This is a genomic window from Pseudomonas sp. Pse35 (genome assembly GCF_024519715.1).
Classification (GTDB): domain Bacteria; phylum Pseudomonadota; class Gammaproteobacteria; order Pseudomonadales; family Pseudomonadaceae; genus Aquipseudomonas; species Aquipseudomonas paracarnis.
Map to the genome: position 1 here is coordinate 1 of NZ_JALJRP010000029.1, position 57,143 is coordinate 57,143.

Annotated in this window: 53 protein-coding genes (1 of these 53 running past the window's edge); 28 read left to right on the forward strand and 25 right to left on the reverse strand. The window is 60.8% G+C overall.

What is annotated here, in order from left to right; genetic code table 11:
• Positions 1-122: 122 nt before the first annotated feature.
• From OC445_RS20955 to OC445_RS20980, 6 genes are all read right to left on the reverse strand, one after another.
• The gene (locus OC445_RS20955) at positions 123-881 is read right to left on the reverse strand and encodes a helix-turn-helix domain-containing protein (RefSeq protein WP_054899019.1); all 759 of its coding nucleotides are present in this window, start codon (positions 879-881) and stop codon (positions 123-125) included.
• Between the two features lie 64 nt (positions 882-945).
• Complete coding sequence (locus OC445_RS20960; protein WP_262020327.1) at positions 946-2,388, reverse strand: amidase; 1,443 nt, start codon at positions 2,386-2,388, stop codon at positions 946-948.
• Positions 2,385-3,695, reverse strand: a complete 1,311-nt coding sequence (locus OC445_RS20965) for a citrate-proton symporter (RefSeq protein WP_105226076.1) — start codon at positions 3,693-3,695, stop codon at positions 2,385-2,387. The genes OC445_RS20960 and OC445_RS20965 overlap by 4 nt, the downstream gene beginning before the upstream one ends.
• A gap of 61 nt (positions 3,696-3,756) precedes the next feature.
• Positions 3,757-4,932: a M20 aminoacylase family protein gene (locus OC445_RS20970; RefSeq protein WP_262020328.1), complete on the reverse strand. Its 1,176-nt coding sequence runs from the start codon at positions 4,930-4,932 to the stop codon at positions 3,757-3,759.
• A 258-nt stretch (positions 4,933-5,190) separates the two neighbouring features.
• A complete protein-coding gene (locus OC445_RS20975) occupies positions 5,191-5,505 on the reverse strand; it encodes an amidase (RefSeq protein WP_072446854.1) in 315 nt (104 codons plus the stop codon).
• The gene (locus OC445_RS20980; RefSeq protein ID WP_054899012.1) at positions 5,502-6,575 is read right to left on the reverse strand and encodes a serine hydrolase domain-containing protein; all 1,074 of its coding nucleotides are present in this window, start codon (positions 6,573-6,575) and stop codon (positions 5,502-5,504) included. The genes OC445_RS20975 and OC445_RS20980 overlap by 4 nt, the downstream gene beginning before the upstream one ends.
• A gap of 184 nt (positions 6,576-6,759) precedes the next feature.
• On the opposite strand from OC445_RS20980, the gene olsB reads away from it, so the two are divergent.
• Complete coding sequence (gene olsB / locus OC445_RS20985) at positions 6,760-7,515, forward strand: L-ornithine N(alpha)-acyltransferase (protein ID WP_054899011.1); 756 nt, start codon at positions 6,760-6,762, stop codon at positions 7,513-7,515.
• Positions 7,515-8,306, forward strand: a complete 792-nt coding sequence (locus OC445_RS20990) for a lysophospholipid acyltransferase family protein (RefSeq protein WP_032893104.1) — start codon at positions 7,515-7,517, stop codon at positions 8,304-8,306. The genes olsB and OC445_RS20990 overlap by 1 nt, the downstream gene beginning before the upstream one ends.
• Positions 8,307-8,418: 112 nt before the next feature.
• Here the strand turns inward: OC445_RS20990 and OC445_RS20995 are convergent, their stop codons facing one another.
• Complete coding sequence (locus OC445_RS20995; protein ID WP_054899010.1) at positions 8,419-9,003, reverse strand: ACP phosphodiesterase; 585 nt, start codon at positions 9,001-9,003, stop codon at positions 8,419-8,421.
• Between the two features lie 155 nt (positions 9,004-9,158).
• Between OC445_RS20995 and OC445_RS21000 the strand changes: the two genes are divergently transcribed.
• Genes OC445_RS21000 through OC445_RS21010 form a run of 3 tightly spaced genes read left to right on the forward strand, consistent with a single transcriptional unit; the run spans position 9,159 to position 11,737 of the window.
• Positions 9,159-9,470 carry an ArsR/SmtB family transcription factor gene (locus OC445_RS21000; protein WP_054899009.1) on the forward strand — a complete coding sequence of 104 codons (312 nt, stop codon included), beginning with the start codon at positions 9,159-9,161 and terminating at the stop codon, positions 9,468-9,470.
• A gap of 17 nt (positions 9,471-9,487) precedes the next feature.
• A complete protein-coding gene (locus tag OC445_RS21005; protein ID WP_054899008.1) occupies positions 9,488-10,654 on the forward strand; it encodes an MFS transporter in 1,167 nt (388 codons plus the stop codon).
• Positions 10,655-10,681: 27 nt separating this feature from the next.
• On the forward strand, positions 10,682-11,737 hold the full coding sequence (locus OC445_RS21010; RefSeq protein ID WP_054899007.1) for an alkene reductase: 1,056 nt from the start codon (positions 10,682-10,684) through the stop codon (positions 11,735-11,737).
• Positions 11,738-12,080: 343 nt separating this feature from the next.
• Here the strand turns inward: OC445_RS21010 and OC445_RS21015 are convergent, their stop codons facing one another.
• Complete coding sequence (locus OC445_RS21015) at positions 12,081-12,713, reverse strand: TetR family transcriptional regulator (protein ID WP_034125975.1); 633 nt, start codon at positions 12,711-12,713, stop codon at positions 12,081-12,083.
• 265 nt (positions 12,714-12,978) lie between these two features.
• Between OC445_RS21015 and OC445_RS21020 the strand changes: the two genes are divergently transcribed.
• From OC445_RS21020 to OC445_RS21045, 6 genes are all read left to right on the forward strand, one after another.
• Complete coding sequence (locus tag OC445_RS21020) at positions 12,979-14,127, forward strand: efflux RND transporter periplasmic adaptor subunit (RefSeq protein ID WP_262020329.1); 1,149 nt, start codon at positions 12,979-12,981, stop codon at positions 14,125-14,127.
• 3 nt (positions 14,128-14,130) lie between these two features.
• A complete protein-coding gene (locus OC445_RS21025; protein ID WP_034125973.1) occupies positions 14,131-17,292 on the forward strand; it encodes an efflux RND transporter permease subunit in 3,162 nt (1,053 codons plus the stop codon).
• Positions 17,289-18,746: an AdeC/AdeK/OprM family multidrug efflux complex outer membrane factor gene (adeC, locus tag OC445_RS21030; protein WP_003189337.1), complete on the forward strand. Its 1,458-nt coding sequence runs from the start codon at positions 17,289-17,291 to the stop codon at positions 18,744-18,746. Before OC445_RS21025 ends, adeC begins: the two co-directional genes overlap by 4 nt.
• Positions 18,747-18,927: 181 nt before the next feature.
• On the forward strand, positions 18,928-20,178 hold the full coding sequence (locus OC445_RS21035; RefSeq protein ID WP_054898421.1) for an OprD family porin: 1,251 nt from the start codon (positions 18,928-18,930) through the stop codon (positions 20,176-20,178).
• 82 nt (positions 20,179-20,260) lie between these two features.
• Entirely contained in the window at positions 20,261-21,160 is a 900-nt protein-coding gene (locus OC445_RS21040; protein ID WP_054898420.1) for a polysaccharide deacetylase family protein, read from the forward strand.
• Positions 21,161-21,268: 108 nt separating this feature from the next.
• Positions 21,269-22,882 carry a M91 family zinc metallopeptidase gene (locus OC445_RS21045; RefSeq protein ID WP_054898419.1) on the forward strand — a complete coding sequence of 538 codons (1,614 nt, stop codon included), beginning with the start codon at positions 21,269-21,271 and terminating at the stop codon, positions 22,880-22,882.
• Here OC445_RS21045 and pcaC read toward each other — a convergent pair.
• From pcaC to pcaR, 11 genes are all read right to left on the reverse strand, one after another.
• Entirely contained in the window at positions 22,879-23,277 is a 399-nt protein-coding gene (pcaC, locus tag OC445_RS21050; RefSeq protein WP_054898418.1) for a 4-carboxymuconolactone decarboxylase, read from the reverse strand. The genes OC445_RS21045 and pcaC overlap by 4 nt on opposite strands.
• 10 nt (positions 23,278-23,287) lie before the next feature.
• A complete protein-coding gene (gene pcaD, locus OC445_RS21055; RefSeq protein WP_054898417.1) occupies positions 23,288-24,079 on the reverse strand; it encodes a 3-oxoadipate enol-lactonase in 792 nt (263 codons plus the stop codon).
• Positions 24,080-24,089: 10 nt separating this feature from the next.
• The gene (locus OC445_RS21060) at positions 24,090-25,454 is read right to left on the reverse strand and encodes a 3-carboxy-cis,cis-muconate cycloisomerase (protein WP_057975636.1); all 1,365 of its coding nucleotides are present in this window, start codon (positions 25,452-25,454) and stop codon (positions 24,090-24,092) included.
• A gap of 10 nt (positions 25,455-25,464) precedes the next feature.
• Complete coding sequence (locus tag OC445_RS21065; RefSeq protein ID WP_032893116.1) at positions 25,465-26,760, reverse strand: MFS family transporter; 1,296 nt, start codon at positions 26,758-26,760, stop codon at positions 25,465-25,467.
• Between the two features lie 218 nt (positions 26,761-26,978).
• On the reverse strand, positions 26,979-27,545 hold the full coding sequence (pcaG, locus tag OC445_RS21070) for a protocatechuate 3,4-dioxygenase subunit alpha (RefSeq protein WP_057975635.1): 567 nt from the start codon (positions 27,543-27,545) through the stop codon (positions 26,979-26,981).
• A 1-nt stretch (position 27,546) separates the two neighbouring features.
• Positions 27,547-28,251, reverse strand: coding sequence for a protocatechuate 3,4-dioxygenase subunit beta (gene pcaH, locus OC445_RS21075; protein ID WP_019817832.1), 705 nt, complete (start codon positions 28,249-28,251; stop codon positions 27,547-27,549).
• 21 nt (positions 28,252-28,272) lie between these two features.
• Positions 28,273-29,475 (reverse strand): 3-oxoadipyl-CoA thiolase, encoded by a 1,203-nt coding sequence (gene pcaF, locus OC445_RS21080; protein ID WP_169918776.1) that lies wholly within the window; start codon positions 29,473-29,475, stop codon positions 28,273-28,275.
• Positions 29,472-30,251, reverse strand: coding sequence for a CoA-transferase subunit beta (locus OC445_RS21085; RefSeq protein WP_003189301.1), 780 nt, complete (start codon positions 30,249-30,251; stop codon positions 29,472-29,474). Before OC445_RS21085 ends, pcaF begins: the two co-directional genes overlap by 4 nt.
• Positions 30,251-31,108: a CoA transferase subunit A gene (locus OC445_RS21090; protein WP_014717292.1), complete on the reverse strand. Its 858-nt coding sequence runs from the start codon at positions 31,106-31,108 to the stop codon at positions 30,251-30,253. Before OC445_RS21090 ends, OC445_RS21085 begins: the two co-directional genes overlap by 1 nt.
• A 248-nt stretch (positions 31,109-31,356) precedes the next feature.
• On the reverse strand, positions 31,357-32,697 hold the full coding sequence (locus OC445_RS21095) for an MFS transporter (RefSeq protein ID WP_034125964.1): 1,341 nt from the start codon (positions 32,695-32,697) through the stop codon (positions 31,357-31,359).
• A 145-nt stretch (positions 32,698-32,842) separates the two neighbouring features.
• Entirely contained in the window at positions 32,843-33,685 is an 843-nt protein-coding gene (pcaR, locus tag OC445_RS21100) for a pca regulon transcriptional regulator PcaR (RefSeq protein WP_003189296.1), read from the reverse strand.
• A gap of 561 nt (positions 33,686-34,246) precedes the next feature.
• Here pcaR and OC445_RS21105 point away from each other — a divergent pair.
• Together OC445_RS21105 and OC445_RS21110 are read left to right on the forward strand one after the other, a co-directional pair.
• Positions 34,247-34,447 (forward strand): hypothetical protein, encoded by a 201-nt coding sequence (locus OC445_RS21105; RefSeq protein WP_054898413.1) that lies wholly within the window; start codon positions 34,247-34,249, stop codon positions 34,445-34,447.
• Positions 34,448-34,762: 315 nt separating this feature from the next.
• Positions 34,763-36,238: an inorganic phosphate transporter gene (locus OC445_RS21110; protein WP_003189291.1), complete on the forward strand. Its 1,476-nt coding sequence runs from the start codon at positions 34,763-34,765 to the stop codon at positions 36,236-36,238.
• A gap of 230 nt (positions 36,239-36,468) precedes the next feature.
• On the opposite strand, the gene ccoM is transcribed toward OC445_RS21110, so the two are convergent.
• Together ccoM and OC445_RS21115 are read right to left on the reverse strand one after the other, a co-directional pair.
• On the reverse strand, positions 36,469-36,585 hold the full coding sequence (gene ccoM / locus OC445_RS27055) for a cytochrome c oxidase subunit CcoM (protein WP_019817835.1): 117 nt from the start codon (positions 36,583-36,585) through the stop codon (positions 36,469-36,471).
• Between the two features lie 143 nt (positions 36,586-36,728).
• Positions 36,729-36,890 carry a hypothetical protein gene (locus tag OC445_RS21115; RefSeq protein WP_005785860.1) on the reverse strand — a complete coding sequence of 54 codons (162 nt, stop codon included), beginning with the start codon at positions 36,888-36,890 and terminating at the stop codon, positions 36,729-36,731.
• A 133-nt stretch (positions 36,891-37,023) separates the two neighbouring features.
• Here OC445_RS21115 and OC445_RS21120 point away from each other — a divergent pair, with 133 nt between their 5' ends.
• From OC445_RS21120 to OC445_RS21130, 3 genes are all read left to right on the forward strand, one after another.
• Positions 37,024-37,896, forward strand: a complete 873-nt coding sequence (locus tag OC445_RS21120; RefSeq protein ID WP_054898412.1) for a LysR substrate-binding domain-containing protein — start codon at positions 37,024-37,026, stop codon at positions 37,894-37,896.
• A 91-nt stretch (positions 37,897-37,987) separates the two neighbouring features.
• Complete coding sequence (locus OC445_RS21125) at positions 37,988-38,458, forward strand: RidA family protein (RefSeq protein ID WP_054898411.1); 471 nt, start codon at positions 37,988-37,990, stop codon at positions 38,456-38,458.
• Positions 38,455-39,636, forward strand: a complete 1,182-nt coding sequence (locus OC445_RS21130; protein WP_054898410.1) for an aminotransferase class V-fold PLP-dependent enzyme — start codon at positions 38,455-38,457, stop codon at positions 39,634-39,636. The genes OC445_RS21125 and OC445_RS21130 overlap by 4 nt, the downstream gene beginning before the upstream one ends.
• Here OC445_RS21130 and OC445_RS21135 read toward each other — a convergent pair.
• Entirely contained in the window at positions 39,633-39,974 is a 342-nt protein-coding gene (locus tag OC445_RS21135; RefSeq protein WP_054898409.1) for a hypothetical protein, read from the reverse strand. The genes OC445_RS21130 and OC445_RS21135 overlap by 4 nt on opposite strands.
• A 219-nt stretch (positions 39,975-40,193) precedes the next feature.
• Between OC445_RS21135 and rapA the strand changes: the two genes are divergently transcribed.
• The gene (gene rapA, locus OC445_RS21140; RefSeq protein ID WP_054898408.1) at positions 40,194-43,040 is read left to right on the forward strand and encodes an RNA polymerase-associated protein RapA; all 2,847 of its coding nucleotides are present in this window, start codon (positions 40,194-40,196) and stop codon (positions 43,038-43,040) included.
• Between the two features lie 714 nt (positions 43,041-43,754).
• On the opposite strand, the gene OC445_RS21145 is transcribed toward rapA, so the two are convergent.
• The gene (locus OC445_RS21145; RefSeq protein ID WP_034125959.1) at positions 43,755-45,101 is read right to left on the reverse strand and encodes a spinster family MFS transporter; all 1,347 of its coding nucleotides are present in this window, start codon (positions 45,099-45,101) and stop codon (positions 43,755-43,757) included.
• A 253-nt stretch (positions 45,102-45,354) separates the two neighbouring features.
• Between OC445_RS21145 and OC445_RS21150 the strand changes: the two genes are divergently transcribed.
• A complete protein-coding gene (locus OC445_RS21150; protein WP_054898407.1) occupies positions 45,355-45,723 on the forward strand; it encodes a YkgJ family cysteine cluster protein in 369 nt (122 codons plus the stop codon).
• A gap of 139 nt (positions 45,724-45,862) precedes the next feature.
• Positions 45,863-48,124 carry a putative bifunctional diguanylate cyclase/phosphodiesterase gene (locus OC445_RS21155; RefSeq protein ID WP_054898406.1) on the forward strand — a complete coding sequence of 754 codons (2,262 nt, stop codon included), beginning with the start codon at positions 45,863-45,865 and terminating at the stop codon, positions 48,122-48,124.
• 228 nt (positions 48,125-48,352) lie between these two features.
• Here OC445_RS21155 and OC445_RS21160 read toward each other — a convergent pair whose 3' ends face one another.
• On the reverse strand, positions 48,353-48,655 hold the full coding sequence (locus tag OC445_RS21160) for a DUF2288 domain-containing protein (RefSeq protein WP_034125956.1): 303 nt from the start codon (positions 48,653-48,655) through the stop codon (positions 48,353-48,355).
• 341 nt (positions 48,656-48,996) lie between these two features.
• Here OC445_RS21160 and OC445_RS21165 point away from each other — a divergent pair, with 341 nt between their 5' ends.
• From OC445_RS21165 to OC445_RS21205, 9 genes are all read left to right on the forward strand, one after another.
• Positions 48,997-50,124 carry a branched-chain amino acid ABC transporter substrate-binding protein gene (locus OC445_RS21165; protein WP_003193533.1) on the forward strand — a complete coding sequence of 376 codons (1,128 nt, stop codon included), beginning with the start codon at positions 48,997-48,999 and terminating at the stop codon, positions 50,122-50,124.
• Between the two features lie 227 nt (positions 50,125-50,351).
• A complete protein-coding gene (gene livH / locus OC445_RS21170) occupies positions 50,352-51,275 on the forward strand; it encodes a high-affinity branched-chain amino acid ABC transporter permease LivH (RefSeq protein WP_003193535.1) in 924 nt (307 codons plus the stop codon).
• Positions 51,272-52,525 carry a high-affinity branched-chain amino acid ABC transporter permease LivM gene (locus tag OC445_RS21175; RefSeq protein WP_034125955.1) on the forward strand — a complete coding sequence of 418 codons (1,254 nt, stop codon included), beginning with the start codon at positions 51,272-51,274 and terminating at the stop codon, positions 52,523-52,525. The genes livH and OC445_RS21175 overlap by 4 nt, the downstream gene beginning before the upstream one ends.
• A complete protein-coding gene (livG, locus tag OC445_RS21180) occupies positions 52,522-53,289 on the forward strand; it encodes a high-affinity branched-chain amino acid ABC transporter ATP-binding protein LivG (protein ID WP_003193538.1) in 768 nt (255 codons plus the stop codon). Before OC445_RS21175 ends, livG begins: the two co-directional genes overlap by 4 nt.
• Position 53,290: 1 nt before the next feature.
• Positions 53,291-53,992: an ABC transporter ATP-binding protein gene (locus tag OC445_RS21185; RefSeq protein WP_003193540.1), complete on the forward strand. Its 702-nt coding sequence runs from the start codon at positions 53,291-53,293 to the stop codon at positions 53,990-53,992.
• 257 nt (positions 53,993-54,249) lie between these two features.
• Positions 54,250-54,546 carry a DUF2282 domain-containing protein gene (locus OC445_RS21190; protein ID WP_034125953.1) on the forward strand — a complete coding sequence of 99 codons (297 nt, stop codon included), beginning with the start codon at positions 54,250-54,252 and terminating at the stop codon, positions 54,544-54,546.
• A 22-nt stretch (positions 54,547-54,568) separates the two neighbouring features.
• Entirely contained in the window at positions 54,569-55,447 is an 879-nt protein-coding gene (locus OC445_RS21195; protein WP_054898405.1) for a DUF692 domain-containing protein, read from the forward strand.
• Positions 55,444-56,220, forward strand: a complete 777-nt coding sequence (locus tag OC445_RS21200; protein ID WP_054898404.1) for a DUF2063 domain-containing protein — start codon at positions 55,444-55,446, stop codon at positions 56,218-56,220. The genes OC445_RS21195 and OC445_RS21200 overlap by 4 nt, the downstream gene beginning before the upstream one ends.
• Positions 56,217-56,702, forward strand: a complete 486-nt coding sequence (locus OC445_RS21205) for a DoxX family protein (protein WP_034125950.1) — start codon at positions 56,217-56,219, stop codon at positions 56,700-56,702. The genes OC445_RS21200 and OC445_RS21205 overlap by 4 nt, the downstream gene beginning before the upstream one ends.
• Here OC445_RS21205 and OC445_RS21210 read toward each other — a convergent pair.
• Positions 56,693-57,143 carry the final stretch of a LysR family transcriptional regulator gene (locus OC445_RS21210; RefSeq protein ID WP_054898403.1) on the reverse strand. The gene runs 464 nt beyond the window's last position, so 451 of the gene's 915 nt are visible here — the last part of the coding sequence; the start codon falls outside the window, past its right edge — the gene reads right to left on this strand; its stop codon occupies positions 56,693-56,695. The two genes, OC445_RS21205 and OC445_RS21210, sit on opposite strands and share 10 nt — an antisense overlap.

Here is a 57,143-nt window from a genome sequence, read left to right on the forward strand (position 1 = left end):
GAGGGAGCTTGCTCCCGTTCGACAGCGCAGCTGGAGCCGGCTTTTTGGGGGCGCTACGCACCCCAGCGGGAGCAAGCTCCCTCGCCACAAAAGCCAGCTGCCGCAGGGTTTTTGCTGTGTTTTCAAACCAGCGTTCGCTGCACTTCGCAGATCGTTTCTTCAAGGCTGCCCATGTGCAAATTCAACACCCGCTCCACCGGCGCCTGATGCATCGGCCAATGCAGCGCCATGCTCCCCACCAATCGGCCATTGGCGCGCACCGGCAAGGCCACCGCCCGGATCAGGAACGGCAAACGCACCGGGTATTCCCAATAGCCCTCGGTACGCTGTCCGAAGCCCTGGTGCTGGGTTTGCTCGCATGCGCGATAGTGCTCGTCTGCCGCCACATGATTGCGGCCTGCCAGGCGCTGTACTTCGTCAGCCGGCAATTGCGTCAGGCAAGCCTTGCCCATCGCCGAGTGGAACAGGCTGGCGTACTGGCCGACGATCTGGCAGTTGTTCGGGTACAGCTTGCGCAACACGCTGGGGATCGCGCTTTCCATGACCTCCAGGCGCTCGCCATCGAAGCACGACAAGTCCACCACCAGCCCAGTGCGCTCGCTGAGCTCCAGCAACCAAGGGGCGGCGCTCTCCACCACCTGGCGCTTGAAGCGTTGCTGGGTATCGCCAAACAAGCGCCGGGCACGCAGGCGGTAACGCCGATCGCTCAGGCCGCGGTAGACCCACCCCTGTTCCTGCAAGGTCAGCAACATGCGCGACACCGTGGCCTTGGGCAGCTGCGTGAGGTAGTGCAGTTCTTCCAGCCCCAGGGCCTGGTGCTCGCCCAGCAACTCGACGATTGCCAGAGCGCGCTCAACCGAGCGTACGGTGCCTGTCTCCATATTCGATCTCCCTGTTGCTGGTGGATGATCTTTTTTCACAGCAAGATACAGGCCCGGTCAGCGCTCAACGGGTCGTTGCAAGGCACGCCGGTGGCCGGCGTTGTACCCATTGGGTCAGTTGTTCATGGGCATAGGCCAATTGCAGTACGGCCCTGTCGGCCTGGGCCGGGCCAATGATTTGCAGGCCCATGGGCAAGCCCTGGGGGTTGAAGCCCACCGGGATGCTCATGCTCGGCAAACCGGCGAGGGTCGGGCCGATCACCACCTCCATCCAGCGGTGATAAGTGTCCATTTCGCGCCCGCCAACGAGGCGTGGCCAAGGCTGTTGTGCATCGAAAGGGAACACCTGGGCGGTGGGCAACAGCAGGAAATCGTAACGTTCGAACAGCTTGCCCAAAGCGCGGTACCACTCACTGCGGTCCACCGACGCCTGGTAAACCTGCTGGGCACTCAAGCCCTGGCCGCCCTCCACTTCCCATTGCGCTTCGGGCTTGAGCAGCGCGCGTTTTTGCGGGTTGGCGTAGGCCGCGCCGAGGTTGCCGTGCACCAGCCAATGGCGGTGTACCAACCAGCAGCGCCACAGGCGCGCCATGGAAAAGTCCGGTTGGCAGCTGTGCACTTCACAGCCCAACCTGGCGAAATCATCCAGCGCCGCTTCGCACAGACTCATCACGCCATCATCCATCGGCAGATAACCGTTGTAGTCCCCCAGCCAACCGAGGCGTGCGCCGTTGAAGTCGCGTTGCAACGGCTGGCCCAGCACAGCGGGATCGTCCCTGGATGACAACGGTGCCCGGGGATCGTAACCGGACTGAATGCTCAGCAACCGCGCCACATCCGTTACGCTGCGCCCCATCGGGCCTTCGGTGCCCAGTTGCTGCACGAACAACTCCGGCATCGGCCCGTGAGGCACCCGCCCCTGGGAGGGGCGCAAGCCGAACACGTTGTTGAACGCCGCCGGGTTGCGCAGCGAGCCCATCATGTCGCTGCCGTCGGCCACCGGCAGCATGCGTAGCGCCAGGGCCACCGCCGCTCCGCCACTGCTACCGCCGGCCGCCAGGCGTGGGTCATAGGCATTGCCGGTGGTGCCAAACAGCGTGTTGTAGGTGTGAGAGCCCAGGCCGAACTCCGGCACGTTGGTCTTGCCGATGATGATCGCGCCACTGGCCCGCACCCGCGCCACGCTGATGGCGTCTTCGTTCGGTACATGCTCGGCGAACAGCGGTGAGCCCAGGGTGGTGCGCAAACCCTGGGTGGCCGCCAGGTCCTTGATGGCCTGGGGCATGCCATGCATCCAGCCACGGGAATGGCCCTGGTCCAACTCACGATCACAGGCCCTCGCCTCGGCCAGCACGGCCTCGCTGCCGCGCAGTGACACCAGCGCATTCACGCCGGGGTTAAAGCGCTGGATCTGCGCCAGGTACGCCTGCATCACCTCTTCGCACGACACCTGCCGCCCATGAATGGCCCGCGACAGCTCAGTGGCATCCCAATCAACAATACTCAAGGCTTCACCTCTCTGGAAAACGGCAGCGGCTTGCTCGCCCGGGGCGCCTCGCGCATGCAGTAAGTGCCCAGCAGCGTCAGCACGCACGCAAACAATACATAAAACGAGGGCGCCACTGGCGTGCCCAGCACCTTGCTCAGCCAGGTCACGATCAACGGCGCGAAACCACCGAACACCATCACCGCCACGTTATAGGCCACCGACACACCGGTCGAGCGCACCTCGATAGGGAACTGCTCGGCCAATGCCGTCGGCGCTGGCCCGAAGAACCCGCCAATCGCCGTGCACAACATCACCTGCATCACCAGCAGACGCTCGATAGACGGCGCGGCGGCCACCCACACATACAACGGGTAGACCATCACGAAGAACGCCAGGGTGAAGGCCATCAACACCGGTCGCCGTCCCAACCGATCCGAGAGCAGGCCGGACAAGGGGATCACCACGGTCATCAGCGCCACCGCAAACATCTGCACCATCAGCACCTGGTCCAGCGGCAGGCCGAGGTTCTTGTGGGCGAAGGTCGGCATGTTCACCAGCACCACGTAGAACGACACCGTCGCCCCGCAGGCCAGGCCCATGGACACCAGGATGCTGCGCCGATGGTCACGCAGCACTTGCATGAGGCTCGGCGCCGGGCCGGTGGCGTTTTTACGCGCCTGGATGAACTCTTCCGGGTCTTCCATGTGCCGACGAATCCACAACCCCACCGGGCCGATCAACAAGCCCAGCACAAACGGCAGGCGCCAGCCCCACAGGTCGAGGGTTTCGGGCGAAAAGAAATGCGTGACCAACGCCACCATCGCCGCCCCGCCGAACACCGCCAGGCATTGCCCTACCAATTGCCAGGAGCCATACAAGCCCTTGCGATGGGCAGGTGCGCTCTCCACCAGAAATGCCGTGGCGCTGGCATATTCACCGCCGGTGGCAAACCCCTGAAGCATCCGCGCCACCACAATCAGCAACGGTGCACCCATGCCGATCGCGGCGTAGTTCGGCGCGAAGGCGATCAGCGCGATGGACACGGTCATCAGCCGGATAATCAACTGCATCGCGGCTTTGCGGCCTTTGCGGTCGGCATAAATACCCAACAGGATGCCGCCCACCGGACGCATGAAAAAGCCCACGCCAAAGGTGGCCAGGGCCATCAGCAGCGACGCGTATTCGTCTTCCGAGGGGAAGAACTGCCGGGCGATGATACTGGCGAGAAAGCCGTAGACGATAAAGTCATACCATTCCAGCGCGTTGCCGATCACGGCCGCCACCACTTGGCGGGTGCGGGAAACGCCAGGCTTTGAAGTCTGCATGAGGAACACTCCATTCAACCGATACAGGGAAAGGGTCCAGCGGCAGAAAAAGATGAGGTCGTCAGGCAGGCTTGAGCCAGCTCTCGGCCAGCGCGCCCCAGTAGGCTGCGCCGGTCAGCAGGATGTCGTCGTTGAAGTCATAGGCGGGGTTGTGCACCATCGGTCGCGACACGCCGTTGCCGATAAACAGGTAACTGCCGGGGCAGCGTTGCAGCATCCAGGCGAAGTCTTCGCTGCCCATCAGCGTGCGGGTGTTGCCATCCACAGCGTCGGCACCGAGCAAGGCCACACCGACCTGGCGGGCGAATTCGGTTTCTTCGGCGTGGTTGACCAGCACCGGGTAGGCCGGCCGGTGTTCGATGTGCACGGTGCAGCCGAAGCTGGCGGCCTGGGTGTGGATGATCGCGTTGACCCGTTCCAGCATCTGTTCGCGCACCGTGGGGTTGAGTGCGCGCAAGCTCAGGCGCAACAGGGCTTGCTGGGGAATCACATTGGCGGCTTGCCCTGCTTGAAGGGCGCCGACCGTGACCACGGCAGCTTCCTGGGTGTCGATATTGCGTGCTACCACCGTTTGCAAGGCCATGACCATACTGGCGGCAGCCACCAGCGGATCGACGGTAAGGTGCGGCATGGAGCCATGGCCACCTACGCCTTCGAGCGTCACGGTGAGCAGGTCCTGGGAGGCCATCATCGGCCCCACTCTCAAGCCCAGATGCCCAGCCGGCAAGCCTGGCATATTGTGCATGCCGAACAACCCGTCGCAGGGGAAGCGCTCCAGCAACCCATCTGCAAGCATCGCCTCGGCGCCGCCCTGGCCTTCTTCGGCGGGTTGGAAAATCAGGTTCAAAGTACCGTCGAATTGCTGCGTCGCCGCCAAGTAACGCGCGGCACCGAGCAACATGGTGGTGTGGCCGTCATGGCCGCAGGCGTGCATGCAGCCGGCATGTTGGCTGGTGTAGGCCGCGCCGGTGTTTTCGATGATGGGCAAGGCGTCCATGTCGGCGCGAATCCCCAACGTGCGCGAGCTGTTGCCATTGCGCAACACACCGACCACACCGGTCCTGCCGATGCCGGTGTGCACCTCGTAACCCCACTCCTTGAGTGACTGTGCGACCAGCGCTGAGGTGCGGTTCTCTTCAAAGCCGAGTTCGGGGTGGGCGTGGATATCGTGACGCACAGCGTGCAAGTCGCTGGCAACGTCGCTGAGCCAATCCAGGATGTGCTGGTGCGGGCGCATGGTGATTCTCCTCACAGGCGGGTGGTCCCGTTCTTGTTGGCGACACATCGACAGCTAAGCGCGATGTGCGCGTGAGGACAATCAAAGGTGGTTCCACCCTGTGGAACCTCAGGGCCGGTTCTTTTTCCGAGAACCCACGCAGATAATCTAAATGTGGGAGCTGGCTTGCCTGCGATGGCGGCGGCACAGGCACCAGTGATGTTGGCTGACCTGGCGCTATCGCAGGCAAGCCAGCTCCCACAGGAGAATTTGGGTGTGTCAGGGGTTGAGGCGGCAGCCTTGACGGTCGCCCAACCACCGCGCTGTATGGGTACGCCCCAACCCACTCGCCGTGACTTCACTGCGTTCCGGCGAGTCAGTGAACGCACTGATGGGCACGTACTGCTTCACATACCCCAGGCAATACTGCGCCGGGTTGTTGGCCACGTACCGGCACGAGCAGTACTCCTTGGCGGTGTACGCCGCGATGATGTCGGGGAAGGCTTGCAGGTTGACGCGCTCGTGCCAAACCCAGCCGAACAATGCGAAAAGCAACACCAGTAAAACGCTGATGAACGGATGACGACGGATCATGAGCGCACCGCCGCCAGCACGCGTTTGAGCAGTTCGTTATGCCGGTAACTGCCATCCCGATCATCGCCGTAACGCACGATCACCAGGTGTTCGTCGGGCAGCACAAACAGCGCCTGGCCCCAGTGCCCCAGCGCGGCGAAGGTAGTGGCCGGTGCGTCGGGCCAGGGTTGGGGGGCGCCGGTATTGAGCCACCAATGGCCGCCCGGCACAGCTTCATCCTGGCCGGCTTTGTAGCGGTCGAAGGGCCGGCGGTTGAAGGCGACCCAGTCCTTGGGCAGCAGTTGCCGCACGCCCCAGCGCCCATCCCGGGCCATAAGTAACCCTACTCGTGCCAGATCCCGGGCCGTGAGGTAGGCATAGGACGACGCGACAAACGTCTCATCGGCATCGGTTTCCCAGGTTGCGTCGCGAATGCCCAGGGGCTGGAACAGCGCGTCCCACGGGTAGGTCATGTAGGCCTTGTGGCCGAGCATGCCCTTGAGCGCAGCGGACAGGATAGTGCTGTCGCCACTGGAATAACGGAAAGCCTGGCCAGGGGCGGCGGCGGCCTCGGTATCCGCCGCGAATTGCGCCATGTCGGTGTGGCCACGGGTGTAGAGCATCGCCACCACCGAAGATTTCAACGGGGCGTACTCGTAGTCTTCCTGCCAATCCAACCCTGAGGCCCAGTGCAGCAGGTCAGCCATGCTCACCTTGGGGTGCTGCTTCATCGGCGGGAAGAAACGTGCGGCGGGGTCGTTGAGTTTGAAGCGGCCTTGCCCATAGGCCACGCCCAGCACGGTAGCCATCAGGCTTTTGCTGACAGACCAGGTCAGGTGCGGCGTGCTGGCAGTGGTGGGCGCGGCGTAGCGTTCATAAATGATTTCGCCGTCACGAATGACCAGCAACGCGTCGGTGCGAATACCGTTGCGGGTGGCATCGTCGCGGGGTGGGAAAGCGTAGGCGTCCAGGGCATCGACAGCGGGGCCGGCGAGAGATGTGCCCACGGCCCACTCCTTATCAGGCCAGATTTCAGCGCGGGCATTCACGGTGACAAACAGCAGGGCAACGCACAACAGGCCTCGGACCATGGACGCAAACTCAAGGGGGCATTCAAGCCCGCGAGCCTAGCTCACGCCAGTGACAGATTTGCGACAAGGGGGCTGTCATCCAACCGTCACCGTAACTTCATGGAGCTGACACCGAGGCTACATAGCCTGACTTTGGACAACAAAGTCGACTGGCCGCAACCTGGCCGGCACCCGGAGACTCGCTATGACTCAGATCGCCCGCATCAGCGACAAAGGCAATGAACGCCGTCTGCAAGCCGAACGCCTGGTAGGCGCACAGGCATTGCAGGAAGCCCAGGCCCTGCGGTTCAACGTGTTCAGCGGCGAGTTCAACGCCAAGCTGAAAGGCGCGGAACTGGGTCTGGACATGGATGACTATGATGTTCACTGCAGCCATATCGGCGTGCGGGATTTGAACAGCGGTCGACTCGTCGCGACTACCCGTCTGCTCGACCACCAGGCCGCCAGCACCCTGGGCCGGTTCTACAGTGAAGAAGAATTCAGCCTGCATGGCCTGCTGCGCTTGCAGGGCCCGATCCTGGAGATTGGCCGCACCTGCGTCGACCCGGCCTATCGCAATGGCGGCACCATCGCGGTGTTGTGGGGCGAGTTGGCCGAAGTGCTCAACCAGGGCGGCTACAGCTACCTGATGGGCTGCGCGAGCATCCCGATGCACGATGGCGGCATCCAGGCCCACGCGATCATGCAGCGCTTGCGCGAGCGCTACCTGTGCAACGAACACCTGCGCGCCGAACCGAAAAAACCGCTGCCGGCCCTGGACCTGCCGTCCAACGTCATCGCCGAAATGCCGCCGCTGCTCAAGGCCTACATGCGCCTGGGCGCGAAGATCTGCGGCGAGCCGTGCTGGGATGAAGACTTCCAGGTAGCAGACGTGTTTATCCTGCTCAAGCGCGACGAGTTGTGCCCGCGCTACGCGCGCCACTTCAAGGCGGCCATGTGATGAACCGCCTGCGCATCTACGGGCGCATCGCCCGCGTGTTGTTGGTGGTGGGGCTGGGGCTGAGCATGGCCAGTGTGTTTGGCTTGTTCGAGCGCCTGGGCGTGGCTAACTCAATGGTGCGGCGCCAGCGTTGGTCGCGCTTCTTTATGGCGCGACTGACCAACGCCCTGCCCTTTCGCGTAACGGTGCATGGCGAGTTGCCGCAAACGCCGATGCTGTGGGTGAGCAATCACGTGTCCTGGACGGATATCCCGTTGCTGGGCATGGTGGCGCCGATGTCGTTTTTGTCCAAGGCCGAGGTGCGCACCTGGCCGGTGGCCGGCTGGCTAGCGGCCAAGGCTGGCAGCCTGTTTATTCGCCGCGGATCAGGTGACAGCCAACTGATCCGCAAGCAAATGACCCGTCATCTGGAGCAACAGCACCCCTTGCTGATGTTCCCCGAGGGCACCACCACCGACGGGCGCGGCCTGCGCACGTTCCACGGGCGCTTGCTGGCCAGCGCGATCGATGCGGATGTATCACTGCAGCCGGTAGCGATTCGGTATCTGCGCGACGGCCAAGTCGACCCGCTGGCACCCTTTATTGGCGATGATGATTTGCTCTCGCACCTGATGCGCTTGTTTTCCAATGACCGCGGCGATGTGGAGATTCATGTGCTCAAGCCGATTGCCTGCGCCGGGCAGGAACGTGCGGCATTGGCGTATCAGGCGCAGCAGGCGGTGCAGAAGGCATTGTTCGGCCCGGTGCCGGAAACCGAGCAAGTGGCCGCTCGGCCTGCATTCGCAGCCTGAAGCAATGTGAACTCAATCCAAATGTGGGAGCTGGCTTGCCTGCGATGGCGGTGGGTCAGCCATAACATTCTCAACCGGTAGGCCGCTATCGCCGGCAAGCCAGCTCCCACATTCAGATCTCAATAGTCAGTTGAGATTGCGCAAATTTCTGCAACTCTGGGTAGAACAGTCGAAAGTCGCCACTCAGGGGTTCATACAAAACCCGCAACTCCTGCATCGCATACCCCAGTTCCTCAGGCTGTGTCAGCCGCCGCGAAATCCCGCGCAATACCTGCTCCATCACCGCAAACTCGCGGTAAGAGCCCAACCAATCATCCGCAGCCATATACGGCGCAATCTGCGCCAGCCGCCCCGGTAGTGCGGGTTCGGCGGCCAGTGCCCGATATACCCGAGAGGTGAATAGCTCCAGAGGCTGGTCGGCATACAGCGCCCAATCCCGCGCCAGGCAATGGTCGAAAAACACATCGAGGACGATCCCGGCATAGCGCCTGCGGGTCAGACTGAAGCGCGACAACGCCTCGCCCACCAGCGGATGGCTATCGGTAAAGCGGTCGATGGAGCGATGCAACTGGATCGCCGCTTCGATTTGCGGGCTGAACTGGCCCTGCAGGCGGCCTTTGACGAAGTCGCCATAGAGACTGCCCAGCAATTGCGCAGGAAGTTGGCCGCCCAGGTGCAGATGTGCGAGATAATTCATGCTACGCAGTCTACCACTGCCACTCGCATATCGTTATAACCCGATATACCGATTTGGCCTGGCCTCAGATCAAAATCATATTGGTATATCGGAATATTACGATTTAAAGTTCGCCTCATCGCGATATAACGCTTTACGACACCGAGCACCCTGCCATGTCCATCGACCTCGACGAAATAATAAAAGCCCTGGCGCACCCAGTACGACGAGACATCCTCACCTGGCTCAAAGACCCGAAAGTGCAGTTCCCCGAGCAATTGCACAACCACGAATACGGCATCTGCGCCGGGCAGATCGACCAACGCTGCGGCTTGTCCCAGTCGACCGTGTCGGCGCACCTGGCCACCTTGCAACGGGCGGGTTTGATCAGCAGCCAGAAAGCCGGGCAGTGGCACTTTTTCAAGCGCAACGAGGAAGTGATCCAAGCCTTTCTCGCTGCGCTCATTACCGAACTCAGCGCACCGTAATCATCAAGGACACGTCCATGCCCCTCTCGCTACTCATACTGGCCCTGAGCGCCTTCGCCATCGGCACCACCGAGTTCGTCATCATGGGCTTGCTGCCCGATGTGGCGGCGGACCTGGGTGTGTCGATTCCCGGAGCCGGCTGGCTGGTCACCGGCTACGCCCTGGGCGTGGCCATCGGCGCACCGTTCATGGCACTGGCCACCGCCAGGCTGCCACGCAAGGCGGCGCTGGTAGCGTTGATGGGTATTTTCATTATCGGCAATCTGCTCTGTGCCCTGGCAAGCGACTACAACGTGCTGATGTTTGCCCGTGTGGTCACAGCGTTGTGCCACGGTGCCTTCTTCGGGATTGGCTCGGTGGTGGCGGCCAACCTGGTACCGGCCAACAAACGTGCGTCGGCCGTGGCGCTGATGTTCACCGGGTTGACCCTGGCGAACGTGCTGGGCGTGCCCCTGGGTACGGCGCTGGGCCAGGAAGCCGGCTGGCGCTCGACCTTCTGGGCCGTGACCGTGATTGGCGTAATCGCCTTGATCGGCCTTATTCGCTTCCTGCCCGCCAAGCGTGACGAAGAAAAACTCGACATGCGCGCCGAACTGGCCGCCCTCAAGGGTGCCGGTATCTGGCTGTCGCTGAGCATGACCGCGCTGTTTGCCGCGTCTATGTTCACCCTCTTTACCTACGTCGCGCCGCTGCTGGGCGATGTCACCGGCGTGTCGCCCAAGGGCGTGACCTGGACCCTGCTGCTGATCGGCCTGGGGCTCACCGTGGGCAACATCATCGGCGGCAAACTGGCGGACAAGCGCCTGGCGGCCACCTTGATCGGCGTGTTCATCAGCATGGCGATGGTTTCCACGGTGTTGAGCTGGACCAGCGTTGCGGTGATACCGACTGAAATCACCCTGTTCCTGTGGGCCACCGCCTCGTTCGCCGCCGTGCCGGCGCTGCAAATCAACGTGGTGACCTTCGGCAAGGCCGCGCCGAACCTGGTATCCACCCTGAACATCGGTGCCTTCAACATTGGCAACGCCCTCGGCGCCTGGGTCGGCGGCAGCGTGATTGCCCACGGCTTCGGCCTGACCAGCGTGCCCCTGGCCGCTGCAGCACTGGCGATTCTCGCGCTGCTGGTGACCCTGATCACTTTCCGTCAGGGCGGCAATGCCGACCTGGCCCCCGCGACCCACTGATCAACTTAAAGAGAAGGTGTTTTTTCCATGACGACTATTTTCGATCCGATCACACTGGGCGACGTGCAACTGTCGAACCGCATCATCATGGCGCCGCTGACCCGCTGCCGCGCGGATGCCGGGCGCGTGCCCAATGCGCTGATGGCCGAGTACTACGTGCAACGCGCCTCCGCCGGGCTGATCCTCAGCGAAGCCACTTCCGTGACACCGATGGGCGTGGGCTACCCGGACACCCCCGGCATCTGGTCCAACGACCAGGTGCGCGGCTGGGCCAACATCACCAAGGCCGTGCATGGCGCGGGCGGCAAGATCTTCCTGCAGTTGTGGCACGTTGGCCGCATCTCCCACGAGTCCTACCTGAACGGGGAAACCCCGGTGGCTCCGAGTGCGGTCCAGGCTAAAGGCCACGTCAGCCTAGTTCGCCCATTGGCCGGCTACCCAACCCCGCGCGCCCTGGAAACCGCTGAAATCGCCGACATCGTCGACGCTTATCGCACCGGCGCCGAGAACGCCAAGGCCGCCGGTTTCGACGGCGTGGAAATCCACGGCGCCAACGGCTACCTGCTTGACCAGTTCCTGCAGAGCAGCACCAACCAGCGCACCGACCAGTACGGTGGTTCCCTGGAAAACCGTGCGCGCCTGTTGCTGGAAGTCACCGACGCCGCCATCGAAGTCTGGGGCGCCGGCCGCGTGGGCGTGCACCTGGCACCGCGTGCTGACGCGCATGACATGGGCGACGACAACCTCGCCGAGACCTTCACCTACGTCGCCAGCGAACTGGGCAAGCGCGGCATCGCCTTCATCTGCTCCCGCGAAAAAGAAGGTGCGGATAGCCTCGGCCCACAGCTGAAAAAAGCCTTCGGCGGCGTATACATCGCCAACGAACGTTTCACCAAAGACAGCGCCAACGCCTGGCTGGCGGCGGGCAAGGCGGATGCAGTGGCCTTTGGTATTCCTTTTATCGCCAACCCGGACCTGCCGGCGCGACTGAAGGCCGATGCGCCGTTGAACGAGCCGCACCCTGAAACTTTCTATGGCAAAGGCCCGGTGGGTTACATCGACTACCCGACGCTGCCGATCTAACCTAACCCGCAAACCCAATGCTGTAGGAGCGAGCTTGCTCGCGAGAAACTAAGAGGCGCCGCGTTCACTCAGGAAGCACGCGTTATCGTTGAAGTTTTTCGCGAGCAAGCTCGCTCCTACAGTGTCAGGAGCAAGTCCCCTCTCACATTTGTGCCTGTCTGTAGCCCCCATGGAAACATCGCTTCACAGAACGGCAACAATATCGCTACAAAATACTTAGCCGGCTACCTATCAACCGCCCGCCAGGCCGTATATAAAGTCACCCCACAAATCAGCCAGAAGGACGATTGACCGTCCTTAGGCTTTACTGTTGACACAACGGGTTGCAATTACGCATTTTGTTTCAATTGCGCAGGCTGGGGCTCAGGCGCAGCATGTCCAGCCCTATATCAGCCCAGCGCTCGGCGTCCTGGTGCAGTTCAAAGCTATCGGGGACCAGCAGCCACTGGCCGATCAAACCGTGGATGAAGGCATGTATGCAGACAGCCCCACGGGTGGTGTCGAGATTTTCAGGCAGTTGCCCGCGATGAACCGCGTTACGCAACGTCAGGCTGATACGCAGGTTGCATTCCAGGCTGTGGGTCTGGCGTTGGCGGCGCATGTCACACATTTCATCGGTGAACTCGCACTTATGAAACAGAATCTCGTTGATGCGCCGGGTTTTCGGGTCCAGGGCCACTTCATGGTAGAGATGAATCAGCAGCTTGCGCATACAGCCCAGCGGGTCGACTTCATCCTCGCTTTCACTCGCCCGGGCCAATTCGTCCAGGGGTTCGTGCAGCGTATCGAGCAAGGCCTGGAGCAAATCGGACTTATTGCTGAAATGCCAATAGATAGCCCCACGCGTCACGCCCGCCAACGCGGCGATGTCCGCCAGGGTGGTACGCGCTACGCCACGCTCATAAAAGGCTTGCTCGGCGGCTTGGAGAATCTGGCTGCGCGTTTCCTGAGCTTCCTCTTTGGTGCGACGAACCATGGCAGTAAAACCTCAATCGGGACACTGTGGACGGTACTTGACCGTCATCTGAATAATTATGGGACGACGCCGTCATGGGCGCCGAACGTACTAGAATCGAGGCTTGCGGCGGTGCTTTGTCAACATTGCGCGAAGCCTGTCAAGAGTTTACAAACAACCATGAACGTAAGTATATTGCGTAGCAAGCTACTTATCCACTCACGGCTTGTTTTTTACCCTTCCACACTTCTTGTGCGCACTCTGCGCGCCTGACCCGAGGATCTTCATGCAACTTAAGCCAGCTGTTACCGCTCTGGTCACTGCCGTCGCCCTGGCATCGCTGCTCAGCGGATGTAAAAAGGAAGAAGCGGCACCGCCCGCTCAAACCCCTCAGGTCGGCGTGGTCACCATTCAACCGCAAGCCTATACCCTGACCACCGAGCTGCCAGGCCGCACCACGGCCTTTCGCATTGCGGAAGTCCGGCCGCAAGTCAACGGCATCATTCTCAAGCGCCTGTTCAAGGAAGGCGCCGACGTGAAGGAAGGGCAACAGCTCTACCAGATCGACCCGTCGGTGTATGAAGCCACGCTCAAAAGCGCACAAGCGAGCCTGACCCAGACCAAATCCATCACCGATCGCTACAAGCAATTGGTCGATGAACAAGCCGTCAGCCGTCAGGAATACGACACCGCCGTTGCCAACCGCATGACTGCCGAGGCAAACGTTCAAACCGCCCAGATCAACGTGCGCTATACCAAGGTGTACGCGCCGATCTCCGGGCGTATTGGCCGTTCTTCGGTCACCGAAGGCGCACTGGTCAGCAATGGCCAGGCCGACGCCATGGCGGTGATCCAGCAACTGGACCCGATCTACGTCGACGTCACGCAATCTTCGGCTGAAATGCTCAAGCTGCGTCGCGATCTGGCGAGTGGCCAACTGGAAAAAGCCGGCGAAAACGCTGCCAAGGTCAAGCTGACCCTGGAAGACGGCACGGCCTACGCCCAGGACGGCAAGCTGGAGTTCTCCGAAGTGTCGGTCGACCAGACCACCGGTTCCGTGACCCTGCGCGCCGTGTTCCCCAACCCTGACCACGTGCTGCTGCCGGGCATGTTCGTACACGCCCAGTTGCTGGCCGGTGTGAACAGCAAGGCCATCCTGGCTCCGCAACAAGGCGTGACCCGTGACCTGCGTGGCATTCCGACAGCGCTGATCGTGAACAAGGACAACAAGGTCGAGCAACGCGAACTGGTTGCCAACCGTACCGCCGGTGCCTACTGGCTGGTGGAAAAAGGCCTCAATGCCGGTGATCGCGTCATCACCGAAGGCTTGCAGTACGTCAAGCCAGGCGCCGAGGTGAAGGTCACGGAAGCCTCCAACGCTAACCCCGCCGGTACTGCCGCAGCGCCTGCTGCCGCTGCTGGTCAAGGGGAGTAATCCATGTCGAAATTTTTTATCGACCGTCCCATTTTCGCCTGGGTAATTGCCCTGGTGATCATGCTGGTCGGGGCACTCTCGATCCTGAAGTTGCCCATCAACCAATACCCGGCCATTGCGCCAACGGCCATTGATATCCAGGTGACCTACCCAGGCGCGTCCGCACAAACCGTGCAGGACACCGTGGTGCAGGTCATCGAGCAACAGCTCAACGGTATCGACAACCTGCGTTATGTCTCCTCGGACAGTAACTCCGACGGCAGCATGACCATCACCGTGACGTTCAACCAGGGTACCAACCCGGATATCGCTCAGGTCCAGGTACAGAACAAGCTCAACCTGGCCACCCCACTGCTGCCGCAAGAAGTGCAGCAACAGGGTATCCGCGTGACCAAGTCGGTGAAGAACTTCCTGATGGTGATCGGTCTGGTGTCGGAAGACGGCAGCATGACCAAGGACGACCTCTCCAACTACATCGTGTCCAACATCCAGGACCCGATCTCCCGTACCGCGGGGGTGGGTGACTTCCAGGTGTTCGGTTCGCAGTACGCCATGCGTATCTGGCTCGACCCGGCCAAACTGAACAATTACCAGCTCACGCCAGTGGACGTCAGCAATGCCATCAAGGCCCAGAACGTGCAGGTGGCCACCGGCCAACTGGGCGGCCTGCCTGCCCTGCCCGGTACCCAACTGAACGCTACGATCATCGGCAAGACGCGCCTGCAAAGCACCGAGGAATTCGCCAAGATCCTGATGAAGGTGAACACCGACGGCTCCCAGGTTCGCCTGGGTGACGTCGCGCGCATCGAACTGGGCGGCCAGAACTACAGCATCAGTGCACAGTTCAACGGCAAGCCGGCTTCGGGTATGGCGATCAAGCTGGCGGCCGGTGCCAACGCACTGGACACTGGCAAGGCCATCCGCGAAACGGTCAAGTCCCTGGAGCCGTTCTTCCCGCCTGGCATGAAGGCGGTGGTGCCGTATGACACCACCCCGGTCGTGACCGAATCGATCTCCGGTGTGGTTCACACCCTGGTCGAAGCGATCGTGCTGGTGTTCCTGGTGATGTTCCTGTTCCTGCAGAACTTCCGTGCCACCATCATCACTACCATGACCGTACCGGTGGTATTGCTGGGTACCTTCGGGATCCTGGCGGCGTGCGGCTTCACCATCAACACCTTGACCATGTTCGGCATGATCCTGGCCATCGGCTTGCTGGTGGACGATGCCATCGTCGTGGTGGAAAACGTCGAACGGGTAATGGCCGAGGAGCACCTGTCGCCCAAGGAAGCAACGATCAAGTCCATGGGCCAGATCCAGGGTGCCCTGGTGGGTATTGCCCTGGTACTGTCGGCGGTACTGCTGCCGATGGCGTTCTTCGGTGGTTCCACCGGTGTGATCTACCGGCAGTTCTCCATCACCATCGTTTCGGCGATGGCGTTGTCGGTGCTGGTTGCCCTGATCTTCACCCCGGCTTTGTGCGCCACCATGCTCAAGCCGATTGATCCGGAAAAACACGGCCAGCCCAAGCGCGGCTTCTTCGGCTGGTTCAACCGCACCTTCGACCGTGGCGTACTCAAGTACGAGCGCGGCGTGGGCGGCATGATCAAGCACAAGATCCCGGCATTCCTGGTGTATGCGCTGATCCTGGCCGGCATGATCTGGATGTTCACCCGTATTCCAAGCGCGTTCCTGCCTGAGGAAGACCAGGGTGTGATCTTCGCCCAGGTGCAGACACCGGTCGGTGCTTCGGCTGAGCGCACGCAGAAAGTCGTCGACGACATGCGCGCCTTCCTGCTGAACGACAAGGAAGGCGAGCCAGGCGAAGGCAAGGCGGTGAAGTCGGTGTTTACCGTGAACGGCTTCAACTTCGCCGGTCGTGGCCAGAGCTCCGGGCTTGCGTTCGTGATGCTCAAGCCGTGGGATGAGCGTGATTCGAGCCAGTCGGTGTTCGAAGTGGCCAAGCGTGCCCAGGGTTACTTCTTCGGGGCCTTCAAGGACGCCATGGTTTTCGCCATCGTGCCGCCTTCGGTGCTGGAGTTGGGTAACGCCACGGGTTTCGACGTGTTCCTGCAAGACCAGGGTGGCGTCGGCCACGACAAGCTGATGGCTGCACGTAACCAGTTCCTGGGTGCGGCGGCACAAAGCAAGGTGCTGGCCGGCGTGCGTCCTAACGGCGTGAACGACGAGCCGCAGTACGAGCTGACCGTTGACGACGAGAAAGCCAGTGCCCAAGGCATCAGCCTGGCGGATATCCAGCAGACCCTGGCCATTGCCTTGGGTGGTAGCTACATCAACGACTTCATCGACCGTGGTCGCGTGAAGAAGGTGTATGTACAAGGCGACGCCGCCAGCCGGATGTCGCCCGAAGACCTGGACAAATGGTACGTGCGCAGCAACGACGGGAAAATGGTGCCGCTGTCGGCCATCTCGTCGGGCAAGTGGATCTACGGTTCGCCCAAGCTTTCGCGATACAACGGTGTAGCGGCGATGGAAATCCTCGGTACCCCGGCACCGGGCTACAGTACCGGTGATGCGATGGCCGAAGTCGAACGCATCGCCAAAGAACTGCCGGCCGGTGTCGGTTACGCCTGGACAGGCCTGTCGTACGAAGAACGCCTTTCCGGTTCCCAGGCGCCAGCACTGTACGCACTGTCGCTGCTGGTCGTGTTCTTGTGCCTGGCGGCACTGTACGAAAGCTGGTCGATCCCGATCGCGGTGATTCTGGTTGTACCTCTGGGTGTGATCGGTGCACTGATCGCCACCAGCATGCGCGGCTTGTCCAACGACGTGTTCTTCCAGGTGGGCCTGTTGGTGACGGTGGGCCTGGCGGCGAAAAACGCCATCCTCATCGTGGAATTCGCCAAGGAACTGCATGAGCAAGGCAAAGGCATCGTCGAGGCGGCTATCGAAGCATCCCGCATGCGTCTGCGCCCGATCATCATGACCTCGTTGGCGTTCATGCTCGGCGTATTGCCGCTGGCAATCTCCACCGGCGCCGGTTCAGGCAGCCAGCACGCAATCGGTACCGGCGTTATCGGCGGTATGATCACGGCCACTGTGCTGGCGATCTTCTGGGTGCCACTGTTCTACGCAACCGTGTCCGCCGCTGGCGAACGCAAAAAGAAAGACACTACTGAAACTCCTAAAGAGGCTGGCCAATGAGCAAGTCGCTACTTTCCCTAGCCGTCACCGCATTCGTGCTCAGTGGCTGCTCGCTGATACCTGACTATCAGCGTCCCGAAGCGCCGGTGGCCGCGCAGTTCCCGCAGGGGCCGGCGTATTCGTCGGCCCAGGCGCCGAGCCAGGCCGCTGCCGAGCAAGGCTGGAAGCAGTTTTTCCATGACCCTGCCCTGCAGCAATTGATCCAGACCGCGTTGGTGAACAACCGTGACCTACGTGTCGCGGCGCTGAACATCGACGCCTATGCAGCGCAATACCAGATCCAGCGTGCCGACCTGTTCCCGGCGGTATCGGCCACCGGTAACGGCAGCCGTTCGCGCACCCCGGCCAAGCTGTCGCAGACCGGCGAATCGACCATCGCCAGCCAGTACTCGGCGGGCCTTGGCATCAGTTCGTATGAGCTGGACCTGTTCGGCCGCGTGCGCAGCCTCAGTGAAGAAGCGCTGCAAAAGTACTTCGCCACTGAAGAAGCGCGCCGCAGCACCCAAATCAGCCTGGTGGCCAGCGTGGCCAATGCCTACCTGACCTGGCAGGCCGACAAGGAGCTGCTCAAGCTGACCCAGGACACCCTGGCCGCGTTCGAGCAAAGCTACAAGCTCACCTCGCGCAGCAATGAAGTCGGCGTGGCCTCGGCCCTCGACCTCAGCCAGGCACGCACCTCGGTGGAAAACGCCCGTGTGCAACTGGCGCGTTACACCCGCCAGGTGGCCCAGGACGAAAACAGCCTGACCCTGCTGCTGGGCACCGGCCTGCCGGCGAATATCGCCAGCAAGCCGCTGTCCGATGACCTGCTCAGCGAAGTGCCTGCCGGGTTGCCCTCGGACCTGCTGCAACGTCGCCCAGACATCGTGCAAGCCGAGTACAACCTCAAGGCCGCCAACGCCAACATCGGCGCGGCCCGTGCGGCGTTCTTCCCGAGCATCAGCCTGACCGCCAGCGCCGGTACTGCCAGCCCTACCCTGGGTGGCCTGTTCAAAGGCGGTTCGGGGACCTGGGCGTTTGCCCCGCAGATCAACATCCCGATCTTCAACGCCGGTAGCCTGCGCGCAAGCCTGGACTACTCGAAGATCCAGAAAGAGATCAACGTGGCCAACTACGAGAAGGCCATCCAGACCGGCTTCCAGGAAGTCTCCGACGGCCTGGCCGCGCGTGCGACCTACAAGCAGCAACTGGATGCCCAGCGCGGCTTCGTCGAGGCTAACCAGGATTACTACCGCCTGGCCGAGCGTCGCTACCGCATTGGTGTCGACAGCAACCTGACCTTCCTCGACGCCCAGCGCCAACTGTTCAGTGCCCAGCAATCGCTGATCACCGACCGCCTGGCGCAGCTCACCAGCGAGGTCAACCTGTACAAGGCCCTCGGCGGTGGCTGGAACGAGCAGACTGCGAAGAACGAGCCGTTGAAAGAACAAGCACCGCCGTTGAAGTTGTTCTGATAGCGCGGGTGTGAAAAACCGCTTCCCTCACCGGAAGCGGTTTTTTTATGCCTGCATTGTTGCCCGTACAACTTACGTTCGATCATCGCCCACAACCCGCCTTCCCCTACTTTCATCGCCCCCGCACCGCCGCGCACCATGGCCGCCACCTGCATAAACCCAATAACAACAGGTTCACACCATGAGCACTTTCCAACCGCGCCAGCTGTTGCTGGCGGCTGCTGTCGCCAGTTCTGCCCTGCCCGTTCTCGCCCAGGATCACGGCTTTCTCGAAGACGCCAGCGCCAACCTCAACCTGCGTAATTTCTTCTTCAACCGCAACTACACCAATCCTACGAAGGCTCAGGGTGGCGCGCAGGAGTGGACGCAAAGTTTCATTCTCGACGCCAAGTCCGGGTTCACCCAAGGCACAGTCGGTTTTGGTGTGGATGTGCTGGGCTTGTACTCGCTCAAGCTTGATGGCGGGCGTGGCACGGGCGGCACGCAGTTGCTGCCGCTGGACCATGACGGTCGGCCAGCCGATGAATTCGGCCGGCTCGGCGTGGCATTCAAGGCGCGCTTTTCCAAGACCGAGTTGAAGGTGGGCGAATGGATGCCGGTGCTGCCGATCCTGCGTTCCGACGATGGCCGCTCCCTGCCACAGACCCTGCGTGGTGGGCAGATCACCTCGAAGGAAATCGACGGCCTGACCCTCTATGGCGGCCAATTCCGCGCCAACAGCCCGCGGGACGACGGCAGCATGAGCGACATGTCGATGTTCGGCAAAACCGCCTTCACCTCCGACCGTTTCAATTTCCAGGGCGCCGAATACGCGTTCAACGACAAACGCACCCAAGTCGGCGTGTGGAATGCCCAGCTCAAGGACATCTACAGCCAGCAGTTCGTCAATCTGATCCACAGCCAGCCTGTGGGCGCCTGGACCCTGGGCGCCAACCTGGGCTTCTTCTACGGCAAGGACGACGGCAGCGCCCGCGCCGGCGACCTGGACAACAAAACCTGGTCCGGTTTGTTCTCGGCCAGGTACGGCGGCAACACCTTCTACGTCGGTTTGCAAAAACTCACCGGCGACAGTGCCTGGATGCGCGTCAACGGCACCAGCGGCGGTACCCTGGCCAACGACAGCTACAACTCCAGCTACGACAACGCGCAGGAGAAATCCTGGCAGGTTCGCCACGACTACAACTTCGCCGCCCTCGGCGTACCGGGCCTGACCCTGATGAACCGCTATATCAGCGGCAGCAACGTACACACCGGCACCATCACCGACGGCAAGGAGTGGGGCCGCGAGACCGAAGTAGGCTATACGGTGCAAAGCGGCACGCTGAAAAACCTCAACGTGCGCTGGCGCAATTCGAGCATGCGCAGGGACTACAGCAACAACGAGTTCGATGAGAACCGGTTGATCGTCAGCTATCCGATCAGTCTGCTGTAAACCGGCATAGCACTTACTGTATGGTGCGCGCCTGCCGCTGCTGATCCCCCCAGCAGCGGCCTTTACTCGGGCCCTGCACGGCATGAAATCCTTCGCTACAGCAATCGTACTGTTTGCCCTGGCCTTGAGCCTGGGGGGCTGCATCAGCGCCCCCATCGCCCTGACGCCACAGACCGAACAGCGCCTGCTGGCCCAGGCGCCGATCCGCTTTTTGCTGACCTTCGATGACGGCCCAAGCGCCTCGGGCTACAACAATCCGAGCCGTTCGGTAGTGGCGGACCTGGCCAACAACCCGGTGCTGCCGGGAATCAAGGCGGTGTTCTTCCTGCAGACCGAAGCCGCTCGCTCCGGCGGCAGTGCCCGGGGGCGCAAGACCATGGAACGTGAATTCGCCGCTGGCCATGTCCTGGCCTTTCACACCGCCACGGCGTTTCACACCAATCATCGCTGGCTGAACGACGCCACCCTGGAACACACCCTTACCGAAGGGGCCGCAGACATTGCCGCCATCACGGGCGCGCCCCCCGTGCTGGTACGCCCACCCTTCTGGAACTACGACAAGCGCACCTTCGCCGCCTACCAACGCCACGGCATGCACGTTCTGCTGACGGACCTGAGTGCCAATGACGGCAAGATCTGGGGCTTCAACGCCAGCCCGCGTCGGCGGGCCAACCTGTATCGGCAACTGTCGGTGGTGCGCGAACGCATCGCCTTGGGTGAGCTGCCAACGGTGGAGGGGGTGATCCCGGTGGTGGTGACCTTCCATGACATCAATCGCTACACCGCGCGGCATATGCAGGAGTATTTGCAGATCCTGATGGACAGCGCGCGGGTCAACGGTTTGAAGACCGCTGCCGAGCCGTTCTACACCGACACGGCCCAGGTTGAGCGCGCGGCGATTGCGCGAACCGTGAAAAATGTGGACGACCCAGTGCATTTGCCTGGGATTTGGAATCTGGTGTGGGACGCAGACTCTCATTAACCTCGTCGCAACAACGGATAACATCTGCTGCCGTCCCCGCCCACCTGCTGTCGGGAACCTCAATTCCAGCACCACCACTCAGGGTCAACACACAATGAGATGACCCACATGAATACGTCTTCGCTTTCTGGCGCATACGCCGTCAATCCACAACCCATGGCGCCCGTGGAGGCACCTTCCAGCACAACCTCACCGCGACCACCCATCCAGATCAACGCTAAATCTGCCGGGTATGTAGGACCGGACAGGACAGTGGATTTCCTGTACTTTTCCAGCCATTCCAGGCTCACACCTGATCAGGACCCACTAGACACAACCCAAAAAAAATACATCAACACTGATGTGTTGCGTCATGACGCGAACGTAAAGATCTATCAGGAGATAACCTACTTAAGCAAAAACGGCGAGCCGATAGGGGCTGCTGGTAATGAATGTGTAATCGAGACAACTGACCGTGCCGATAAGGTCATTATCAAAAAAGGCCCGGACGACAGTCTGGTCGCCACCATCAATAACATACCGTATCAACTGAGTCTTGCTCGCTCCTCTGACGGAACTGAAATCCAGCCCCTGCGCATAAAAACCAAAGGCGGCGATGACTGCGTTGTGATCCACCCAGACGTTAATAACGACATTCGCATTGAACTGGGCGAGGGCAATGATTATGCCCGTGCTGGCTCGGGTAATACGCGTCTATACGGAGGCGCAGGGAACGACTGGCTAAAACTGGGCAGCGGCGTCGGCATCGCATTTGGTGATGATGGCGACGATTTACTCATCGCAGGCTCCGGCAGTGGCATTCTCAAGGGAAACAACGGTAATGACCGCATGCAGTCAGGAGAGGGTTCTGCTGATCGCCATATCTACATGGACGGTGGTGACGGTCACGACTTTATGATTAGCACCAGCAATGACTCCCCAAACCCGATAGTCATGCATGGAGGCAAAGGTGAAAACCTGATAGTCACGCAGGGCCCTGCCACGATTTATACCGGGCGCGACAAAAATATTGTCAGGTCCAATAGCGATGACACCGTCATTTATGCCAAGCCTTCGGACGAGATTCACCGCACGCCAGGTTCCACGCTCATTCACACGCAATACCGCGAAGCAGGAAAAAGTGGCTATGTCGTTGAAGGCTCTCCCGAGTTCATACAATACGTAGAGGACGACATGGAACTGCTGAGAATGTCCCTGCCAGGCAAAAAAATGTTAAGCACTGCCGATAACTCGGCCCAGCGCAATGACTCTCCGGTGCGCATCACTGAAACGGCTGATGATAACGGCTTTTACATTTTTAATAACGCAGCGGTGCGCAACCACCTGGCTACAGGTAAATCCCTGGAGACCCTTGAACCAGCAGCCCAGGGCTACATTGCTCACAATCAACGTGGCGCCTTCGCGACGGGCGCACAATTACAATACAACCCCTCCTTCGTGCCTAATGACGAAACTGCTCCGGTCAACGTCCTATTCCATGAAATGGCCCACGCCTACAATGGGGCCACGGGTACCTTCCTCGAAGGTCAAACAGTCATAGACGAGAATCCTGAGGGCGAGCCCAACGACGAACGTCAAGCAGTAGGCTTGCCTACAGATGCATTATCGTTCGATTTTGACGATCATCGTGCAACCGAGCCCACGACAAGCAACCCCCCTGCATTTACTGAAAATGCACTGAAGGAAGAAATGCGCCGCCCACTACGTACGGAATACATCTAGACCGCGCCCCGCGACTCAACTCCCAACTCATCCCACACTGACTCAGCCAAGTGAAACGTCGCATTCGCCGCCGGGATCCCACAGTAAATCGCACTCTGCATCAGCACTTCCTTGATCTCGGCGCGGGTCACGCCGTTGCTGGCGGCGGCACGCAGGTGCAGTTTCAGTTCTTCACTGCGGTTCATGCCGATCAGCATCGCGATGGTGATCAGGCTGCGGGTATGCCGAGGCAGGCCGGGGCGGGTCCAGATGTCACCCCAGGCATGGCGGGTGATCATTTCCTGGAACTCGCTGTTGAACTCGGTCAGGGCATTGAGGCTGCGGTCGACATGGGCATCGCCCAGTACTTCGCGGCGCACCTGCAGGCCTTCGGCATAACGTTGTTTCTCGTCCACAAATAGCTCCTCAGCGGGCCAGCAGAAATTCGATCACCCGGTCGCTGAACGCAGCACCGGCCTGAACGTTGGACAGGTGCGCCGCATAGAACTCGGCATACTCGGCACCCTGCACATGGCTCTGGATAAAGTGGCCGCCGGCTGGCGGCGTCACCGCGTCTTCGGTGCCGGCAATCACCAGGGTCGGCACCTTGATCGAGGACAATTGCTCACGAAAATCCGCATCGCGCACGGCGCCGCAGTTGGCGGCATACCCCTCGGGTGACGTGGCCGCGAGCATGTCGGTGATCTGCTTGGCCTGATGCGGGTTGGCAGCGGCGAAATCCGCGGTGAACCAGCGCGCAATCGACGCATCGCGCAGCGCCACCATCGCGGCTGCGCCATCACGCAGGACCATTTCGATACGCGGGTTCCACACCTCGGGCGTGCCGATCTTGGCCGCGGTATTACACACCACCAGGCGTTGCAGGCGCTCGCCGGCATGAATGCCCAGCCATTGGCCGATCAAGCCACCCATGGACAGTCCGCAAAAATGCGCCTTCTGGATATCCAGCGCATCCAGCAGCGCGATCACGTCTCGGCCCAGTTGCTCGATGCTGTAAGGCCCCGCGGTCACCAGGGATTGGCCGTGGCCACGGGTGTCGAATCGCAGCACACGAAAATGCTCGGTAAAAGCCGGTATCTGGATGTCCCACATATGCAGGTCGGTACCCAAGGAATTGGACAGCACCAATACCGGTGCGTCGGCGGGCCCCTCGAGTTGGTAATGCAGTTCGCCCTCGGCGAGTTGTACAAAAGCCACAGCGTTCTCCTCAGGCAGTCAAAGCAAAATGTTCGGTCACCGCACGCGTGACCCAGGTAGACGCCTGGCCTAGGTAGTGGGCAGGGTCGAGCAGGCGATCCAGTTCAGCCGCCGACAGCTCGGCGGTGACGTGCGGCTCATCCGCCAGTACCGCGCGCAAATGGCGCTGCTCGGCGACCGCACGTTTGCAGCACTGTTCCAGCAGATGGTGCGCGGTGTCACGGCCCAAGCGTTGGGCGAGCACGATACTCACCGCTTCGGCCAGTACCAGGCCTTGGGTCAGGTCGAGGTTCTGTGCCATGCGTTCGGCATTCACCTCCAGCCCTTCACTGACCAGAATTGCCTGATGCAAGGCACCGGATACCAGGCGGCAAATTTCCGGCAAGGTTTCCCATTCGGCATGCCACAAGCCCAGGCTGCGTTCGTGCTCCTGGGGCATGGCGCTGAACATTGTCGCCACCAGGCCGGGTACGCGGGTGGCTGCGCTGATCAGCACCGCGGCGCCCACCGGGTTACGCTTGTGCGGCATGGTGGACGAACCGCCCTTGCCCGGCGCCGAAGGCTCGAACACCTCCGCCGCTTCGGTCTGCATCAACAGGCTGATATCGCGGCCCAACTTGCCGAGGCTACCGGCGATCAGACCGAGCAGGCTGGCAAACTCCACCAGGCGGTCACGCTGGGTGTGCCAGGGTTGCTCCGGCAAGCCCAGTTGCAACTCGGCGGCCAAGGCCTCGGCCACAGGCATGGCGTGTTCGCCGAGGGCCGCCAAAGTGCCCGACGCGCCGCCAAATTGCAGCACCAACAGGCGCGGTTTCAATTCGGCCAGGCGCTGGCGACTGCGCGTCACCGCGCCCAGCCAACCGGCGATTTTCATCCCCAGGGTGACCGGCGTCGCGTGCTGCAACCAGGTACGCCCGGCCAACGGCACGGTGGCGTAACGCTGAGCCTGGGCGGCCAACACCTCCCCCAGGCGAGCCAGGTCGGCCTCGATCAACTCCACCCCACGGCGCAGTTGCAGCACCAGGCCGGTGTCCATCACATCCTGACTGGTTGCGCCCAGGTGTACATAACGCTCGGCGTCGGCGTCCTCACTGGCGATCAACTTGCCCAACGCCTTCACCAGTGGAATCGCAGAGTTGCCCGCCGTGGCAATCGCGCTGCCAAGGGCATCCACGTCATACAGCGACGCCAGGCACGCCTGGGCAATCGGTGCGACGGCGGCCTGGGGGATCAACCCTACCTGGGCCTGCGCCCGAGCCAGCGCGGCTTCGAAATCCAGCATGCCCTGCAAGCGCCCCTGGTCACAGAACACCTCGGCCATGCTGTCAGCAGTGAAATAAGCGTCGAACAGTTGATTGCTCGTGCGCAACGTCATAACTCATCCCTTACAGATCGTGATGCAGGTACGCCGCCTGTTTCGGCAGGCGCAAGCTGAACAGGAAGGCCACCGCCATCATCGCGGTGACGTACCAATAAAAGGTGTTTTCCATGCCGATGGATTTGAGGCTCAGCGCGACCACTTCTGCCGAACCGCCAAACACCGCGTTAGCCACCGCATAGGCCAGGCCCACGCCCAAGGCACGCACCTGCGGCGGAAACATCTCCGCTTTGACCAGGCCGCTGATGGAGGTGTAGAAGCTGACAATCGCCAAGGCCAGGGTGATCAGCACAAATGCCAAAAACGGGCTGGTCACGGTTTTCAAAGTCAGCAGGATCGGCACTGTGAACAACGTGCCAAGGCCGGCAAACCAGAGCATCGAATTACGCCGGCCGATCTTGTCGGCCAACATGCCGAACAGCGGCTGCATGCACATGTACAGGAACAGCGCGCCGGTCATGATGTAGCTCGAGGTCTTGGCGTGCATGCCGACGGTGTTCACCAGGTACTTCTGCATGTAGGTGGTGAAGGTATAGAAAATCAGCGAGCCGCCGGCGGTGTAGCCCAGCACCGTAATGAAGGCTTTGCCGTGGTCGCGAAACAGCGCGACGATACTGCCGGCGTCCTTGTCTTCACGCATTTCCTTGCTGGTGGTTTCTTTCAGGGTGCGACGCAGCAGCAGGGAGATCACGGCGGCTATGGCGCCGATCACAAACGGGATGCGCCAGCCCCAGGCACGCAATTCTTCTTCGGTGAGGATCTGTTGCAGGATCACCACCACCAGCACCGCCAGCAACTGGCCGCCGATCAGGGTCACGTACTGGAACGAAGCAAAGAAGCCACGCTGGCCCTTGAGCGCGACTTCACTCATGTAGGTGGCCGTGGTGCCGTATTCGCCGCCCACCGACAAGCCCTGGAACAGTCGTGCCACTAACAGCAGCGCCGGGGCCCAGGCACCGATGTCGTTATAAGTGGGCAGGAAGGCGATGACCAGGGAGCCGCCACACATCATCAGCACCGAGATCATCATCGAGTTCTTGCGCCCGTGCTTGTCGGCCACCCGGCCAAACAACCAACCACCGATCGGTCGCATCAGGAACCCGGCGGCAAACACACCGGCGGTGTTGAGCAACTGCACCGTGGGGTCATCCGAGGGGAAAAACGCCGGGGCAAAATAAATCGCGCAGAAGGCATAGACGTAGAAGTCGAACCATTCGACCAGGTTGCCGGAGGACGCACCGACAATCGCAAAGATCCGTTTGCTGCGTTCTTCTCCGGTGTAGTGGCTGGTTTTTGTTGTCATGTTTTTTTACTCAGTGGGAACGGTTATAGCCTAGACATACTTTGCAACAACCCTGTTCCGCAAGCAGACTTTTGGATAGGTGGAGCCTGGATGATCGTTCCCACGCTCTGCGTGGGAACGCCGCATGGGACGCTCCGCGTCCTGCCGTTCGCGGGTGACGCGCAGCGTCACGGGATGCATTACCACGCAGAACGTGGGAACGATCGTCAACAGCCAACTCAATAGTCGAAGAACACCGTTTCCTTATCTGTGCCCTGCAAAATCACATTCCACTGATATACCCCTGCCGCATCCGCCTGGGCAATCAAGGTGCCACGACGTTCTGCCGGCACACACGCCAGCAACGGGTCATCGCCGTTCAAGGCCTCACCGTCAAAATAAATCCGCGTCAGCAAGTGCTTCACCAACCCACGGGCAAACACCAGCACCACCAAATGCGGCGCCTGAGTGGTGCCCTTGAGCCCCGGCACACTGCCCGGCTTGATGGTGGTAAAACGAAAACGCCCTTCGGCATCCACCGGCACGCGGCCGAAGCCTTCGAAGTTCGGGTCGAGCGCTTTGTCCTGCTCGTCTTCGGGGTGAGCATATTTGCCGACGGCGTTGGCCTGCCAGACTTCCAGCATGGCGTCGTTGACGACATCACCGTTGCCGTCCACCACTTGACCGCTGATTGCCACGCGCTCACCGAGGGTGGCGGTGACGGTCAGGTCTTCACGGTTCAGCCAGGTCAGGCCAATGTGGTAATACGGCCCGACGGTGTGGGACGTGGTCGCGTTGAGTGTCATCTCATTTCTCCATCGGCGTGGCGTCGCGGCCGCGCAGGACGATGTCCCAGCGGTAGCCGAGGGCATAGGAAGGAATGGTTTTTTCCAGGTCGAAGCTAGCGATCAAGCGTTGCTTGGCGCTGGTATCCGGCACGCAGTTGTAGATCGGGTCGTACTCCAGCAACGGGTCACCCGGGAAATACATTTGCGTCACCAGGCGCGTCAGCACGCTGGGGCCGAACAGCGAAAAGTGGATATGCGCCGGGCGCCAGGCGTTGTGGTGGTTGCCCCACGGGTAGGCGCCGGGCTTGATGGTCTGGAACTGGTACCAGCCATCGGCGTCGGTGACGGTGCGCCCGGTGCCGGTGAAGTTCGGGTCCAGGGGTGCATCGTGCAGGTCGCGCTTGTGGTTGTAGCGGCCGGCGGCATTGGCCTGCCAGATCTCCACGAGGATGCCCGGCACTGGCAGGCCGTTTTCGTCCAGCACACGGCCATGAATGATGATGCGCTCGCCTTGCGGCTCGCCCTCATGCTGGGCTGTCAGGTCGTTGTCCTTCTCATTGATACGTTCGGCGCCGATGGTCGGGCCGGTGATTTCCGACAAGGAATGGGGCAGGAACACCAAAGGCTGGGACGGCGAACGCAGGTTCGTCGACTGGTAGGCCGGGTGCAGGTAATCAGGTTGAGTGCCCGCTTGCGGGCGCCGGTAACCGGGCTTGTCACTCATGGAGCAATCCTCTTTTATTGATCAGACGCGTTCAATCGCCAGGGCCAAGCCTTGGCCGACGCCCACGCACATGGTCGCCAGGCCTTTGCTGCCGCCGGTTTTTTCCAATTGGTGCAGGGCCGTCATCACCAACCGCGCACCACTCATCCCCAAGGGATGGCCGAGGGCAATGGCGCCGCCGTTGGGGTTGACCTGGGGCGCATCGTCCGCAATACCCAGCTCGCGCAGCACCGCCAGGCCTTGGCTGGCGAAGGCTTCGTTGAGTTCGATCACATCAAAGTCGGTGACAGCCAACCCAAGGCGCTCCACCAGTTTGCGCACCGCCGGCACCGGGCCGATGCCCATCACGCGCGGGGCTACACCAGCACTGGCCATGCCCAGCACACGGGCGCGGGCGGTGAGGCCGTGTTGCTTGACGGCCTCGGCGCTGGCGAGGATCAGCGCGGCGGCGCCATCGTTGACGCCCGAGGCATTGCCAGCAGTGACGGTCTTGTCCGCGCCGTTGACCGGCTTGAGCTTGGCCAGGGCTTCCAACGTGGTGTCCCGTGGGTGTTCATCGTGTTCCACCAGGGTTTCGCCTTTTTTATGGGCGACCCGCACCGGAACGATTTCCTCGGCAAAGAACCCGGCGGCCTGGGCAGCGGCGGTGCGTTGCTGGCTGCGCAGGGCGAAAGCGTCTTGGTCGGCGCGGGAAACCTGATAGTCATCGGCCACGTTATCGGCCGTCTGCGGCATGGCATCCACGCCGTACTGAGCCTTCATCAGCGGGTTGATAAAGCGCCAGCCAATGGTGGTGTCTTCCAACTTCATGTTGCGCGAGAACGCCGCGTCGGCCTTGCCCATCACAAACGGAGCGCGGGACATCGATTCGACGCCACCGGCAATCGCCAGCTCCATTTCACCGCTGGCAATCGCACGAAAGGCGGTGCCGATGGCATCCATGCCCGAGGCGCACAGGCGGTTGAGGGTCACTCCAGGAATACTTTCCGGCAGCCCCGCCAGCAGCAACGCCATGCGTGCCACGTTGCGGTTATCTTCACCTGCCTGGTTGGCGCAGCCGAGGAAGACTTCGTCTACGGCGCTCCAGTCCACCGACGGGTTGCGCTCGATCAGCGCCTTGATCGGCAGCGCCGCCAGGTCGTCGGCACGCACCGTGGACAGGCCACCGCCGAAACGGCCGATAGGTGTGCGAATGGCATCACAGATAAAAACCTCGCGCATCAGGCTTCTCCCGGTGCTTGGCCGTGGGCAGCCGCGGTGCGCGCTTCGAGGTCACGCAGGGCGGTCAGTTCGGTCTCGGTGGGTTCAGCGGTGGTGCTCACCTGGTCGGCAAAGCGAATCGCCCAGCCGGTGGCGGCGACCACTTGCTCGCGGGTCACGCCCGGATGCAGCGCAGTGACCACGAACTCATGGCTGCCCTCCTCCGGCTCCATGATGCACAGGTCGGTAATGATGCCCACCGGGCCGGCGCCGGGCAGGCCCAGACGCTTGCGTGAGTCGCCACCTTCGCCGTGACCGACGGAGGTGATGAAGTCCAGTTTGTCGACGAACGAACGGGACGATTGCTTAAGGATGATCAACACGCTCTTGGCCGAACCGGCGATTTCCGGCGCGCCACCGGCACCCGGCAAACGCACTTTGGGCTGGTGATAATCACCGACCACGGTGGTGTTGATATTGCCGAAACGGTCGACCTGGGCCGCGCCGAGAAAACCGACATCAATGCGCCCGCCCTGCAACCAGTAGCGAAAGATCTCACCGGTGGGCACCACGGTATCGGCGGTCTCCGCCAGCTCGCCATCACCGATGGACAGCGGCAACACACTGGGCTTGGCCCCAATCGGGCCAGACTCGTAGATCAGTACCACATCCGGCGAAGACGTCAGGCGCGCCAGGTTGGCCGCCTTGGATGGCAGGCCGATGCCAACGAAGCACACCGAGCCGTTCTTGAGGCGGCGTGCGGCGGCGACGGTCATCATTTCATTGGTGGAATAAGCCATTACTTAGCCTCCTGCGCGGCGGCCAGCTTGGCCTGGAATTCACTGAAGTCGGCAGTGCCGTGGATGTATTCGTCGATCCAGGCGGTAAAGGTGCCACGGTCGCGGGCAATCGGGTCCCACGCCTGGTAGAAACGGTTATCCCGCTCGTTGTAGCCGTGCGCGTAGGACGGATGGGCACCACCGGGTACGTGACACACCGCCGTCAGCGCCCAGGTCGGCAGCACGCAGCTGTTCATCGGCGCATTCAGGTCGTCGACGATTTCCTCGACGGTGACGATGCAGCGCTTGGCCGCCAGGGCCGCTTCCTTCTGCACCCCGAGAATGCCCCAGAGCAGCACGTTGCCTTTGCGGTCGGCTTTCTGCGCATGAATCACGGTAATGTCCGGACGCACCGACGGCACCGCCGCCAGCACTTCGCCGGTGAAGGGGCAGGTGACGGTCTTGATTAGCGGGTTGACCTTGGGCAAGTCGGAACCGGCGTAGGCACGCAACACCGCGAACGGCAGGCCGGAGGCACCGGCGACGTAGGCATTGGCCAGGTCGGCGTGGCTGTGCTCTTCGATCTCCAGCGCTTGCGGCCATTGTTTCTCTACCGCGTCGCGCAGCCGATGCAGGGAACCCACGCCCGGGTTGCCGCCCCAGGAGAAAATCAACTTGCGCGCACAGCCGGCACCGATCAACTGGTCGTAGATCAGGTCAGGCGTCATGCGCACCAGCGTCAGGTCTTTCTTGCCCTGACGAATGATTTCATGGCCTGCAGCCGTAGGGATCAGGTGGGTGAAGCCTTCGAGGGCGACGGTATCGCCGTCATTCACGAAGCGCTTGACCGCATCACGCAGGGTGAGGATTTCAGCCATGGGGTTGGGCTCCCGGTGTTGATCGAAAAAGGCGCTGAGGTGGCGCCGAAGTGCTTGAAGATTAAGCCGGGGAAATGGACCGAACAATCCGATAATCGACTGAGCGTTCGATTATCGAACCGATTGTTACTTAACTAACCATTGTAAGGAACAGGGTCAATGTGGGAGCTGGCTTGCCTGCGATGGCGCGAGTGGATTCAGCACCGATATCGCAGGCAAGCCAGCTCCCACAGGGGTAGCGATTGGTTTCAGGTGGCATCGGCATGGCTGACCATGCCCTTGATCACCACCGCTGCCGTGGCCAATGCCGCCGGAATCACCAGTGCCGTAAGCACCTGCTCGAAGTTCCAGCCCAGGCCCAGCAAAGTAGCGCCCATCCACGCCCCCAGGATCGCGCCGAAGCGGCCGATGCCAAGCATCCACGACACCCCGGTGGCACGGCCTTGGGTGGGGTAGAAACGTGCTGCCAGGGATGGCATTGCCGATTGCGCACCGTTGACGCACATCCCGGCGACCAGCACCAGGGTGGCCAACAGCGTGATGTTGCCCAGGCTCTGCCCCACCGCGTAGGCAAACACCCCGGCCAGCAGATAGAAAGTGCCGATCACTTTGTGCGGGTTGAACCGGTCCATCGCCCAGCCCACGCCCACCGCGCTCAATACCCCACCAAACTGAAACAGCGCGCCGATAAACGCGGCCTGCTCCATGCTCGCGCCGCTGTCACGCATCAAAGTGGGGAGCCAACTGGTCAGCAGGTAAACAATCACCAGGCCCATGAAGTACGTGAGCCACAACAGCAACGTGCCAGCGCTGTAGGTGCCCGAGAAAATCACTGCGAAGACATTGCGGGCCTTGACGGTTTTTTGCTCCGGTACGCTGAAGTGAGTGGCCTGGGCAACGATGTTTGGCTCGATGGGGGCAAGGGTCTTGCGTACCTTGTCGGTGCCGCGATTGCGTACCACCAGGTAGCGGGCAGACTCCGGCAGCCACACCAACAGCACCACCGCCAGGATCAACGGCAGGATGCCGCCTATCAGCAACAGGCTGTGCCAGCCGAACGCGGGAATCAGCTTGGCCGAAATAAACCCACCACCGGCCATGCCGAGGTTGAAACCACAGAACATGCTGGTCACCAACAAGGATTTATGCCGCTCGGGGGTGTATTCAGACAGCAAGGTGGTGGCATTCGGCATGCCGGCGCCCAGGCCCAGGCCGGTGAGAAAGCGCAGCACCAGCAACTGGTCGACATTGGTGCTGTAGGCCGACGCCAGGCTGAACGCACCAAACACCAACACCGCGCCGACCAGCACGACTTTGCGGCCGAAGCGGTCGGCCAGCGGGCCGGAACCGAGTGCGCCAAACACCATGCCGATCAACGCGGCGCTCATCACCGGGCCGAGGCTGGCGCGGTCGATACCCCAGTCCTGGGACAGTGCCGGCGCGATAAAGCCCATGGCGGCTGTATCGAGGCCGTCGAGAAAGACAATCAGGAAACACAGGATCACCACGCGCCACTGATAGCGCGAGAGTGGCTGGGTGTTGATAAAGGACTGTACGTCCAGGGTGGTACCGACAGAAGGCTGATTCATTATTTTTATTCCACACCGATGGCGGGCTGACGACCTGGGGCCGTCATTCTTATTGGGCAGCTCCTCAGAGCGCTGCCGCACATTAATAAGCCAAGGGAAACACCGTCAATCGAGCCAGCCGGGATCTGTGCGGTCACCGAACAGCTTAGGCAAACAGCTGCGCACTCAGCTCACGGCTGGCGCTGAGCATGCTCGGCAAAAAGCGCTGCTCCAACTCGCTGCGGCTGACCCGACCGGCGTGGGTGCTGACATTCAGCGCGGCCAATACCTGGCCGGACGCGTCATACACCGGCACCGCGATGGAGCGCAGGCCCTGCTCCAGTTCCTGGTCGACAATGCACCAGCCCTGCTGACGCACCTGTTGCAGGCATTCGAATAACGCTTGCGGTGTTGTCAGGGTGCGGCTGGTCTTGGTTTGCAGGTCGGCATGGTCGAGATAATCCTGCAGCGAGGCATCGTCGAGGGCGGCCAGCAGAATGCGACCCATGGACGTGCAATACGCAGGCAGGCGCCCGCCCACCGACAGGTCAACCGAGATCAGGCGCTGGGTGGTGGCGGAACGGGCGATATAGAGGATGTCATCGCCTTCCAGGGTAGCCATGTTGCAGGCTTCATGGAGCTGCTCGCTCATGCGGTCCAGATAAGGCTGTGCCGAAACGGCCAGCGGTGTGGACGACAGATAGGCGTGACCGAGGGTCAGCACCTTGGGCAACAGCGAGTAGGTGCGCCCATCCGTGGTGGCGTAGCCGAGCTTGATCAAGGTGTGCAGGCAACGGCGCACGGCGGCGCGGGGAATTTCGGTGCGGTGGCTGATCTGGGCGATGGTCAGGTGACGCTTGCGCTCCTGGAACGCCTGCACCACGGCCAGGCCACGGGCCAGGGACGTCATGAAATCCGGATCACCGGTGAATGCCTGGATGCGCTTGGCCGGTGAAGCCACGATCGGCGGCGCTACTGATGCAAAGGAGTTGCGCAATTGATCGTTCATTTCAACGGGCCTTCTCTTGTTATCACCACGGGAGGGTTGGCGGCTATTACAAGCCGTGCCGGCCGCCCTGCACAAGTCAACGCCGGTAACATTGGGCGATTATCGGACAACCACGCGATTATCGCAATTTGGCCGGCATGGGTGCAGATCCCGCAGATAACGTTCGAGATTTAGCTGATGTCGCCGAAAAGTGTAGGTATTTACCCTTCTATCAGTATGAATACAGATATGAAGATGACGCTGTTCACAAATACGTCGGCGATATGTAACAAAACCCAAGCACGCCGTTGACGCTTTTTAACTTCATGATGATAGTGTTCTTCAAATGCGCCGCTATACTGCAACCTGTGCAGAGGTCAGCCCGGTATCACTATCGGGAGGGGAGCTCACCAGGCATTGCAGGCTGCAGGCAACGCCGGCCACAAGTACTCGCTTAAAAGAACGGCCCTCAGGCCCGTATACCAACTTGAACGGTTCTACTGTTCTATTTGGAATCGCCCCGAGCACGACTTTCAGGCATGACACTGCGCAATCAATAACTCAACTCAATTAGGTAATACTGTGACGAAAGATGAACTGCGCGCGGAACTTGAGCGCCAGGAGCAACGTTACAAGGACGTCTACGGCGGGGAAGTCACCACCTACGCCGCGCAACCTGAGCCGGAACGCAAACCATGGCGCAAACGAGCCAGCCTGCTGGATCAGGCATTTGCCCAGGAAATCCAAAAAATCGAGGAGGAACTCAAGACCGAGGAGCCCTGAGCACTTCGGTCGAGTTCAGCGCCTTGCAGTCGCTGCCGGTCAACCACTGGTTCAACGGCCGCTGGTCAGTAACCTACAGCTACCCACGAAATTTCATACAAATGTTTCAGGCATGGCGTTTTCATGACAAAAGTCCGCCTTCCGCGGCCTGCGCTTTATAAATCAAAGACTTGCCAAAGCCCCGAAAACCCTGGGATACGTGTGTCTTGCCGGTTTTTTTTCCAGGAAGATTGTTACCGATGAGCAGCTAATGCATCGATTACTGATGTTTTCTGGCATAATCGCGCCCCCTTACGACCGGGTCAGAAAACCTTCATGATCGATTTATTCAGCGGACTGGATGCTTGGGTTCTCGTGAGCCTGTTGCTCGCCCTGGCCTTTGTCCTCGCCTTCGAGTTCATCAATGGCTTTCATGACACCGCTAACGCGGTGGCCACAGTCATCTATACCAAAGCCATGCCGCCACACCTGGCCGTGTTCTTCTCCGGGGTGTTCAATTTCCTCGGCGTATTGCTCGGCGGTGTCGGTGTCGCCTACGCCATCGTGCACTTGCTGCCGGTGGAGTTGCTGATCAATGTGAACACCGGCCACGGCTTGGCAATGGTCTTCTCGTTGTTGGCGGCGGCGATCACCTGGAACCTGGGCACCTGGTACTTCGGTATCCCCGCCTCCAGCTCCCACACCCTGATCGGCTCGATCCTCGGTGTCGGCCTGGCCAACGCGTTGATCAACGACATCCCCCTGGCTGACGGTGTGAACTGGCAGAAGGCCGTGGATATCGGCGCGTCCCTGGTGTTCTCGCCGATGGCGGGCTTTCTGGTCGCCGCTCTGGTACTGATCGGTCTGAAGTGGTGGCGTCCGCTGTCGAAGATGCACAAGACCCCGGACCAGCGCCGCAAGCTTGACGACAAAAAGCACCCGCCATTCTGGAACCGCCTCGTCCTGGTGATTTCGGCCATGGCGGTGAGCTTCGTGCACGGCTCCAACGATGGCCAGAAGGGCATCGGCCTGATCATGCTGGTGCTCATCGGTATCGTGCCGGCGCAGTTCGTATTGGACCTGGGCAGCACCACTTACCAGATCGAACGTACCCGCGACGCCACCCTGCACCTGAACCAGTTCTACCAGCGCAACCACGAGACCCTCGGTGAATTCCTGGCCCTGGGCAAAAGCGTGAAGGATGACCTGCCGGGCAAGTTCCGCTGCAACCCGCAGCAGACCGAACCGACGATCAACGCGCTGCTGGGCACCCTCAAGGGCGTCTCGGACTACCACTCGCTGACGGCCGACCACCGCATCGAAGTGCGTCGCTACCTGCTTTGCCTGGATGACACCGCGAAAAAGGTCGGCAAGCTGCCAGGCCTGGACTCCCGTGAGAAGTCAGACCTCGACAAGCTGCGCAAAGACCTGACCGCCACCACCGAGTACGCCCCGTTCTGGGTGATTCTCGCGGTCGCACTGGCCCTGGGCCTGGGCACCATGGTGGGCTGGAAGCGCGTGGTACTGACCATTGGTGAGAAGATCGGCAAGCAAGGCATGACCTATGCCCAGGGCATGTCGGCGCAAATCACCACGGCCACCATGATCGGCTTTGCCAATATCTTCGCCCTGCCAGTGTCCACCACCCACGTCCTGTCTTCTGGCGTGGCGGGCACCATGGTTGCCAACAAAAGCGGCCTGCAAGGTGGCACCGTCAAGACCATCCTGATGGCCTGGGTATTGACCTTGCCAGCGACCGTAGGCCTCTCGGCCGGGTTGTTCTGGTTGGCGTCCAAGGCTTTGGGCAACTGATAGCCAGCCGGCGATAAAAAAGGTGCGATCCGCGAGGGTCGCACCTTTTTTTATGCTCGTTCCCACGCTCTGCGTGGGAATGCCGCCACGGACGCTCCGCGTCCCACTCGCGCACGGGTGACGCGTAGCGTCACAGGATGCATTCCCACGCGGAGCGTGGGAACGAGCCAAAAAAAAGGGCGACCGAAGTCGCCCAAAATGCCTTGCGTGCTCATGTAACCCGGAAAGACTTAAGGTTTTTTACGCTTGTTCGCGTCTTTCCAGATAAAAAATCCAAACCCTACAAAAAACAGCACCATGAGGCTAACAGTCAGCACTCCGGCGAAAACCACATTATCGAAAAACATGACCGGCCTCCTGCACTTGCCCTGTTGCGATAGGGCTAAGTTAATGGAGAAGGCGCAGTGGGAAATTGACCAGGATCAATGTCGCCCACAACGGGGCGTAAAGAAGGGGAATAACTGACCTGCATCAATGGATGCAGGGCGTTTCAACGTTTTTTCGGCTTGTTCTTGGACTTTTTCTTGGGCTTGCCCAAGGGCATGGCTTGTTCAAAGGCTTGGCGCACTTCATTCAAGCGTTTGTCATTGAGGTCGTGCACGCGCTTGGCACGTTCGGCGTTCAGGTCGATCAGCTTGTCGTCATCACTCATGGCTTGGCTTACGTCGTGGCGGGAATGCCTCAATAATGCGGCCTGCCCCGCCCGACGGCAATTAAGCGGGCGACAAAATGCAGGCCATCGACCAAAATCGGCATTTTCTACCCTGCCCAGGAGGCGCATCCAGGTGGCCTTGCACAACGACCTTCCACCGCTGCTGGCCCTGCGCGCCTTCGAGGCCGTGGCGCGGCACTTGAGTTTTATCAAGGCGGCCAACGAGTTGTCGGTGACCCAAAGCGCGCTGAGCCACCAGGTACATAAGCTCGAACACCACCTGGGCAAACCGTTGTTTATCCGGCGAACCCGTGCGATTGACCTGACGTTGGCCGGGCAAGATTACTACGCGCAAATCCGCCCTGCCCTGGACGCCATCGCCGCTGCGACGCGCAACCAACGGGGTGCGCCCAGCGCCAGTGTGTTGCGTATCGGCTTGCTGGCATCCTTTGCCACGTTATGGCTGGCGCCGCGCCTAGCCGAGTTTCTACGGTGCTACCCGCATATCCAGGTGGAGTTGCTGCCCGCGATTCAATTGGCCAACGTCGCCACGGCCGAAGTTGATCTGGCCATCCGCTACGGCAAGGGCGACTGGCCCGACGTGCTCGCCACACGCCTGATGACCGAAACCCTGTCACCGGTATGCAGCCCGGCGTTCAAGGCCAGACAGGTCGCCACAGGCCCGTTGTTGATGGCGACCTCGCACCGCCCTTTCGAGTGGACCGATTGGTCGACCCATTACCAGGTCAACCTTGATCACCACCCCCGCGTGATGCTGCATGACTACAACATCGTGGTCGAAGCGAGCGTGGCCGGCCAGGGTATCGCCATGGGCCGCCATCGCCTGATTGAACGCAGGCTCCACGACGGCAGCCTTGTGGAGGCCTTTGACTGGCCGCCCTATCACAGCGAGATCGGTTATTGGCTGATCGCACCTCAGGGTCCGCTCAGTGAGGCGGCTGAATGCTTCAGCCAGTGGTTGAAGCAGGCGTGTGCCGACGCGTGAGTTTTTTAGATACGTCGGTTGAGATCTATCCGTTTGTCGCCCCTCGCCACCGCCAACATGCTGGAACCTTCTGACACCAGAGGATTTCACCATGACCGACTCCATCCGCCAGCGCGTACACGCCCTCGGCCTGACACTGCCCACGCCCAGCCAACCCGCTGCCAACTATGTCAATCATGTGATCAGCCAACACCAGCTGTTCATCTCGGGACAAATTCCCATGGCCGATGGCAAACCTGCCTACCTTGGCCGGCTGGGCGATTCTCTCAGCGATGAAGATGGCGCCCAAGCGGCGGAATTGGCGGCGCTGGGCCTGCTGGGGCAATTGAGCGACGCGTTGGGCGATGACCTGTCGCGGGTGGTGCGCATCCTGCGCCTGGGCGTGTTCATTGCCAGCAGCGCCGACTTCCAGCGCCAAAGCCTGGTCGCCAATGGCGCTTCGAACCTGCTGGTCAATGCCCTCGGCGACAAGGGCCGGCACGTGCGCACCGCCGTAGGGGTCTGCAGTCTGCCGGCTGGTGTCGCCGTGGAAGTGGACGCCATTTTCGAGCTGCAGCCATGACCCCGCTGCAAGTCCAGCACTTGCGAGAAGCCACGCCCGGTTGCCAGTCCGGCATCGTGCACTTCAACCACGCCGGGGCATCCTTGCCCAGCCAGGCGACGCTCGACGCCATCATCGAACAGCTGCAACGCGAAGCCCGCGACGGCCCGATGGAGGCCGGAGAACAGGGTGCCGTCTTAGTGGAAAATGCCCGCCGAGCCGCCGGCCAACTGCTCAATGCGCCCGCCTCATCGATTGCCTTCGCCAGCAGTGGCTCGACGGCCTGGAGCATGGCCTTCCAGGCGCTGGGGCCATGGCAGCCGGGCGATCGTATTCTAGTGGGGCGCCACGAATGGGGCGGTAACCTGGCGAGCATGGAACTGGCCGTTCAAGCCGGGGCGCGGGTGGAGGTCATCCCGTGCGATGCCAGCGGCGCGGCCTGCCCGGTGGCGTTGGAGGCGATGCTGGATGCAAAGGTGAAGCTGATCGACCTCACCTGGCTCCCGGCCAACGGTGGCTTGATCAACCCGGCCCAGGCCATCGGCGATGTGGCCAGGCGGCATACCATTCCCTACTTCATCGACGCGGGCCAAGCCGTCGGCCAGGTGCCGGTGGATGTACAAGCGTTGCAGTGCGATGTGCTCAAGTCTGCCGGCCGCAAACACCTGCGCGGGCCTCGCGGTACCGCGCTGCTGTATATCAGGCCGGATTTTCTGCCGCATCTGAACCCGGCCCAACGCGACGTGTTTTCAGCGCCCTGGACCGCAGAAGGCTTCGACCTGCGCAACGACGCCCGGCGCTTTGAAACCAGCGAAGTCTCTTTCGCCCTGCTGGCCGGCCTGGGCAATGCGTTGCACGAGATCAATCAACTGGGGATTGAGCAAGTATGGCAAAGGGTCTCGAAGACCAGCGCGCGAATCCGCGAAGCACTGCGTCAGATACCGGGAATTACCTTGCATGACTTAGGCAGAACGCATTCAGGCTTGATCGCGTTCAACCTGGCCGGCTGGGACAGCTTTGAACTCAAGCAACGCCTGGCCTGCAAGCGCATCAACATCGGCGCCAATGGCGTGGCCTACACCCCGCTGGATATGCAAGCACGTGGGTTGAACAGCATTGCGCGCATCTCCGTCAGCCCGCTCAACACCGATGACGATATTGAGCTGCTGGTGAAGGCCCTGCGCGAACTGAACGGTTAGACCTCGATATCCACCCACAGGCCCTGGCGCGGCGCGTCTTCGATCAGCGGCGCCACGGGCACGGTGTTGTCAGCGTTGAGCAAGTCGCCGGGAATCGGCAAATGCTGCTCCGCGTCGTCGTCGGCTTCGCGCCGGCGTTTCTGCTGCTCCTGCTGGCGACGCTGCTCTTCGCGCAGCAGAAAGGTCGATTGCTCGGCATCGCCTTTTTTCAGGTCGATCGTGCTCTCGTTGGAGCCCGGTTGAATGGGCACCACCGGCGGAATATCCGGTTTCTGGCGTGCCGGGTCGAGTTGCGACGTGACCGGCACAACACTGACGGGCAGCATGGGTGGCAGCATGATAATTATTCTCCTGATCAACAGGCTGTCGGCGGGTGGCAGGGCGACTTGAGCACCCGCGTGCCAAGCTGTGACTCAGTCGACACTCTCAAGTGCCCGCCACCCGTCGATTCAATTTCCGCCTGCCCGTACAAACAGCGTAGTTTTTGTCAGAGTTCTTGGGCGCCGGGCCGTGTTCCGTTAACATAGTCGGCTTTTTCACGGCGGGAGTCAGGCAGCATGGCGCAGCAGTATCAACCGGGGCAACGCTGGATTAGTGACAGCGAAGCAGAGCTGGGGTTAGGCACCGTTCTGGCACAGGACGGCCGCTTGTTGACCGTGCTCTATCCGGCCACTGGCGACACTCGCCAGTATGCGCTACGGAATGCGCCCCTCACTCGCGTGAGGTTTTCGCCGGGTGACACCATCACCCATTTCGAAGGCTGGAAAATGACCGTACAGGAAGTCGACGACGTCGATGGCCTGCTGGTCTACCACGGCCTCAATGGGCAGAACGAGCAGGTCACCCTGCCAGAAACCCAACTGTCCAACTTCATCCAGTTCCGCCTGGCCAGTGATCGCCTGTTCGCCGGGCAGATCGACCCGCTGGCGTGGTTCTCGCTGCGCTACCACACCCTGGAACACACCAGCCGCCAGTTGCAGTCCTCGCTGTGGGGCCTGGGTGGCGTACGCGCCCAACCGATTGCCCACCAACTGCACATCGCCCGCGAAGTCGCTGACCGTATCGCGCCACGCGTGTTGCTGGCGGACGAAGTGGGTTTGGGCAAGACCATCGAAGCAGGCCTGGTGATCCATCGCCAACTGCTCTCGGGCCGTGCCAACCGCGTACTGATCCTGGTCCCGGAAAACCTGCAGCACCAATGGCTGGTGGAAATGCGCCGCCGCTTCAACCTGCAGGTTGCGCTGTTCGATGAAGAGCGCTTTATCGAAAGCGATGCCACCAACCCGTTCGAAGACACCCAGCTTGCACTCGTTGCGCTGGAATGGCTGGTGGACGACGAGAAGGCCCAGGACGCGCTGTTCGCCGCCGGCTGGGACTTGCTGGTAGTCGACGAAGCCCACCACCTGGTGTGGCACGAAGACAAGGCCAGCGCCGAATACTCGCTGGTCGAACAACTGGCCGAAGTGATTCCTGGCGTGCTGCTGCTAACCGCCACCCCGGAACAACTGGGCCAGGACAGCCATTTTGCACGCCTGCGCCTGCTGGACCCGAACCGCTTCCACGACCTGCAAGCCTTCCGCGCCGAGAGCGAAAACTATCGCCCGGTGGCCGAAGCCGTGCAGGAGCTGCTGGACAAGGGCCGCCTGTCGCCGACCGCGCACAAGACCATTCAAGGCTTCCTCGGTGACGAAGGTGAAGCCCTGCTCACCGCCGTCAACGATGGCGACACCGAGGCCAGCGCGCGCCTGGTGCGTGAACTGCTGGACCGCCACGGCACCGGCCGCGTGCTGTTTCGCAACACCCGTGCTGCGGTGCAAGGCTTCCCCGAGCGCAAGCTGCACGCCTACCCGCTACCGAACCCGGACGAATACCTCGAACTGCCCCTGGGCGAACACGCCGAGCTGTACCCGGAAGTCAGCTTCCAGGCGCAACCGGACATCGAGGAAGAGAACCGCTGGTGGCGTTTCGACCCTCGGGTCGAGTGGCTGATCGACCAGTTGAAAATGCTCAAGCGCACCAAGGTCCTGGTGATCTGCGCCCACGCCGAAACCGCCATGGACCTGGAAGACGCCCTGCGTGTGCGCTCCGGCATCCCGGCCACGGTATTCCACGAAGGCATGAATATTCTGGAGCGTGACCGCGCCGCTGCCTATTTTGCCGATGAAGAGTTCGGTGCCCAGGTGCTGATCTGCTCGGAAATCGGCAGTGAAGGCCGCAACTTCCAGTTCTCCCATCACCTGGTGCTGTTCGACCTGCCGTCCCACCCCGACCTGCTGGAACAGCGCATCGGGCGCCTGGACCGGATCGGCCAGAAACACGTGATCGAACTGCACGTGCCCTACCTGGAAACCAGCCCGCAAGAGCGCCTGTTCCAGTGGTACCACGAGGCGCTCAATGCCTTCCTCAACACCTGCCCGACCGGCAACGCCTTGCAGCATCAGTTCGGCCCACGCCTGGTGCCCTTGCTGGAAGCCGCCGACGACGGCGAGTGGCAAGCCCTGATCGACGAAGCCCGTGCCGAGCGCGAGCGCCTGGAGCAGGAGCTGCACACCGGTCGCGACCGCTTGCTCGAACTCAATTCAGGCGGCGCTGGCGAAGGCGATGCACTGGTCGAGGACATCCTCGAACAAGACGACCAGTTCGCCCTGCCGATCTACATGGAAACCCTGTTCGACGCGTTCGGCATCGACAGCGAAGACCATTCGGAAAACGCGCTGATCCTCAAGCCCAGCGAAAAAATGCTCGACGCCAGCTTCCCCCTGGGGGACGACGAGGGTGTAACCATCACCTACGACCGTAACCAGGCGCTGTCGCGCGAAGACATGCAGTTCATCACCTGGGAGCACCCGATGGTGCAAGGCGGCATGGACCTGGTGCTGTCCGGTTCCATGGGCAACACCGCCGTGGCACTGATCAAGAACAAGGCGCTCAAGCCAGGCACCGTATTGCTTGAACTGCTGTATGTCAGCGAAGTGGTCGCCCCGCGCTCCCTGCAACTGGGTCGCTACCTGCCACCGGCCGCCTTGCGCTGCCTGCTGGATGCCAACGGTAATGACCTGTCGGGCCGCGTGTCGTTCGTAACCTTGAATGACCAGCTGGAAAGCGTGCCACGGGCCAGCGCGAACAAATTCGTACAGGCGCAGCGCGACCAACTCACACCGCGCATCAACGCCGGTGAAGAGAAGATCGCCCCGCGTCACGCCGAGCGTGTAGCCGAAGCCAAGCGTCGCCTGGCGGCAGACACCGACGAAGAGCTGGCGCGCCTGACCGCGCTGCAAGCGGTCAACCCGACCGTGCGAGACAGCGAGTTGGTCGCCTTGCGTAACCAGCGCGAGCAAGGCCTGGCCATGCTCGATAAAGCGGCACTGCGACTGGAAGCGATTCGGGTGTTGGTGGCGGGTTGATAATCCGCTGAACGTAAAAGGCCCGCGCAATGCGGGCCTTTTTATTAGCCTTGCCGGCCTCATCGCGGCATAGATATCTCCACAACTCTGAAGCGATCGACAGTAACCACGATGCGAAGCGAGCCGCTCTTGATCTTGATCTGCTTGTGATCTTGATCTCAGGCGCCCCGTTAAACCACGCTGGCCGAACGCAGGCTTGAATTCGTGGGTAACCCGGCAGGACGCCGGGTTAGCCGCCCCGCGCCATGGATGGCGCGTGGCGGCGGCCCACGGATTCAAGACTGCGTTCGGGCACACCGAGCCTAGGCGAGGTGCCGAGTGGTGGGGCAAGAGCGTTTTGCTTACTTTGCCGCTTTTGCAAAGTGAGCCGCCGTCAGGGCGGAACCCTAGGTGGCCGTTACCTAAATAACGGATATGTACCCGGTCCAACTGTGTTGAATGTTAGGCCGCCTTCGCGAGCAAGCCCCCCCACAGGTTAATCGTGGTGTACCAGGTAGATGGGTGTCGGCTATCAGGCCGTCATCGCAGGCAAGCCAGCTCCCACATTTAGATCGCGGCACGTCAGTTAGAACAGCGTCGGCTATCCGGCCTAGAGATCGTTCCCCCGCTCGGCGTGGGAATGCATCATGTGACGCTCTGCGTCACGACTTTTAAGCGGACGCAGAGCGTCCAGAGCGGCGTTCCCACGCAGAGCATGGGAACGATCACTCGGTCTCACGCCGTTGCCGCCGCTGCCGGCACCTCAACCGCACTCAACCCTTCCTTCATCCGCTTGGCATCACGCACAAAACTGCGCGAGGCCTGGAACAGAAACAGCATGGTCAAGAACAACGCCACTGGAATCAGGTACATGGCGTCATGCAAGCCTACCGCTTTATAAGCCTCTGTCATCTGCTGCGCCCCAGCCGCATACATCGCTGAATGGGCAAAGTGATCGGACAACGCCCCGACCACCACCGGCCCCATGCCACCGCCGAGCAGATACAGCCCGGCAAAGAACAGCGCCATCGCCGTTGCGCGCAAGCGTGGTTCGACCACGTCCTGGATCGCGGTATACACGCAGGTATAGAAGTTGTAGGCAAACAGCCAGCCCACACTGAACAGCGCGACAAACACCCCGATTTCGACACGCCCGGCATGCAATGCCCAGGCGGTGGTGACCGTGGAGATGATCAAGCTGAAGGCGGCGAACAACAGTCGGCCATTGGCGACCCGCTGATGAATCTTGTCGGCAATCCAGCCCCCCAGCGTCAAGCCCACCAAACCGGTCAGGCCGACGATGACACCCGTCGCGACGGCCGCGTCCTGCAACGGCATGAGGAAATAGCGCTGCAGCATCGGCACCAGGAACGAGTTGCACGCATAGGTGGCAAAGTTAAAGCACAACCCGGCCAGCACCAGCCACAGAAAGGTCGGCACAGCCAGCACGCGACGGATCGGGCGGTCGACGCGCTCTTGGGAGACTTGCACGGTTTCCGCCGCACCACGCTTGGGTTCTTTTATGTAGAACATAAACACCGCAAGGATAAGACCCGGCACCGCCGCAATAAAGAAGGGCGCGCGCCAACTGTCGAACGCCTTGACCATCGCACCGATCGTAAAAAACGCCAGCAACAGGCCCAACGGCAGGCCAAGCATGAAAATCCCCATGGCTCTGGCACGGCGGTGGGCGGGAAAGAGGTCGCCAATCAGCGAATTGGCCGCGGGTGCATAGCTGGCTTCGCCGATGCCAATGCCCATGCGCACAAGCAGGAAGGTCCAGAAACTGCCGACCATGCCGTTGACCGCCGTCAGCCCACTCCAGGCGAACAGGCCCCAACCCATCAACTTGCTGCGTGAACCGGTGTCGGCCAGGCGCCCGAGCGGCAGCCCGGCAATGGCGTAGACGATGGTAAAAGCGGTGCCGATGATACCGAGCTGGAAGTCGCTCAGGTGCCATTCCATGCGGATGGGCTCAATGATGATCGCGGGAATGGTGCGGTCAAAAAAGTTGAACAGGTTAGCGAGGAACAGCAGGAACAGAATGCGCCAGGCATTCGCCGCTTGGGTCGAGTTCTGCATGGGTCCGTCTCTTTTATTGTTATGAGAGCTGCGATGCCCGATGCATCCTGCTCAGGTCACTGCAACATAGTCAGGCTGTCAGTGATTGTCTGTAATGATTCGTAAAGCTGATAGGACATGATTTCACCCAGGCAACAGCGGATTTTGCCCACGAAAATATAAGTGCGTGCCCCTCTTCCCAATGGCGATGGCACGGATAGAATGGCGAGCCTTTCGTAGCACCCTCCTCCTACTTTTCTTATTGATGACGCCCATGTCCGAAGCCAGTCCGTGTCTGAATTGCGGTGCCTGCTGTTCACACTTTCGCGTGTCTTTCTTCTGGGGTGAGTGCGCCTCGTCCGGGGGCACGGTGCCCGATGACCTGGTGGTGCAGATCAACCCCAGCCGCGTGGCGATGATCGGCACCGATCAGAAACCTGCACGGTGCTGCAGCCTTGAAGGTGCAGTCGGACAGGCCACCAGCTGCTCTATTTATGAGCAACGCTCCAGCGTATGCCGTGAGTTCGACTCGTCCTGGAGCCAGGGCGTGCAAAATGTCGATTGCGACGCCGCCCGTGCCGCATTCGGCCTGGCGCCGCTGGAAGCCCCACACTTCGAACTCGACTTGCCCATCAGCGCTTAGCACCAAACGCTATGGAAGGCATGTCAAAATAATTTGAGATCAAAACGCCATTATTCATGGCAAATCTTCGGAGACTTCTATACTCGATCTCATCGGTCATCGCCTCTGGCAGTGACATGGCTCTATGACGGGATACGCTATGGAATGGCTGGGGCAGCACTTTTTTACCGACCTTCCAGACAGTGGGCATTTATTACTCAATTGCAGTCATAACCCCTTTCTGGTGCTACTGGCGTACCTGGTCGCCTGCGCGGCGGGCTTCGGTACGCTGGACATGGCCGAACGTGTGGGCCATGTCGAAGACCCCACCGCCCGCCGCCATTGGCGCTGGCTGGGCGCGGGTTGCCTGGCAGGCGGAATCTGGTCGACCCATTTCATCAGCATGCTGGCGTTCCAGGCCCCCATCGCCATTCACTACGAATTGATCATGACGTTCGCCTCGCTGCTGATCGCCCTGATCGCGTCGCTGCTCGCGATGCAGACCCTCAGTCATACCCACCTGCGTTTTCATCAGTACCTGGTGGCTTCGGTGTGGATGGGGCTGGGTATCGCGCTGATGCACTACGTGGGCATGTCGGCCATGCGTTCCCAGGCCCAGGTGTACTTCGAAACACGGCTGTTCCTGGCCTCGGTGGCGATTGCCATTGGCGCCAGCCTGGCGGCATTGTTGCTGTCCAGCTACCTGCGCAACGGAGCCGGCGTGTTTCACCAGTTGCTCAAATACGCCGCCAGCCTGGTGCTGGGAGCCGGAATCCTGAGCATGCACTTCACCGGCATGGCGGCCATGCAAATGCTGGTGCCCGGTGGCGCGGATCTTTCATTGCCGGTGGATGGCAGCCCGATTCAACTGGGGTTGTCGGTGGCGGTAATTACCTTGCTGGTGATCGGCAGTAGTGTCAGCGCAGCCCTGGCAGATAAAAAGCTGCAGCACAAAGAGCGGGACCTGCGCCGGGTCAATGCGCTGCTCAGCGAACTCGACCAGGCCCGCGCATCACTGCAACAAGTGGCCCACTTCGATGCGCTGACCAGCCTGCTCAACCGCCGTGGTTTCAATCAGATCTTCGCGGAAAAGGTTGCGGAAAAAACCCGAAGCCAAGGCATGCTGGCGGTAATCTTTCTCGACATTGATCACTTCAAGCGCATCAATGACAGCCTTGGCCACGATGCGGGCGACCAGTTGCTCACGGTGCTGGCCGGGCATATCAAGGGCTCGATACGCAGCCATGAAGATGTAGTGGCACGCTTTGGCGGCGATGAATTCTGCATTCTGATCACTATTCATCACCGCGACGAAGCCCGGCAGATGGCCCAGCGCATCATGCAGAAGATGAAAGAGCCCATCGAGCTGGCTGGCCGGCGCATGGTGATGACCACCAGCATCGGCATCAGCCTGTTTCCCGAGGACGGCCACACCTGCGAAGAGCTGCTGAAAACTGCCGACCTGGCGCTGTACCAATCCAAGGACGCCGGGCGCAACAGCTTGCACTTCTTCAGCTCCAACCTGAAAACACGCGCGTTCCTTGAGCTGCAACTGGAGGAGGAACTGCGCGCCGCCTTGCGTACGCGCAACCAGCTGGTGCTGTTTTATCAGCCGATCTTCGACATGAAGCTGGGCAAGGTCACGCGCCTGGAAGCCCTGGTGCGCTGGCAACACCCCCAGCACGGACTCCTGGCTCCGGACCGCTTTATCGGCATTGCCGAGAACAACGGGCTGATCGCCGAGCTGGACCACTGGGTATTGCGCCAGGCCTGTCACGACCTGAGCCTGTTGTCTGACCGGGGCTACACCGAGTTGATCATGGCGGTAAACTGCTCGGCGTTGAACCTGGCGCGTGACGAACTGGCCGATGAAATCGAAGACGCCCTGCGCTTCGCCGGCATAGGCACCAACCGACTTGAACTGGAAGTCACTGAAAATGCGCTGATGGGCAACATCAGCAGCACCCTGGCACTGTTGCGGCAAATTCGCGCCCTGGGTGTGTCACTGGCCATCGATGACTTCGGCACTGGCTATTCGTCGCTGGCTTATCTCAAGCGCTTGCCGCTCAACACCTTGAAGATCGACCGCTCGTTTATCCAGGACATTCCCAAATCCACCGCAGACAGTGAAATCGTCCAGGCGGTTATCGGCATGGCCCACACCCTGCACTTGCAGGTGGTTACCGAAGGCGTGGAAACCCAGGCACAGTTCGAGTTGCTGCTCAAGCATGGCTGTGACTACATCCAAGGCTACCTGCTCAGCCCGGCGGTGCCTTTCAATGACATCATCGGCGTGATGCAGGGGATTGCCATGCGCAACCCGCTATACCCGCTCAGCGTGGAGAACAACGACGCTCCACAGCCAAAAGACCCGGCGCCAGGGCGTATCGGCCCGCCGTCTATTGTCAGGCCGATTCGCTGAGACCCAGGCACGGGGAGTGGTGGTGTAATCGCTGCTTCTCTTCACGCCGGGTCATACCTGGAAACAATTGCGCCACTCATTCCTTCGGACCTCAACTGTTCCCGTGACGCTTACGTCACCCTCGGCTGTGACCTTTCTCTACGGCAAGGTGCCATCACGCGTTCAGCGGTTACTCGGCTACACACTTCAGCGCGTGAAAAATACGCACCTTTTTCGTGCACGCCATTCTTATGCTGCCCTTTCCTGGATCAGGATCCATGGCGAGACCACCACTGCCCATAAGCTTGGATCCCGTTCGACCAGGTCCAATGCCCGCGTCGCAGACACCTCGCCAAGGGTGCCTGCAGCCAGCCAGGCGGCGACTTTGTCACGGTTGTCTTCGGCCATTCCTTCGGCGGCCTCGATCAAATCCAGGCCGGCATCGACCCACAATAGGGCACCCTTGGCAAAGAACGGTTCAAGCTCCTTCCAGGAAATTTCGGCGGTTTCACCGAGCAGCTTGGCATAGAGGGTGCTTGGTTCTTGCGTCATGGGAATTCACCTGAGTAGAAAATCGGCGCAATCATAGCCCCGTCGCTCAGGCAGAAAAACCCAGTAGCAAATGAAGTAGCGATTGAAACTGCCAGGAAAGCCAAGGAATGCCTTGAAAGCTGTTAGCAGCCCGGCGCAATTCTGTCTTTTTCTTTCACTTAAGCGACATACCCAGGTTTTGCCCCCAGCTGCCAGCTTTTCAAGCGATCAACCGGCGCTCTACACTGTACCGGTACAGTTGCCAGGGCAATGCCGGGGGGATATCCGCGATATCTGATCCGGTTCTGCAGCTCACAAGGCCGCTAGAACTATAAAAAATACAACAGTAAGAGTGGAGCACTATGAATAAGGCTACTAAGCAGATTTCCAAACTGTTTGCCGCTATGGTCCTGGCTGGGGTTGCCGGCCATTCGTTCGCAGCCGACACCATCAAGATCGGCATCGCCGGTCCCAAGACCGGTCCGGTGACGCAATACGGCGACATGCAATTCATGGGTGCCAAGCAAGCCATCAAAGACATCAACGCCAAGGGCGGCGTAGACGGCAAGATGCTTGAGGCCAAGGAATACGACGACGCTTGCGATCCAAAACAAGCCGTGGCCGTTGCCAACAAAGTGGTCAATGATGGCGTCAAGTTCGTCGTCGGCCACCTCTGCTCCAGCTCCACTCAGCCAGCATCGGATATCTATGAAGACGAAGGCGTCATCATGATCACCCCCGCTGCCACCAGCCCTGAAATCACTTCCCGTGGCTACAAGCTGATTTTCCGTACCATCGGCCTGGACAGCGCGCAAGGCCCAGCGGCCGGCAACTACATCGCCGACCACGTGAAACCGAAAATCGTTGCCGTGCTGCACGACAAGCAGCAATACGGTGAAGGTATCGCCAGCGCCGTGAAGAAGACCCTTGAAGAAAAAGGCACCAAGGTTGCCGTCTTCGAAGGCCTGAACGCCGGTGACAAAGACTTCTCCTCGATCATCCAGAAACTCAAGCAAGCCAACGTCGACTTCGTCTACTACGGCGGTTACCACCCTGAGCTGGGCCTGATCCTGCGCCAAGCCAAGGAAAAAGGCCTGAACGCCAAGTTCATGGGCCCAGAGGGCGTGGGTAACGACTCCATCTCGCAAATCGCCCAGGGCGCTTCCGAAGGCCTGCTGGTGACCCTGCCGAAATCCTTCGACACCGACCCTGCCAACAAAGCCATCGTTGAAGAGTTCGCCAAGAACAAACAGGACCCAACCGGTCCGTTCGTATTCCCGGCGTACTCGGCAGTTGAAGTCATCGCCGGCGGTATCGCTGCCGCGAAGAGCGAAGACACCGCCAAAGTGGCCGAGGCCATCCACGCGGGTACCTTCAAGACCCCTACCGGCGATCTGAGCTTCGACGCCAAGGGCGACCTGAAGGACTTCAAGTTCGTGGTCTACGAATGGCACTTCGGTAAACCAAAAACCGAAGTTTCCCCTCAGTAAGCCAGGCGTTACTGGTCAACAAGCCCACTGTGCAAGCAGTGGGCTTTGTTTTACGAGGTTTATGGGCCATGTCACCCGCGATCCGGGCGCTGGCTCACCTGAAAATCTTAAAACCGTCACCAGCGGTTCGCTGGCAAACGCTTCGTGCAACCTGGTCACAGAACAGGGCACCGAGCCGGAAATGACTCCACCAGTGAAATGCGTATCGGGTTTTTAGGAGCGCTGTAATGCCTGAGATCTATCATTTTTTCCAACAGCTGGTTAATGGCCTGACCATTGGCAGCACCTATGCCTTGATAGCCATTGGCTACACAATGGTTTACGGCATCATTGGAATGATCAACTTCGCCCATGGCGAGGTGTACATGATTGGTTCCTACGTGGCCTTTATCGCCCTTGCCGGGCTGGCCATGATGGGGATCCACTCCCTGCCGCTGTTGATGACCGCTGCGTTCCTGGCATCGATCATCGTGACCAGTGCCTATGGCTACAGCATCGAGCGGGTTGCCTACCGTCCCCTGCGGGGCAGCAACCGTTTGATCCCGCTGATTTCCGCGATCGGCATGTCGATTTTCCTGCAGAACACCGTATTGCTGTCCCAGGACTCCAAGGACAAGTCCATTCCCAACCTGATTCCGGGGAGCATCTCCTTCGGCCCGGGTGGCGCACAAGAAGTGCTGATTTCGTACATGCAGATTCTGGTTTTCGTGGTCACCCTGGTGGCCATGCTGGGCCTGACGCTGTTCATCTCCCGCTCCCGTCTGGGGCGCGCCTGCCGGGCCTGCGCCGAAGACATCAAGATGGCCAACCTGCTGGGCATCAACACCAACAACATCATCGCCCTGACCTTCGTCATTGGTGCTGCGCTGGCGGCCGTGGCGGCCGTGTTGCTGAGCATGCAATACGGCGTGATCAACCCCAACGCCGGCTTCCTGGTGGGCCTCAAGGCCTTTACCGCTGCGGTATTGGGCGGCATCGGCAGCATTCCGGGCGCCATGCTCGGCGGGCTGGTGCTGGGTGTGGCCGAAGCCTTTGGCGCCGATATCTTCGGTGACCAGTACAAGGATGTCGTCGCGTTCGGCCTGTTGGTTCTGGTGTTGTTGTTCCGTCCGACCGGCATCCTGGGCCGTCCGGAGGTTGAGAAAGTATGAGCAGATATCTTAAATCGGCGTTTTTCAGCGCCTTGCTGGTGTGGGCCGTGGCCTTCCCGGTACTCGGCCTCAAGCTGAGCATTGTCGGCATCAACCTGGAGGTGCACGGCACCGGGCCTGTGACCCTGACCGTCATCGCCCTGTGTTCGGTGCTGATGTTCCTGCGTGTACTGTTCACCCAGCAGGTCGGTGCCTTGTTCAAGGGCAACCGTGGCCCGTTGGTGTCGCCCAAGGTCAGCCAATTTCTGACCCTGCCGCGCACCCAGCGCTACATCATCATCGGGTTGATCATCGCGGCGCTGATCTGGCCGTTCTTCGGCTCGCGCGGCGCGGTCGACATTGCCACGCTGATCCTGATCTACGTGTTGCTGGGCCTGGGCCTGAACATCGTGGTGGGCCTGGCCGGCCTGCTCGACCTGGGGTATGTGGGCTTTTACGCCGTGGGTGCCTACACCTACGCGCTGCTCTCGCATTACCTGGGCTGGAGCTTCTGGATCTGCCTGCCACTGGCCGGTATGGCAGCGGCGACGTTCGGCTTCCTGCTGGGCTTCCCGGTGCTGCGCCTGCGCGGTGACTACCTGGCGATCGTGACCCTGGGCTTCGGCGAGATCATTCGCCTGTTCCTGCGTAACCTCACCGATATCACCGGTGGCCCCAACGGTATCAGCAGCATTCCCAAGCCGACGTTCTTCGGGCTGTCGTTCGACCGCACCGCCGCCGAAGGCATGCAGACCTTCCACGAGTACTTCGGGATTGCCTACAACCCGGTGAGCAAAGTGGTGTTCCTGTACCTGGTCGCACTGTTGCTGGCATTGGCGGCCTTGTTCGTGATCAACCGCCTGCTGCGCATGCCCATCGGCCGTGCGTGGGAAGCACTGCGCGAAGATGAAATCGCCTGCCGTGCCCTGGGCCTGAACCCGACCATCATCAAGCTTTCCGCATTCACCCTGGGCGCTGCATTCGCCGGTTTTGCCGGCAGCTTCTTCGCCGCTCGCCAAGGCCTGGTGACGCCGGAATCGTTCACCTTTATCGAGTCGGCGATCATTCTCGCCATCGTGGTACTGGGTGGCATGGGCTCGCAACTGGGCGTGATCCTGGCGGCCATCGTGATGATCCTGCTGCCGGAAATGATGCGTGAGTTCAGCGAATACCGCATGTTGATGTTCGGCGCCATGATGGTGCTGATGATGATCTGGCGCCCTCAAGGCCTGCTGCCCATGCAACGTCCACACATGGAGCTGCGCAAATGAGCCGCGAGATCCTGAAAGTCGAAAACCTGAGCATGCGCTTCGGCGGTTTGCTGGCGGTCAATGGCGTGGCCCTGACCGTCAAAGAGAAACAAGTGGTAGCGCTGATCGGCCCCAACGGCGCCGGCAAGACCACGGTGTTCAACTGCCTCACCGGTTTCTACAAGCCGAGCGGTGGCAGCATCCTGCTGGACGGCCAACCCATACAGGGCCTGGCCGGCCACGAAATCGCCCGCAAAGGCGTGGTGCGTACCTTCCAGAACGTGCGGTTGTTCAAGGACATGACGGCGGTCGAGAACCTGTTGATCGCCCAGCACCGTCACTTGAACACCAACTTCTTCGCTGGCCTGTTCAAGACCCCGGCGTTCCGCAAGAGCGAACGCGAGGCCATGGAATACGCGGCGTACTGGCTGGACAAGGTCAACCTGACCGAGTTCGCCAACCGCCCGGCAGGCACCCTCGCCTACGGCCAGCAACGTCGCCTGGAAATCGCCCGCTGCATGATGACCCGCCCGCGCATCCTGATGCTCGACGAACCTGCCGCGGGCCTGAACCCCAAGGAAACCGAAGACCTCAAGGCGCTGATCAGTGTGCTGCGTGAGGAAAACAACGCCACGGTGCTGTTGATCGAACACGACATGAAACTGGTCATGAGCATCTCCGACCATATCGTGGTGATCAACCAGGGCACGCCGCTGGCCAACGGGACGCCGGAGCAGATCCGCGACAATCCTGAAGTGATCAAAGCCTACTTGGGGGAAGCGTAAAATGCTGCAATTCGAAAACGTTTCCACTTTCTACGGCAAGATCCAGGCCCTGCACAGCGTCAATGTGGAAGTGCGCCAGGGTGAGATTGTCACCCTGATCGGCGCCAACGGTGCCGGCAAATCGACCTTGCTGATGACCTTGTGCGGTTCGCCGCAAGCCTACAGTGGCAGCATCCGCTACATGGGTGAAGAACTGGTGGGCAAGCACTCCGCCGAGATCATGCGCAAGAGCATTGCGGTGGTGCCCGAAGGCCGTCGGGTGTTCTCGCGCCTGACCGTGGAAGAGAACCTGGCCATGGGTGGGTTCTTCACCGACAAGGGCGATTACCAGGAGCAGATGGACAAGGTGCTGCACCTGTTCCCCCGCCTCAAGGAACGCTTCAGCCAGCGCGGCGGCACCATGTCCGGCGGCGAGCAGCAGATGCTCGCCATCGGCCGGGCGCTGATGAGCAAGCCCAAGCTGTTGCTGCTGGACGAGCCTTCCCTGGGCCTGGCACCGATCATCATCCAGCAGATCTTCGACATCATCGAACAACTGCGCAAGGACGGTGTGACGGTGTTTTTGGTGGAACAGAACGCCAACCAGGCGCTGAAAATCGCTGACCGTGCCTATGTACTGGAGAATGGCCGGGTGGTGATGCAGGGTACGGGTGAGCAATTGCTGACCGATCCGAAGGTGCGGGAGGCCTACCTCGGCGGCTAAGAAAGAGTGAGTTCTAAGTAGGAGCTGGCTTGTGTGGGAGCTGGCTTGCCTGCGATGGCATCACCCCGGTGTATCTGAAGAACCGAGGCGTTTGCATCGCGGGCAAGCCCGACTCCCACATTTGCTTTGTATAAGTCATTAAACAGGTGTTGTTTGCAGTTTTTTTCGATGGCTTTGTAACGAATTCCCTCCCCCTTTCTCTAGTGGTGCATGCAGGCAATCAAGCCTGCGCATTCAACCACTGCTGGAGACACACCATGACCACCAAACTGTCCGCTGCCACCCTCGTTCTGGCCCTTGGTTCTGCCCTGAGCCTGTCCGCCCTGACCACCACCGCCCACGCGGCCGACGACATGCAGAAATGCTTCGGCGTGGCTGAAGCCGGCAAAAATGACTGCGCCGCGGGCGCCGGCACTTCCTGCGCTGGCACCTCCAAAACCAAAGACCAGGCCAATGCCTGGAAGCTGGTACCCGCCGGCACTTGCACCAAGACCCCAAGCACCACCTCGCCGACCGGTTTTGGCCAGGAAGCGGCCTTCACCGCCAAATCCTGAACCCCGCGCAGCCTGAGTACTGATGATGACGCCTACAGCCCAACACGCGGTCTCACCGGCTCAGGTGCCCGGCCTCCCCTATCGGGCCGGGCTGGGGCTCAAGACCGAGCACTTCACCGAGGTTCTCGAGACCCGCCCCGACATCGGTTTTTTCGAAGTACACGCCGAAAACTACATGGTGGCCGGCGGCCCGTTTCATCACTACCTGGGGTTGATTCGTGCGCAGTACCCCCTGTCACTGCACGGCGTCGGCCTGTCCATCGGCGGCGAAGCCCCCTTGGATCGCGAGCACCTGGCACGCCTGGCCACGCTGATCGAACGCTATCAACCCCAGTCTTTTTCCGAACACCTGGCCTGGTCCAGCCACGGCCCGGTGTTTCTCAACGACTTGCTGCCCCTGGCCTACGACGCCTGCACCCTGGAGCGGGTATGCGAACACGTGGATCAGGTACAGAGCACGCTCAAGCGGCCGATGCTGTTGGAAAACCCCTCCACTTACCTGCAGTTCCAGCGCTCTACCCTGGACGAAACCGACTTCATCAGCCAGATAGTCCGCCGTACTGGTTGCGGCCTGCTGCTCGACGTCAACAACGTCTACGTGTCCTGCATCAATCATCAGCGCGACCCGCTGACCTACATCGATGCCTTGCCATTGCACGCAGTGGGTGAGATTCATCTGGCCGGTTTTGCCGAAGACACCGACAGCCTGGGCGACCGCCTGCTGATTGATGACCACGGCGCGCCGATCGATAACGCCGTGTGGCAGCTTTACGCACAGGTACTGGCGCGGACCGGAGCGGTGGCGACGCTGATCGAGCGGGATAACCAGGTGCCCGCGTTCAGCGTGTTGCAAGCAGAGGCCCGGCAGGCCGAATGGTATTTGTCGCAGGTGGCCCGATGAGCATTCAGCAAACATTCGCCGAGGCTTTACTGGCCCCGCAAGCAGCCTGCCCCGAGGGCGTGTTCAGCAGCAACGGTGCTGAACCGGCGAGCCGCTTTGCGGTGTATCGAAACAATGTCCATAGCGCTTTGATCAATGCTTTGGCAGCCGCCTACCCGGTGGCGCGGCAACTGGTCGGCGATGAGTTTTTCCGCGCCATGGCCGGCCTGTATGCCCAGGCCCACCCCCCCACCAGCCCCTTGATCAGTGAGTACGGCGGCACGTTCGCTGACTTTATCCAGGGTTTCGAACCAGCCTGGAGCGTGCCCTACCTGGCCGATGTCGCCCGGCTGGAACGCTTGAGGGTCCGCGCTTATCACGCGGCGGATTGCCAGGTTCTGGATCAGCACAGCGTACTTCGGCAACTGCAAGGTTGCGCGCAACTGGGGCAACTGCGTGTACGACTGCATCCATCACTTGCCACGCTGGAATCTTCCTACGCGGTGGTATCGGTCTGGACGGCGCACCAGGCCGACGGGGCCATTACCAGCTTTAACCCCTGGCATGCTCAAGGCGGGCTGGTCTTGCGCCAAGGGTTGGTGGTCAAGGTATTCGCCATCGACCGCGGGTCTGTGACCTTTATCAACCGACTCAACCAAGGCGCAGGGCTGGAAATGGCCATAGCTGATGCCCTGAAAGCCTCTGACGAATTCGACTTGCACCTATGTCTCACGCTGTTGATCAGCCACGACGCCATCACCCATTTGCATCTGCAACCAGAGGTATCGCCATGAACTTTCCCGCTCCCTGCCTGGTAAAACGAACCGTCGCACTGTTTGAAAAAATCCCCTACAGCCTGATCGCCTTTATCGCGCGCTTCTCCATTGCTGCGGTGTTCTGGAAGTCTGGCCAGACCAAGGTCGAAGGCTTTGCCATTGACCTGATCAGCGGCACCTTCCAATGGGGTGAGCCCAAACTCGCCGCCTCGACGCTCTTTTTGTTTCGCAGCGAATACCAATTGCCTCTGCTGTCGCCAGAGGTGGCCGCGCACCTGGCAACCTTTGCCGAGCACTTTTTTCCGGTATTGATTCTGCTGGGGTTCGCCACGCGCTTCTCGGCCCTGGCCTTGATAGGCATGACCTTGACCATCCAGCTGTTCGTCTACCCTGACGCCTACCCCACTCACGGCACCTGGCTTGCGCTGTTATTGTTGTTGCTTGCCAAAGGCCCCGGGTGCCTGTCCATCGACCACCTGATTGCCCGTCGTTATCGCTGAAGCCGATCCAGCGCTTCGCCGCTGCGCTTGAACCAGTCCACCAGGTAGTCGGCCAACACCTGGGTACGCCGAGGCAAACCGCCTTGGTAGGGATGCACCAAGTACATCGGCATGCTGCGTGTCTGATAATCGCGCAGCAGCCAGCGCAATCGGCCGTCAGCCAGCTCCGTGGGTAGAACGTAGGACGGCAGGCGGGCAATACCGGCGCCGACCAACGCTGCTTTTTTCAACAGGTTGTAGTGGTTGGAGGCGAAGGTGCCGCTCACCTTTACCCGCAGCAATTCGTGTTGCTGGTGGTACAACCACTCCTCGCGGCCACTGTAATGACTGTTGAGCAAACAGCTGTGCGCCGCCAGGTCCGCTGGGGTCTGCGGCTCGCCATGCTGTTCCAGATAAGCCGGGCTGGCGCAGGTCATCTCATGCCAGGCCAGCAAAGGTTTA

What these genes read in the sequence shown, in the direction of transcription:
- OC445_RS20955 (WP_054899019.1), bottom strand. Translation starts at nt 881, where the DNA reads ATGGAGACAGGCACCGTACGCTCGGTTGAGCGCGCTCTGGCAATCGTC.
- OC445_RS20965 (WP_105226076.1), bottom strand. Translation starts at nt 3,695, where the DNA reads ATGCAGACTTCAAAGCCTGGCGTTTCCCGCACCCGCCAAGTGGTGGCG.
- OC445_RS20970 (WP_262020328.1), bottom strand. Translation starts at nt 4,932, where the DNA reads ATGCGCCCGCACCAGCACATCCTGGATTGGCTCAGCGACGTTGCCAGC.
- OC445_RS20975 (WP_072446854.1), bottom strand. Translation starts at nt 5,505, where the DNA reads ATGATCCGTCGTCATCCGTTCATCAGCGTTTTACTGGTGTTGCTTTTC.
- OC445_RS20980 (WP_054899012.1), bottom strand. Translation starts at nt 6,575, where the DNA reads ATGGTCCGAGGCCTGTTGTGCGTTGCCCTGCTGTTTGTCACCGTGAAT.
- olsB (WP_054899011.1), top strand. Translation starts at nt 6,760, where the DNA reads ATGACTCAGATCGCCCGCATCAGCGACAAAGGCAATGAACGCCGTCTG.
- OC445_RS20990 (WP_032893104.1), top strand. Translation starts at nt 7,515, where the DNA reads ATGAACCGCCTGCGCATCTACGGGCGCATCGCCCGCGTGTTGTTGGTG.
- OC445_RS20995 (WP_054899010.1), bottom strand. Translation starts at nt 9,003, where the DNA reads ATGAATTATCTCGCACATCTGCACCTGGGCGGCCAACTTCCTGCGCAA.
- OC445_RS21000 (WP_054899009.1), top strand. Translation starts at nt 9,159, where the DNA reads ATGTCCATCGACCTCGACGAAATAATAAAAGCCCTGGCGCACCCAGTA.
- OC445_RS21005 (WP_054899008.1), top strand. Translation starts at nt 9,488, where the DNA reads ATGCCCCTCTCGCTACTCATACTGGCCCTGAGCGCCTTCGCCATCGGC.
- OC445_RS21010 (WP_054899007.1), top strand. Translation starts at nt 10,682, where the DNA reads ATGACGACTATTTTCGATCCGATCACACTGGGCGACGTGCAACTGTCG.
- OC445_RS21015 (WP_034125975.1), bottom strand. Translation starts at nt 12,713, where the DNA reads ATGGTTCGTCGCACCAAAGAGGAAGCTCAGGAAACGCGCAGCCAGATT.
- OC445_RS21020 (WP_262020329.1), top strand. Translation starts at nt 12,979, where the DNA reads ATGCAACTTAAGCCAGCTGTTACCGCTCTGGTCACTGCCGTCGCCCTG.
- OC445_RS21025 (WP_034125973.1), top strand. Translation starts at nt 14,131, where the DNA reads ATGTCGAAATTTTTTATCGACCGTCCCATTTTCGCCTGGGTAATTGCC.
- adeC (WP_003189337.1), top strand. Translation starts at nt 17,289, where the DNA reads ATGAGCAAGTCGCTACTTTCCCTAGCCGTCACCGCATTCGTGCTCAGT.
- OC445_RS21035 (WP_054898421.1), top strand. Translation starts at nt 18,928, where the DNA reads ATGAGCACTTTCCAACCGCGCCAGCTGTTGCTGGCGGCTGCTGTCGCC.
- OC445_RS21040 (WP_054898420.1), top strand. Translation starts at nt 20,261, where the DNA reads ATGAAATCCTTCGCTACAGCAATCGTACTGTTTGCCCTGGCCTTGAGC.
- OC445_RS21045 (WP_054898419.1), top strand. Translation starts at nt 21,269, where the DNA reads ATGAATACGTCTTCGCTTTCTGGCGCATACGCCGTCAATCCACAACCC.
- OC445_RS21060 (WP_057975636.1), bottom strand. Translation starts at nt 25,454, where the DNA reads ATGACGTTGCGCACGAGCAATCAACTGTTCGACGCTTATTTCACTGCT.
- OC445_RS21065 (WP_032893116.1), bottom strand. Translation starts at nt 26,760, where the DNA reads ATGACAACAAAAACCAGCCACTACACCGGAGAAGAACGCAGCAAACGG.
- pcaG (WP_057975635.1), bottom strand. Translation starts at nt 27,545, where the DNA reads ATGACACTCAACGCGACCACGTCCCACACCGTCGGGCCGTATTACCAC.
- pcaH (WP_019817832.1), bottom strand. Translation starts at nt 28,251, where the DNA reads ATGAGTGACAAGCCCGGTTACCGGCGCCCGCAAGCGGGCACTCAACCT.
- OC445_RS21085 (WP_003189301.1), bottom strand. Translation starts at nt 30,251, where the DNA reads ATGGCTTATTCCACCAATGAAATGATGACCGTCGCCGCCGCACGCCGC.
- OC445_RS21090 (WP_014717292.1), bottom strand. Translation starts at nt 31,108, where the DNA reads ATGGCTGAAATCCTCACCCTGCGTGATGCGGTCAAGCGCTTCGTGAAT.
- OC445_RS21095 (WP_034125964.1), bottom strand. Translation starts at nt 32,697, where the DNA reads ATGAATCAGCCTTCTGTCGGTACCACCCTGGACGTACAGTCCTTTATC.
- pcaR (WP_003189296.1), bottom strand. Translation starts at nt 33,685, where the DNA reads ATGAACGATCAATTGCGCAACTCCTTTGCATCAGTAGCGCCGCCGATC.
- OC445_RS21110 (WP_003189291.1), top strand. Translation starts at nt 34,763, where the DNA reads ATGATCGATTTATTCAGCGGACTGGATGCTTGGGTTCTCGTGAGCCTG.
- ccoM (WP_019817835.1), bottom strand. Translation starts at nt 36,585, where the DNA reads ATGTTTTTCGATAATGTGGTTTTCGCCGGAGTGCTGACTGTTAGCCTC.
- OC445_RS21115 (WP_005785860.1), bottom strand. Translation starts at nt 36,890, where the DNA reads ATGAGTGATGACGACAAGCTGATCGACCTGAACGCCGAACGTGCCAAG.
- OC445_RS21125 (WP_054898411.1), top strand. Translation starts at nt 37,988, where the DNA reads ATGACCGACTCCATCCGCCAGCGCGTACACGCCCTCGGCCTGACACTG.
- OC445_RS21130 (WP_054898410.1), top strand. Translation starts at nt 38,455, where the DNA reads ATGACCCCGCTGCAAGTCCAGCACTTGCGAGAAGCCACGCCCGGTTGC.
- OC445_RS21135 (WP_054898409.1), bottom strand. Translation starts at nt 39,974, where the DNA reads ATGCTGCCACCCATGCTGCCCGTCAGTGTTGTGCCGGTCACGTCGCAA.
- rapA (WP_054898408.1), top strand. Translation starts at nt 40,194, where the DNA reads ATGGCGCAGCAGTATCAACCGGGGCAACGCTGGATTAGTGACAGCGAA.
- OC445_RS21145 (WP_034125959.1), bottom strand. Translation starts at nt 45,101, where the DNA reads ATGCAGAACTCGACCCAAGCGGCGAATGCCTGGCGCATTCTGTTCCTG.
- OC445_RS21150 (WP_054898407.1), top strand. Translation starts at nt 45,355, where the DNA reads ATGTCCGAAGCCAGTCCGTGTCTGAATTGCGGTGCCTGCTGTTCACAC.
- OC445_RS21155 (WP_054898406.1), top strand. Translation starts at nt 45,863, where the DNA reads ATGGAATGGCTGGGGCAGCACTTTTTTACCGACCTTCCAGACAGTGGG.
- OC445_RS21160 (WP_034125956.1), bottom strand. Translation starts at nt 48,655, where the DNA reads ATGACGCAAGAACCAAGCACCCTCTATGCCAAGCTGCTCGGTGAAACC.
- OC445_RS21165 (WP_003193533.1), top strand. Translation starts at nt 48,997, where the DNA reads ATGAATAAGGCTACTAAGCAGATTTCCAAACTGTTTGCCGCTATGGTC.
- livH (WP_003193535.1), top strand. Translation starts at nt 50,352, where the DNA reads ATGCCTGAGATCTATCATTTTTTCCAACAGCTGGTTAATGGCCTGACC.
- OC445_RS21175 (WP_034125955.1), top strand. Translation starts at nt 51,272, where the DNA reads ATGAGCAGATATCTTAAATCGGCGTTTTTCAGCGCCTTGCTGGTGTGG.
- livG (WP_003193538.1), top strand. Translation starts at nt 52,522, where the DNA reads ATGAGCCGCGAGATCCTGAAAGTCGAAAACCTGAGCATGCGCTTCGGC.
- OC445_RS21185 (WP_003193540.1), top strand. Translation starts at nt 53,291, where the DNA reads ATGCTGCAATTCGAAAACGTTTCCACTTTCTACGGCAAGATCCAGGCC.
- OC445_RS21190 (WP_034125953.1), top strand. Translation starts at nt 54,250, where the DNA reads ATGACCACCAAACTGTCCGCTGCCACCCTCGTTCTGGCCCTTGGTTCT.
- OC445_RS21195 (WP_054898405.1), top strand. Translation starts at nt 54,569, where the DNA reads ATGATGACGCCTACAGCCCAACACGCGGTCTCACCGGCTCAGGTGCCC.
- OC445_RS21200 (WP_054898404.1), top strand. Translation starts at nt 55,444, where the DNA reads ATGAGCATTCAGCAAACATTCGCCGAGGCTTTACTGGCCCCGCAAGCA.
- OC445_RS21205 (WP_034125950.1), top strand. Translation starts at nt 56,217, where the DNA reads ATGAACTTTCCCGCTCCCTGCCTGGTAAAACGAACCGTCGCACTGTTT.